49 protein-coding genes (2 of these 49 only partly in view) are annotated in these 57,149 nt (G+C 65.3%); 9 read left to right on the top strand and 40 right to left on the bottom strand.

The features are described from left to right. From HAV22_RS22290 to HAV22_RS22280, 3 genes are all read right to left on the bottom strand, one after another. Positions 1 to 1,042, bottom strand: the 5' portion of a protein-coding gene (locus tag HAV22_RS22290; protein ID WP_166861964.1) for a GNAT family N-acetyltransferase. It extends 53 nt beyond the left edge of the window; only the first 1,042 of its 1,095 coding nucleotides appear in the window; its start codon is at positions 1,040 to 1,042; the stop codon falls past the left edge of the window. A 644-nt stretch (positions 1,043 to 1,686) separates the two neighbouring features. After that, on the bottom strand, positions 1,687 to 1,890 hold the full coding sequence (locus tag HAV22_RS22285) for a SlyX family protein (protein ID WP_166861963.1): 204 nt from the start codon (positions 1,888 to 1,890) through the stop codon (positions 1,687 to 1,689). A 28-nt stretch (positions 1,891 to 1,918) separates the two neighbouring features. Continuing rightward, positions 1,919 to 3,979 (bottom strand): UvrD-helicase domain-containing protein, encoded by a 2,061-nt coding sequence (locus tag HAV22_RS22280; RefSeq protein WP_166861962.1) that lies wholly within the window; start codon positions 3,977 to 3,979, stop codon positions 1,919 to 1,921. 168 nt (positions 3,980 to 4,147) lie between these two features. Between HAV22_RS22280 and HAV22_RS22275 the strand changes: the two genes are divergently transcribed. Next, on the top strand, positions 4,148 to 4,633 hold the full coding sequence (locus HAV22_RS22275) for an SRPBCC family protein (protein ID WP_166861961.1): 486 nt from the start codon (positions 4,148 to 4,150) through the stop codon (positions 4,631 to 4,633). A 47-nt stretch (positions 4,634 to 4,680) separates the two neighbouring features. Here the strand turns inward: HAV22_RS22275 and HAV22_RS22270 are convergent, their stop codons facing one another. The 3 genes from HAV22_RS22270 to hemE all read right to left on the bottom strand — a co-directional run bounded on the left by HAV22_RS22270 (position 4,681) and on the right by hemE (position 10,044). Further along, the gene (locus HAV22_RS22270; protein ID WP_166861960.1) at positions 4,681 to 6,129 is read right to left on the bottom strand and encodes a dihydrolipoyl dehydrogenase; all 1,449 of its coding nucleotides are present in this window, start codon (positions 6,127 to 6,129) and stop codon (positions 4,681 to 4,683) included. A 271-nt stretch (positions 6,130 to 6,400) separates the two neighbouring features. Beyond that, complete coding sequence (locus tag HAV22_RS22265; RefSeq protein WP_166861959.1) at positions 6,401 to 8,407, bottom strand: primosomal protein N'; 2,007 nt, start codon at positions 8,405 to 8,407, stop codon at positions 6,401 to 6,403. A 554-nt stretch (positions 8,408 to 8,961) separates the two neighbouring features. Then, positions 8,962 to 10,044, bottom strand: a complete 1,083-nt coding sequence (gene hemE, locus HAV22_RS22260) for a uroporphyrinogen decarboxylase (protein ID WP_166861958.1) — start codon at positions 10,042 to 10,044, stop codon at positions 8,962 to 8,964. A gap of 148 nt (positions 10,045 to 10,192) precedes the next feature. Here hemE and HAV22_RS22255 point away from each other — a divergent pair, with 148 nt between their 5' ends. From HAV22_RS22255 to HAV22_RS22230, 6 genes are all read left to right on the top strand, one after another. After that, entirely contained in the window at positions 10,193 to 12,136 is a 1,944-nt protein-coding gene (locus HAV22_RS22255) for a dipeptidyl-peptidase 5 (protein WP_166861957.1), read from the top strand. After that, a complete protein-coding gene (locus HAV22_RS22250; RefSeq protein ID WP_166861956.1) occupies positions 12,133 to 16,302 on the top strand; it encodes a DEAD/DEAH box helicase in 4,170 nt (1,389 codons plus the stop codon). The genes HAV22_RS22255 and HAV22_RS22250 overlap by 4 nt, the downstream gene beginning before the upstream one ends. Before the next feature lie 157 nt (positions 16,303 to 16,459). Next, complete coding sequence (locus HAV22_RS22245; protein WP_166861955.1) at positions 16,460 to 18,319, top strand: DUF885 domain-containing protein; 1,860 nt, start codon at positions 16,460 to 16,462, stop codon at positions 18,317 to 18,319. A 3-nt stretch (positions 18,320 to 18,322) separates the two neighbouring features. Further along, positions 18,323 to 20,410: a gluconolaconase gene (locus HAV22_RS22240; protein WP_166861954.1), complete on the top strand. Its 2,088-nt coding sequence runs from the start codon at positions 18,323 to 18,325 to the stop codon at positions 20,408 to 20,410. Between the two features lie 236 nt (positions 20,411 to 20,646). Then, positions 20,647 to 20,928: a hypothetical protein gene (locus tag HAV22_RS22235; protein ID WP_166861953.1), complete on the top strand. Its 282-nt coding sequence runs from the start codon at positions 20,647 to 20,649 to the stop codon at positions 20,926 to 20,928. Between the two features lie 111 nt (positions 20,929 to 21,039). Further along, positions 21,040 to 21,357, top strand: coding sequence for a hypothetical protein (locus HAV22_RS22230; protein ID WP_166861952.1), 318 nt, complete (start codon positions 21,040 to 21,042; stop codon positions 21,355 to 21,357). A gap of 76 nt (positions 21,358 to 21,433) precedes the next feature. Here the strand turns inward: HAV22_RS22230 and HAV22_RS22225 are convergent, their stop codons facing one another. The 28 genes from HAV22_RS22225 to HAV22_RS22090 all read right to left on the bottom strand — a co-directional run bounded on the left by HAV22_RS22225 (position 21,434) and on the right by HAV22_RS22090 (position 43,657). After that, positions 21,434 to 23,590: a peptidase domain-containing ABC transporter gene (locus HAV22_RS22225; protein WP_208296317.1), complete on the bottom strand. Its 2,157-nt coding sequence runs from the start codon at positions 23,588 to 23,590 to the stop codon at positions 21,434 to 21,436. Next, positions 23,587 to 24,900 carry an HlyD family secretion protein gene (locus tag HAV22_RS22220; RefSeq protein WP_208296316.1) on the bottom strand — a complete coding sequence of 438 codons (1,314 nt, stop codon included), beginning with the start codon at positions 24,898 to 24,900 and terminating at the stop codon, positions 23,587 to 23,589. The genes HAV22_RS22225 and HAV22_RS22220 overlap by 4 nt, the downstream gene beginning before the upstream one ends. Next, positions 24,900 to 25,856 carry a hypothetical protein gene (locus HAV22_RS22215; RefSeq protein WP_166861950.1) on the bottom strand — a complete coding sequence of 319 codons (957 nt, stop codon included), beginning with the start codon at positions 25,854 to 25,856 and terminating at the stop codon, positions 24,900 to 24,902. The genes HAV22_RS22220 and HAV22_RS22215 overlap by 1 nt, the downstream gene beginning before the upstream one ends. A 121-nt stretch (positions 25,857 to 25,977) precedes the next feature. Then, positions 25,978 to 26,187 (bottom strand): hypothetical protein, encoded by a 210-nt coding sequence (locus tag HAV22_RS30890; protein ID WP_208296315.1) that lies wholly within the window; start codon positions 26,185 to 26,187, stop codon positions 25,978 to 25,980. A gap of 358 nt (positions 26,188 to 26,545) precedes the next feature. Further along, on the bottom strand, positions 26,546 to 27,301 hold the full coding sequence (tatC, locus tag HAV22_RS22205) for a twin-arginine translocase subunit TatC (RefSeq protein ID WP_166861949.1): 756 nt from the start codon (positions 27,299 to 27,301) through the stop codon (positions 26,546 to 26,548). 36 nt (positions 27,302 to 27,337) lie between these two features. Next, entirely contained in the window at positions 27,338 to 27,844 is a 507-nt protein-coding gene (gene tatB / locus HAV22_RS22200) for a Sec-independent protein translocase protein TatB (RefSeq protein WP_166861948.1), read from the bottom strand. An 18-nt stretch (positions 27,845 to 27,862) separates the two neighbouring features. Continuing rightward, the gene (gene tatA, locus HAV22_RS22195) at positions 27,863 to 28,102 is read right to left on the bottom strand and encodes a Sec-independent protein translocase subunit TatA (protein ID WP_166861947.1); all 240 of its coding nucleotides are present in this window, start codon (positions 28,100 to 28,102) and stop codon (positions 27,863 to 27,865) included. Positions 28,103 to 28,199: 97 nt separating this feature from the next. Beyond that, positions 28,200 to 28,574: a histidine triad nucleotide-binding protein gene (locus HAV22_RS22190; RefSeq protein WP_166861946.1), complete on the bottom strand. Its 375-nt coding sequence runs from the start codon at positions 28,572 to 28,574 to the stop codon at positions 28,200 to 28,202. Positions 28,575 to 28,590: 16 nt separating this feature from the next. After that, the gene (locus tag HAV22_RS22185; RefSeq protein WP_091664832.1) at positions 28,591 to 28,932 is read right to left on the bottom strand and encodes a phosphoribosyl-ATP diphosphatase; all 342 of its coding nucleotides are present in this window, start codon (positions 28,930 to 28,932) and stop codon (positions 28,591 to 28,593) included. After that, positions 28,932 to 29,339 (bottom strand): phosphoribosyl-AMP cyclohydrolase, encoded by a 408-nt coding sequence (hisI, locus tag HAV22_RS22180; RefSeq protein ID WP_166862018.1) that lies wholly within the window; start codon positions 29,337 to 29,339, stop codon positions 28,932 to 28,934. The genes HAV22_RS22185 and hisI overlap by 1 nt, the downstream gene beginning before the upstream one ends. A 42-nt stretch (positions 29,340 to 29,381) precedes the next feature. Further along, positions 29,382 to 30,143, bottom strand: coding sequence for an imidazole glycerol phosphate synthase subunit HisF (hisF, locus tag HAV22_RS22175; protein ID WP_166861945.1), 762 nt, complete (start codon positions 30,141 to 30,143; stop codon positions 29,382 to 29,384). Positions 30,144 to 30,213: 70 nt separating this feature from the next. Beyond that, complete coding sequence (hisA, locus tag HAV22_RS22170; protein WP_166861944.1) at positions 30,214 to 30,990, bottom strand: 1-(5-phosphoribosyl)-5-[(5-phosphoribosylamino)methylideneamino]imidazole-4-carboxamide isomerase; 777 nt, start codon at positions 30,988 to 30,990, stop codon at positions 30,214 to 30,216. A gap of 42 nt (positions 30,991 to 31,032) precedes the next feature. Next, on the bottom strand, positions 31,033 to 31,671 hold the full coding sequence (hisH, locus tag HAV22_RS22165; protein ID WP_166861943.1) for an imidazole glycerol phosphate synthase subunit HisH: 639 nt from the start codon (positions 31,669 to 31,671) through the stop codon (positions 31,033 to 31,035). Positions 31,672 to 31,687: 16 nt separating this feature from the next. Further along, positions 31,688 to 32,278 (bottom strand): imidazoleglycerol-phosphate dehydratase HisB, encoded by a 591-nt coding sequence (gene hisB / locus HAV22_RS22160; protein ID WP_036233394.1) that lies wholly within the window; start codon positions 32,276 to 32,278, stop codon positions 31,688 to 31,690. 19 nt (positions 32,279 to 32,297) lie between these two features. Next, positions 32,298 to 33,398, bottom strand: coding sequence for a histidinol-phosphate transaminase (gene hisC, locus HAV22_RS22155; RefSeq protein ID WP_166861942.1), 1,101 nt, complete (start codon positions 33,396 to 33,398; stop codon positions 32,298 to 32,300). After that, on the bottom strand, positions 33,395 to 34,219 hold the full coding sequence (locus tag HAV22_RS22150; protein WP_166861941.1) for a DNA-methyltransferase: 825 nt from the start codon (positions 34,217 to 34,219) through the stop codon (positions 33,395 to 33,397). Before HAV22_RS22150 ends, hisC begins: the two co-directional genes overlap by 4 nt. Further along, positions 34,216 to 35,541, bottom strand: a complete 1,326-nt coding sequence (gene hisD, locus HAV22_RS22145) for a histidinol dehydrogenase (protein WP_166861940.1) — start codon at positions 35,539 to 35,541, stop codon at positions 34,216 to 34,218. Before hisD ends, HAV22_RS22150 begins: the two co-directional genes overlap by 4 nt. A 4-nt stretch (positions 35,542 to 35,545) precedes the next feature. Next, entirely contained in the window at positions 35,546 to 36,220 is a 675-nt protein-coding gene (hisG, locus tag HAV22_RS22140) for an ATP phosphoribosyltransferase (RefSeq protein ID WP_166861939.1), read from the bottom strand. A 52-nt stretch (positions 36,221 to 36,272) separates the two neighbouring features. Beyond that, entirely contained in the window at positions 36,273 to 37,523 is a 1,251-nt protein-coding gene (gene murA, locus HAV22_RS22135; protein ID WP_166861938.1) for a UDP-N-acetylglucosamine 1-carboxyvinyltransferase, read from the bottom strand. A 3-nt stretch (positions 37,524 to 37,526) separates the two neighbouring features. Then, positions 37,527 to 37,763, bottom strand: a complete 237-nt coding sequence (locus HAV22_RS22130; protein WP_166861937.1) for a BolA family protein — start codon at positions 37,761 to 37,763, stop codon at positions 37,527 to 37,529. 6 nt (positions 37,764 to 37,769) lie between these two features. Continuing rightward, complete coding sequence (locus HAV22_RS22125; protein WP_166861936.1) at positions 37,770 to 38,537, bottom strand: ABC transporter permease; 768 nt, start codon at positions 38,535 to 38,537, stop codon at positions 37,770 to 37,772. Continuing rightward, positions 38,534 to 39,451, bottom strand: coding sequence for an ABC transporter ATP-binding protein (locus HAV22_RS22120; RefSeq protein ID WP_166861935.1), 918 nt, complete (start codon positions 39,449 to 39,451; stop codon positions 38,534 to 38,536). Before HAV22_RS22120 ends, HAV22_RS22125 begins: the two co-directional genes overlap by 4 nt. Positions 39,452 to 39,672: 221 nt before the next feature. Further along, positions 39,673 to 39,948 (bottom strand): STAS domain-containing protein, encoded by a 276-nt coding sequence (locus tag HAV22_RS22115; protein ID WP_166861934.1) that lies wholly within the window; start codon positions 39,946 to 39,948, stop codon positions 39,673 to 39,675. 2 nt (positions 39,949 to 39,950) lie between these two features. After that, complete coding sequence (locus HAV22_RS22110) at positions 39,951 to 40,604, bottom strand: MlaC/ttg2D family ABC transporter substrate-binding protein (protein WP_166861933.1); 654 nt, start codon at positions 40,602 to 40,604, stop codon at positions 39,951 to 39,953. 75 nt (positions 40,605 to 40,679) lie between these two features. Then, positions 40,680 to 41,585: an MlaA family lipoprotein gene (locus HAV22_RS22105; RefSeq protein WP_166861932.1), complete on the bottom strand. Its 906-nt coding sequence runs from the start codon at positions 41,583 to 41,585 to the stop codon at positions 40,680 to 40,682. Continuing rightward, a complete protein-coding gene (gene mlaD / locus HAV22_RS22100) occupies positions 41,582 to 42,055 on the bottom strand; it encodes an outer membrane lipid asymmetry maintenance protein MlaD (RefSeq protein ID WP_166861931.1) in 474 nt (157 codons plus the stop codon). Before mlaD ends, HAV22_RS22105 begins: the two co-directional genes overlap by 4 nt. Before the next feature lie 22 nt (positions 42,056 to 42,077). Then, positions 42,078 to 42,857, bottom strand: coding sequence for a lipid asymmetry maintenance ABC transporter permease subunit MlaE (mlaE, locus tag HAV22_RS22095; protein ID WP_166861930.1), 780 nt, complete (start codon positions 42,855 to 42,857; stop codon positions 42,078 to 42,080). Continuing rightward, positions 42,854 to 43,657, bottom strand: a complete 804-nt coding sequence (locus HAV22_RS22090) for an ABC transporter ATP-binding protein (RefSeq protein WP_166861929.1) — start codon at positions 43,655 to 43,657, stop codon at positions 42,854 to 42,856. The genes mlaE and HAV22_RS22090 overlap by 4 nt, the downstream gene beginning before the upstream one ends. A gap of 343 nt (positions 43,658 to 44,000) precedes the next feature. Here HAV22_RS22090 and HAV22_RS22085 point away from each other — a divergent pair, with 343 nt between their 5' ends. Next, the gene (locus HAV22_RS22085; RefSeq protein WP_166861928.1) at positions 44,001 to 44,645 is read left to right on the top strand and encodes a dienelactone hydrolase family protein; all 645 of its coding nucleotides are present in this window, start codon (positions 44,001 to 44,003) and stop codon (positions 44,643 to 44,645) included. Then, positions 44,629 to 45,654 carry a CapA family protein gene (locus HAV22_RS22080; protein ID WP_166861927.1) on the top strand — a complete coding sequence of 342 codons (1,026 nt, stop codon included), beginning with the start codon at positions 44,629 to 44,631 and terminating at the stop codon, positions 45,652 to 45,654. Before HAV22_RS22085 ends, HAV22_RS22080 begins: the two co-directional genes overlap by 17 nt. A gap of 404 nt (positions 45,655 to 46,058) precedes the next feature. Here the strand turns inward: HAV22_RS22080 and HAV22_RS22070 are convergent, their stop codons facing one another. The 6 genes from HAV22_RS22070 to HAV22_RS22045 all read right to left on the bottom strand — a co-directional run. Continuing rightward, complete coding sequence (locus HAV22_RS22070) at positions 46,059 to 47,522, bottom strand: glutamate synthase subunit beta (protein WP_166861925.1); 1,464 nt, start codon at positions 47,520 to 47,522, stop codon at positions 46,059 to 46,061. Positions 47,523 to 47,587: 65 nt separating this feature from the next. After that, complete coding sequence (locus HAV22_RS22065) at positions 47,588 to 52,303, bottom strand: glutamate synthase-related protein (RefSeq protein ID WP_166861924.1); 4,716 nt, start codon at positions 52,301 to 52,303, stop codon at positions 47,588 to 47,590. Positions 52,304 to 52,642: 339 nt separating this feature from the next. Then, positions 52,643 to 53,341 carry a transposase gene (locus HAV22_RS22060; RefSeq protein WP_166861923.1) on the bottom strand — a complete coding sequence of 233 codons (699 nt, stop codon included), beginning with the start codon at positions 53,339 to 53,341 and terminating at the stop codon, positions 52,643 to 52,645. Positions 53,342 to 53,459: 118 nt separating this feature from the next. Then, positions 53,460 to 54,140, bottom strand: a complete 681-nt coding sequence (locus tag HAV22_RS22055) for a response regulator transcription factor (protein WP_166861922.1) — start codon at positions 54,138 to 54,140, stop codon at positions 53,460 to 53,462. A 71-nt stretch (positions 54,141 to 54,211) separates the two neighbouring features. After that, positions 54,212 to 55,366, bottom strand: coding sequence for a PAS domain-containing sensor histidine kinase (locus HAV22_RS22050; protein WP_166861921.1), 1,155 nt, complete (start codon positions 55,364 to 55,366; stop codon positions 54,212 to 54,214). Between the two features lie 168 nt (positions 55,367 to 55,534). Next, positions 55,535 to 57,149, bottom strand: the 3' portion of a protein-coding gene (locus tag HAV22_RS22045) for a DEAD/DEAH box helicase (protein WP_166861920.1). It continues 1,496 nt past the right edge of the window; only the last 1,615 of its 3,111 coding nucleotides appear in the window; the start codon falls outside the window, past its right edge — the gene reads right to left on this strand; its stop codon occupies positions 55,535 to 55,537.

Genomic DNA, 57,149 nt, shown 5'->3' with positions numbered 1-57,149 from the left:
GCTTGCGCTGCGCCTGCCATCTCTGCAGACGTTTGAACTGGCGGATCAGGCCATCGTTCATGCGGTCGTACGTGCCGTGGATCTTCAGCAGCAGGGCCGTCAGGCTGCGCGCACGGTGCAGCAGGACATGGCCGCGCGCCTTCAACACGTGGGTCGAACGAAATTCCGCGTTTGGCGTGCCGTAGCCGTAGTCGATGTCGTTGAACGAGAAATTGGCCAGCACGTCCTGGACGGCCAGATGAATCGCGCTGGTGCCGACCGACAGGTTGAGATATTTCTGCTGGCAAGAGATCCTGTGCACATGCCAGACGGACGCCGAGCGCGAGCCGAACACGACGGCCACGTCCTCGTCACCGCAACGGATCACATACGACAGCAGCAGGCCGTGGCGCGCCAGCCCCTCCAGGCGGCGCTGCTCGGCGTCGCGGTCGGTGACCTCGGACGGGTCGAAGGCGACCGTCGCGTCTAGCATCGCCGTGACCTGTTCCGGCCGTTCGATGCGCACCATCTGCAACGCACCGGCGGCTTCCGTCAGCAGGCGGACCTGGCGCGACAGGTTGTAGCGCTTCTTGGAACTGAATTTTTGCAGATAGGCGTCGACGCCCTTCGGCAGCGGCTGCGTGTGGCACGGGCGCCAACCATACCGGACATATGCCGACACGCCCGCGATATCCTGCAGCTTGGCGCCCGCGTCTTCGGGATACGCCTGCATGTACAGCACCTGACACTCCGCATAACGTTCCAGCAATTGCTGGATGACGAAATCGGCGAGGCCGTCTTGCGTCTCGTCCAGCAGCGGCACGCTGCCGAGAATCTGGCAGGCGCGGACCTTTTGCTTGAACAGGGACACCGGGCCCAAGCGGAAGGCGAGATCGCATGTGATGGTGCGAACCGGGACAAATCCGACGATCTCGTAATCGACGCGGCGACGCACAATGAAAAGTTCGTGGGTCGCATTCTGCCCCTGATCCATGTCGGTCAGGTAATTAAAAAATTGCGGGGATTGGTACAGCGTCTCCGGCCCCGTCGCCGTGGCCAGCATGCGGTTCCACACGTCGAGGATGTCGGGACGGTCGTGATAGGCCGTCGCGACGTTCATTTCGAATCTGTCCGGGTAACGCCTCGTCCGTGCGTGCGTGCCCAGGGACGCCGGGGCCGACGGTGCGAATTCGCTGATCTCAAGGTTACGCGTGAACATTGTGTCGGCCCTCGGGTGAAGAAGGAAATGCCCGCGACAAAACGTTATGCGGGCCAAAGACACACTGCTGAGCAGCGTGTATTTACGCGATACTAGCGGGAGCTCAGCCGTAACGTACAGTTAAATTTGATTACAGATTAGATAGGTAAAAAGGACGTGACTTTTTGTGAAAATCGACATAGAGAGGTCAAGCAGGCCAAGTTCTCTGCGCTTCATCAAAAACATAGTATTTTTTCCCTGCAATCAATTGAAACTTAGAATAAGTAAACGAATGCAGGCGGGAACGGTCCATCGACGAACGGCCTCGGACGGCGTTCGGATAATCAATTTACTCAAATGTATGCGTTGCAAAAATCAAACAATAAATGCATTTGTGCAATATTGTTTCTTGCGACCGGCATAACCAGGACGGTTATTCACGCCAGATAATTTCCCCGAGAAACCAAATGTTTCTTTAATTGTGAAATCGGCAGCGCATAATGCCAGGATCAATAATGGGGCGGCCGCTCGTTGACCGGCCCTTGGCCGGCATCACGCAAGGTGCGCATGTGTTCGGCCAGTTTGGCCACCATGGCTTCGAGCTGGTCGATGCGGCGGCCTTGCTCGTAGATTGTGCGGTTGAGGGTGTCGACGAGGTTTTCCTGGTCGGCCAGCTTGATTTCGATGTCGATAAGACGGTTCTCGTCGCTCATACGGGCTTTCGGTAAAGTGAAGGTGACGTCAGACTTTCGGCGTGGCCAGCAGCGCTTTCAGGTTGGCGAGGCGCTCCTTGGGCGTGAGCACTTCGTTTTCCTTAGGCGGCGCATCGCCGACGTCGAGTGCCATTTCCTTGATGAAGCGCGACGGGTCGCAATGGACGAGCTCGCCCGCCCGCTTGCGCTTCTTGCACCACGTGACGTGCAGGCTGCGCTGGGCGCGCGTGATGCCCACATACATGAGGCGGCGCTCTTCCTGGATGCGCGCGGCGATCTTCTCGACGGGGTCGTCAGGGTCGCCCTTGTGCGGCAGGATGCCTTCCTCGCAGCCGACGAGGTACACGTGCGGATATTCCAGGCCCTTCGACGCGTGCAAGGTCGACATGCGCACGGCGTCCGGTTCCTCGTCCTGTCCATCGAGCATCGACATCAGCGCGACCATCTGCGTCAGCTCAAGCAGGTTTTTTTCTTCGCCGTCACGGTCGCGCCCGCCGCGGCCCCGTTCCTTCAGCCAGTTGAGGAACTCGAGCACGTTCTGCCACTTGCCCTGCGCCGCCTTGTCGTCGAAGTTCTCGTACAGGTAGTGCTCGTAATTCATCTCCTTCATCATGTCGTCGATAAGCTCGGCGGCATTGTCGCCGCTGCCGGACGGGCCGGGCCGCGTGGCGCGCGATTCCAGCTCATTGATCCAATGACAGAACTCGCGCAACGGGTACAGCTGGCGCTCCTGCAGCAGCGCTTCGATCCCGCCCTTCTGCGCGGCCTCGAACAGCGAGCAGTTCCACTGCCCGGAAAACTCGCCCAGCTTCTCGAGCGTGGTCATGCCGACGCCGCGTTTGGGCGTCGTGATGGCGCGGATGAAGGCCGGATCGTCGTCCTGGTTCGCGATCAGACGCAGATAGGCGATGATGTCCTTGATCTCGGCCTTGTCGAAAAAGCTCTGGCCGCCCGAGATCGTGTACGGGATGCGTTCCTTGCGCAGCGCCTGCTCGATGACGCGCGCCTGGTGGTTACCGCGGTAGAGGATCGCGAAATCCGACCATTTGTTCTTGCGCTGGAAATGGTCGGCCGAGATCATGATCGCGACCTGGTCGGCTTCCGTCTCGTCGTTCGGCATGCCCAGCACCTTGATGGGCTCGCCCAGGCCGTGCTCGGACCACAGCGATTTCTCGAACAGTTTCGGGTTGTTGCCGATGACGGCGTTGGCCGCCTGCAGGATACGCGTCGTGGAGCGGTAGTTCTGCTCCAGCTTGATCACCCGCAGGTCGGGGAAGTCGGTCTGCAGGGTGCGCAGATTTTCCACGGACGCGCCGCGCCATGCATAGATCGCCTGGTCGTCGTCGCCGACGGCCGTGAACATCGGCTTCTTGCCGAGGCCCGTCACCAGCAGCTTCACCAGTTCGTATTGACAGGTGTTGGTATCCTGGTATTCGTCCATCAGCAGGTAACGCAGGCGGCGCTGCCAGCGGTCGCGGATCGGCTCGTTGTTGCGGAACAGTTCCACCGGCAGGCGGATCAAGTCGTCGAAGTCGACGGCCTGGTAGGCCTGCAAGGTGGCGACATAGCTGCGATAGATGCGGCCGGCCTGGGCTTCGTCCTCGTCGCGCGCGTCGCGGATCGCGTCTTCCGGGTCGACGAGGCCGTTCTTCCACAGCGAAATCGCGTTCTGGATGCGGCGGATCTCCTGTTTATCCGTCGTGACGGCCAGGTCGGAGACGACCGTGTAGCAGTCGTCGCTGTCCATGATGGAGAACTTGTCCTTCAAACCGACGCCGGCCGCTTCCTGGCGCAGGATCTTGACGCCCAGCGAGTGGAACGTCGACACGGTCAACTGCTTCGCCTGCTTGGGCTGTTTCAGCAGCTTGGCGATGCGTTCCTGCATCTCGAGCGCGGCCTTGTTCGTAAACGTGAGCGCGGCGATCGTGCGCGGGTCGTAGCCGCGGTGCTCGATCATGTAGGCGATCTTCTGCGTAATGACGCGCGTCTTGCCCGAGCCGGCGCCGGCCAGCACCAGGCAGGGGCCGTCGAGATAGAGCACGGCTTCGCTTTGCGGACCGTTCAGGCCGAAGTTCGGGGTGTTGGACATTGGAAATATTGGAGAGGACAGCCCAGCATTGTAACGAAGCTGGCAGCACGTGCGTACCGGAGCGCTTGCGTAAAACGCATATCGTCACCACATGTGGCTTTTACATCAGTCCCAGTCCGCATGCGCTAACATGGTCGGCACGGCGACGACGCCAACGAGGGATACCACATGAAATTTGAACACCTGATTGAGATTAACGATCCGCTGAACCCGCTGATGGACACCATCACCCGCGAACAGCTGTGGCGCGGCCTCGTGCTGCGCGCCGAGGACCCGAAGCTGTTCGTGCCGCACCTGGACGAGTGCACGATCAGCGAGCGCGAGAGCGGCAGCTTCTCGCGCCGCCTGCGTTATGGCGACCTCGTCATCGACGACAAGGTCATCCTGCATCCGCTGCACGAGGTACGCTTCGAAGTGCCGGCGCAGGGCGACATCGCCCGGTCGCTGCTGACCATGACCATCGAGACGCCGACGGAAAACGCGCTCGTCGTACGTTTCTGCTACGACGACGGCAATGTGTCGGCCACCGACGACATCGGCAAGATGTACGAGGATTTCAAGAAGTCCGCGTACCAGGAGTCCGACATCGACACCGTCAAGGTGGTGCGGCAGCTGGCGGCGGAGGGGAAGTTGGATGCCTCGCGGCTGAATTAAGGTTTGTTTGGTGGGCACGGGATGCCCACCAATCACGTGCACACCAATCACGTCCCCGGCTCGACCTCATCCGGATCGATGTCGCTCTCTCCCTTCGCGAGATTGGCCGCCAGGTCGCGCAAGGCCGTGCGCACGCCCTCCTCGACCACGGGGTGGTAGAACGGCATCTCCAGCATCTGGTCGACCGTCAGCCGCGATTGCGCGGCCCAGCTCAGCAAGTGGCCGATGTGCTCGCCGCGCGGGGCGATCATCTCGGCCCCCAGGAACCGGCCCGTGCGGTACTCGCCGTAAACGCGCAACAGGCCCTTGTTCTGCAACATCACGCGGCTGCGGCCCTGGTTCTCGAACGACACCTGTCCCACCGCGAACTTCGACTTGCCCGGCGCGCACAGCGCCTTGTAGCTGGCGCCCAGTGTGACGATGTTCGGCTCCGTGAACGCGGCCGTCAGCGGCGCGCGGCGCAGGCCGGGGCGGATGTCGGGGAAGCGGCCGGCGTTGTCGCCCGCGATCTTGCCGTGATCGGCCGCTTCCGGCAGCACGGGGCGCTCGTGGTTGGCGTCGCCGGCGATGAAGATATGGCTGTTCCCGCACTGCATGGTGCGTGGATCGAACAGTGGCACACCGTTGCCGTCCAGCGCGATGCCCGCGTTCTCGAGGTCCAGGTCGTGCACGTTCGGCGTGCGGCCCGCGGCCTGCAGCACGTATTGAAAACGTTCCGTGATCGCCTCGTCGTGGCGGCCCGTCGTCAGCACGACCTCAATGCCGTCCTGCTCGGCGCGCAGGATGCGCGACTGGAAGTGGATGTCGAGTTCCTCGCACAGCACGCGCGTCGCCGTCTTCAGCACGACGGGGTCCGTCAGCTGGGCCACGCTGCCCCCGCGCGCGTACAGGCGCGTGCGCACGCCCAGGCGGGCCAGCGCCTGGCCGATCTCCAGGCCGATGACACCCGTGCCGATCACGGCCACGGAACGCGGCAGGTCGTCCCAATAAAACACGTCGTCGCTCGTGATCACGCCAGGGCCCACGTTCGCCAACGTGGGGAGCAAGGTCGGGCTGGAGCCCGTCGCGATGACGATGCGGCGCGCATCGATTTCCGTGTGGTCGTCCACCCGCAGCGTGTGCGGATCGACGAAGCGGGCGTGGCCGCGCACCTTGTCGTCGGCCGGCATCGCGTCGACGCCTTCGACGACGAAGCCCACGAAACGGTCGCGCTCGCGCCGCACGCGCGCCATCACGGCTGGGCCGTCGATGCGGACCGTGCCGGGCTCAGTGCTTGGATATACGCCGAACTCGGGAGCGAGAGTCATCATGTGGGCGGCCTCGGCGGCGGCGATCAGGAGCTTGCTGGGCATGCAGCCCACGCGCGCGCACGTGGTGCCGTAGACGCCGCGCTCGATCAGCACCGTGCGCGCGCCCTGCGCCCTGGCCGCGCGGTAGGCGACCAGCCCGGCCGTACCGGCGCCGATCACGGCGACATCGACCTTCAGTTTCTTCATCCTCACCTCCGCGACGTTCACGAGCGTGACGATACGCTTTTTTCAAGAACTCGGCTTGGACGGGGGAATTTGGCGATATGGGTGGGCTGGTGGGCACGGGGTGCCCACCCTACGATATGTTCGCGGCCGTGGGTGGGCCCCCATGCCCACGCGGACGTTTGCGATTCAGGGTCAGTGCATCCGGTTCTGATATGTTCGAGGCCGTAGGGTGGGCACCCCGTGCCCACGCGGACGTTTGCAATTCGGGCCCGTGTATCCGGCTCGGAACGGATCAAATATCGAGCGGATCCACCTCGAGCGACCACCGCACCCGCGACTTCATGGCACGCAGCGCATCCACCCACTCGTTGAGGAACGCCTGCAGCGCCGGCCGCGAATTCGATTCGACGAGCAGCTGCGCGCGGTCGACGTTGTGCACGCGGGTCATCGTCATCGGGATCGGCTCGTTGATGACGACCGTGTCCGACGGCAGCGCATCGCGCGCGGCCTCGAGGAATTCGATCGCCGTCGCCAGCTCGGGTGCCTCGGCGCGCAGCAGCGCCTGGTACATGTAGGGCGGCAGCGCGGCCTGGTGGCGCTCTTCCAGCAGGCTGCCGGCGAAGCGGTCGTAGTCGTGCCGCATCACGGCGCCGTACAGCGGATGCTGGCAATAGCGCGACTGGATCAGCACCTCCGACTCCAGCCCTGCGCGGCCGGCACGCCCCGCCACCTGCATCAGCTGCGCGAACAGGCGCTCGCTGGCGCGGTAGTCCTGCGAGAACAGCGCGGTATCCGGGTTCAGCACGCCGACGAGCGTCAACCTTTTGAAGTCGTGGCCCTTCGCGACCATCTGCGTGCCGATCAGGATGTCGACGTCGCCCCGATGCACGGTGTCGAACGCTTCCTGGGCACTGCCTTTCCTGCGCGTGGAATCGGCATCGATGCGCAGGATGCGCGCCTGCGGGAACAGCGCCTGCAACCCTTCTTCGACGCGCTGCGTGCCGCGCCCCAGCGGCTGCAGATCGACGTTGCCGCAGGTCGGACACGCATGCGGAATGCGCAGCTCGAGCGAGCAGTGATGGCAGCGCAGCCGCCGCTCCGGCCGGTGCAGGACCATGAACGCCGTGCAGCGCGTGCAGTTGCTGATCCAGCCGCACGCTTCGCAGCACAGCACGGGCGCGTAGCCGCGCCGGTTCAGGAACAGCAGCGATTGCTCGCCCCGTTCCATGCGCAGCCGCAGCGCCTGCATCAACGTGGACGTGAGGCCTTCCTTCGGCTTGTCGCGCTCCATGTCGATGAGTTTTACGCGCGGCAGCACGGCGTCGCGCACGGCGCGCTCGCGCAGTTCGAGCCTGCGGTAGCGGCCCGTCTGCGCGTGGTGCCAGCTTTCCAGCGACGGTGTCGCGGAGCCGAGCACGATGGGAATGCCGAGCTGGCGCGCGCGCCACACGGCCAGGTCGCGCGCCGAATAACGCAGGCCTTCCTGCTGCTTGTACGACGGGTCGTGCTCCTCGTCGATGACGATCATTTTCAGGTTCGGCAGCGACGACAAAATCGCCAGCCGCGTGCCCAGCACGATGCGCGCGCGGCCCGTGTGCGCGGCCAGCCAGTGCAGCATGCGCTCGCCTTCCGACAGGCTGCTGTGCAGGGTGGCCAGCATCACGCCGGGGAAGCGCGCGCGGATGTTCGCTTCCAGCTGCGGCGTCAGGTTGATCTCGGGGACGAGGATCAGGATCTGTGCGTCGGCATCGCGTTGCAGGACTTGCGCGCAGGCCTGCAGATACACCTCGGTCTTGCCGCTGCCCGTCACGCCGTACAGCAGCAGCGGGGTGAACCCTGTCGCGCCGCCGATGGCGTCCGTCGCCTGCTGCTGGGCCGCGTTCAGTACGGGCATGTCGGCCGGGGTCGCATCGTGCACGTCCGGCAGCTTGGCCAGTTTCTTCAGCGCGCGGTCCAGCGCGACGGTCGTCGACAGCCGCAGATTCTTCGGCAGGCCCGGCATCGCCACCTCGCCCAGCGGACGGTGGTAGTAGGCGGCGGCGAAGCGCGCCAGCGCGATCCAGCGCTCCGGCAGGGGCGTCAGTTGCGTGCGCACGGCGAGGGCATCCTTCAGCTTGTCGGCCGGGACGTCCGTCTCGTGCTTGACGGCGACGATCAGCCCGACCGCCTCGCGCCGCCCGAAGTTGACGAGCGCCAACTGCCCGACCTGCGGCTCACTGCCGGGCTCGCATTCCCAGCGGTAATCGAACAGGCTGTCGAGCGGCGTGTCGAGCGCGATTTGCAGGATGCAGTGGGACAATCCGTGACCTTGTCGAGAAACTGTGGAGAACTGTGGAAAACTTTGTGGAAAATGGAAAAGTTGACCGTGAAGAAGGTTTACGCTAGATCAAAACGCTAGGAAATTCTCTATGCTCATCAAGAAAATAACCTTATAAATTCAACGACTTATATTTTCCGACCTTAGACGCATGAAATATCCCATCGCTTGCGCACTTCTGTGCATAACTGCGCATTTCCAGTGCAAAACTTGAACGCAGTGCAGCATAATCTTGATACAACACTTGAAGAAAATACGTAAACCCCGGTAAACCAAGCACTTTTCCGGATTATTCACAGAACCTGTGCATAACTTTGTGAACAATAGGCTGAAAGCCTCGGTGGATAAGTGGTCACTCCCCTCGAGGCCCCTCTGCGCCCCCAGCGAACCCGACAATAAACCCCATCAAATCAAACACTTATCATATCCTGCGAGATACTGTACATTTCCACAGTCCACGCGGCCCGCGTACGATTTTTTGTGAATAAGTGTGATTGCCTGCGCGATGCGGTGCAAAAAACGCACCGCCCGTGGAGTCAGGCGCCGCGCTGGCGGCGGCTGAAGTCGTGCACCGCATCGACCATCGCCGTCACCGACTCCGGCGGCGTGAATTGCGAGATGCCGTGCCCCAGGTTGAACACGTGGCCATGGCCGGCCGACGGGGTGCCGTAGCTGGCGAGTGCCTTTTCCACCTCGGCGCGGATCTGGTCCGGGCCGGCGAACAGGATCGCGGGGTCGAGGTTGCCCTGCAGGGCGACGCGGTCGCCGACCTGCGCCCGGGCGCGGCCCAGGTTAACGGTCCAGTCGAGGCCCAGCGCGTCGGCGCCGACGTCGGCCATCTCGTCCAGCCACAACCCGCCGCCCTTCGTGAACATGATGGACGGGATGCGTACGCCGTCCTTCTCGCGCTGCAGCTTCGCCACCACCTTGCGCATATAGTCCAGCGAGAACGCCTGGTAGGCGCCATCCGCGAGCGCGCCGCCCCAGGAGTCGAAGATCATGACGGCCTGGGCACCCGCGTCGATCTGGGCGTTCAGGTATTGCGCGACGGCTTCCGCGTTGATGTCCAGGATGCGGTGCATCAGATCGGGGCGCGAATACAGCATCTTCTTGATCGTGTGGAATTCGCGCGAGCCGCCTCCTTCGACCATATAGCACGCCAGGGTCCAGGGGCTGCCGGAAAAGCCGATCAGCGGCACGCGGCCGTTCAGCGCCGTGCGGATCGACGTCACGGCATCGAACACGTACTGCAACGACGCCATGTCGGGCACGCGCAGCGCGGCCACCTCGGCTTCCGTGCGCACCGTACGCTCGAACTTCGGGCCCTCGCCGTCCTCGAAATACAGGCCGAGGCCCATCGCGTCCGGCACGGTCAGGATGTCCGAGAACAGGATCGAAGCGTCCAAAGGATAGCGGTCGATCGGCTGCAAGGTGACTTCCGTGGCGAAGTCCGGATTCTTGGCGAGCCCCATGAACGAACCCGCCTTTGCGCGCGTGGCGCGGTACTCCGGCAGATAGCGCCCCGCCTGGCGCATCAGCCACACCGGCGTGTAGTCCGTCGGCTGGCGCAGCAGCGCACGCAAGAAGGTATCGTTCTGCAGCGGGGCAAATTGTGGCATGGCTGGCAATCCGTTCAAGAATTGGAGGGCAAACTTCTATTATCGCATTCCCGGCACCCGCACACCCATCGACGCGGACATACGGCCTGGCGGCAGCCACTTATAATGCTTGTCTTCCCCCAGCCGTGCCCCATCTTCAGGACCGACCATGACCGACACCACCCGCAAACAGGCTGCGCCCTGCGGCGCCTGGACTTCCCCGATCACCGCCGCCACTGTCGCGGCCGGCGCCACGCCGCTGTCGCAAGTGCTCTCGGATGGCGGCGAAGTCTACTGGCTGGCGGGCCGCGCCAGCGAGGGCGGCCGCAACACGCTGATGCGCCTGCGCGACGGCCGGACCGAGGAACTGACGCCGGCGCCGTTCAACGTGCGCACCCGCGTGCACGAGTACGGCGGCGGCGCCACCCTCGTCGCGGACAGCCACATCTGGTTCTCGAACTTCGCCGACAACCGCATCTACCGCATCGACCGGCACGGTGCCGACGAGCCCGTCCCCGTCAGCGAAGGCGGCGACAAGCGCTGGGCCGACTTCGTGCTGGATCGCGCGCATCGGCGCCTCGTCGGCGTACGCGAAGACCATTCGGCGGGCGGCACCTACCCCGTCAATACGCTGTGCGCGCTGGGCGCGGACGGCACGGAGACGGTCCTCGTCGACGGCAACGACTTTTATTCGTCGCCGCGCATCTCGCCGGACGGCCGGCACATCGCCTGGCTCTGCTGGGACAACCCGCACATGCCGTGGCAGGGCACGGAACTGTGGCTGGCCGAGATCGGCGCCGACGGCACCTTGCTGGACGGGCGCCTCGTCGCGGGCGGCGCGGAAGAAGCCATCGTCCAGCCGGAATGGTCGCCGGACGGCACCTTGCATTTCGTGTCCGACCGCAGCGGCTGGTGGAACCTGTACCGCTACACGCATGGCGTCGTGCACCCCGTGTGCCGGCGCGCGGCGGAATTCGGCGGTCCGCACTGGACCTTCGGGAACAGCATGTACGGCTTCCGCTCCGCCACGGAAATCGTCTGCACGTACATCGAGGATGGCGTCAGCCGCCTCGCGCGCATCGACACGGGCTGCGGCAAGCTGGCCGCGATCGAGACGCCGTACCAGGAAATCCGCGAGCTGCGCGTGGCCGGCGACACCGTCGCGCTGCTGGGCGGCGCGCCCACGCTGGCCGCCGAAGTCGCGCAGATCGACCTGGACACGGGCCAGCGCGACGTGCTGGCGCGCTCGATCGAGCAGTTGCCCGACGTGGGCTACTTGTCCGTCCCGGAGAGCATCCGCTATCCGAGCGAGAACGGACGGGTGGCCTACGCGTTCTACTACCCGCCCACGAACAAGGACTACGCGCCGCAGCCAGGCGAGCTGCCGCCGCTGATGGTGATCGGCCACGGCGGCCCGACGGGCATGGCCGCCAGCACCTTGAAGCTGGCCACGCAGTTCTGGACGAGCCGCGGCATCGCCGTGCTGGACGTGAACTACGGCGGCAGCTCCGGCTTCGGCCGCGCCTACCGCGACCTGCTGAAAGGCCAGTGGGGCGTGATCGACGTCGAGGATTGCGTCGCCGGCGCGCAGCACCTCGTCGACCGGGACCTCGTCGACCGCGAGCGCCTCGTGATCCGCGGCGGCAGCGCGGGCGGCCTGACCACGTTGTGCGCCCTCGCCTTCCACGACGTGTTCAAGGCCGGCGCCAGTTATTACGGCGTGTCCGACCTGAAGGGCCTGGACGCCGACTCGCACAAGTTCGAATCGCATTACAACGAATACCTGATCGCGCCGAAGGCCAGCGCCGACCGCGTCTACGCCGAGCGCTCGCCGATCAACCACACGGACAAGCTGCACCGGCCGATGATCTTCTTCCAGGGCCTGGACGACAAGGTCGTGCCGCCGCCGCAGTCGGAAGTGATGGTGTGCGCCCTGCGCGCGCGCGGCGTGCCCGTCGCCTACGTCACGCTGGACGGCGAAGGCCACGGATTCCGCAAGGCCGACAGCATCGTGCGCACGCTGGAAGCGGAGCTGTATTTCTACCTGCGCGTGTTCGGCATTCCCGTCCCGACCAGCTTGCCCGCCGTCGAGATCGAGAACCTTCCTGCATGAGTGAGGTGTTGCACGCGGTCGTCGATGGGTGCAGCGAACAGCAGAAGCTGATCCTCGCGCTGCTGGCGCTGGCCGGCGAGCCGATGGGCCGGCGCCGCATCCACGACCACCTGGCGCCGCTGGAAGCAAGCACCAACGAGGAAGACCTGGCCGACCCGCTGGCGCGCCTGCACGCCGATGGCCTGGTCGGCGAACTGCCGTCGCGCGGCTACACGATCGCGGCCGACGTGGCCTGGCCCGCGATCCGGTGGGCGCTGCGTGCGCGCCGCTTCAACGAATTGCGCGAGGTGGTCCAGCAGGTGACGCCGCTGCGCGTCGACTGGCAAGGCACGCCCATGCTGCGCAGCTACCGCCAGGGCGTCGCGCTGCTGCGCTTTGCCCTGCTGGCCGGCGAAGGCCCGAAGACGATCGCGCCGCTGCTTGCCGCCTGCCTGCGCTGCCACGAGGCCGCGTACCTGCATCCACTCGTCGACATCTGCGCGCGGCCGTTCGAGCCGGACCTGATGGAACGCATCAACGGCCTCGTACGCGACGACGTGCTCGCGGTGCTCGTGAACCACGTGCAGCGCGAACCGGCCAGCGCGCCGGCGATCCGCGCGTATGCCGAGGAACACGCCGCGCAGGGCGGTGCATCGATGGCGCTGCGCACGGCGCTGGCCGAACATCTGATCTTGTGCGGCCGGCTCGACGCCGCGGCCGACCTGCTCGTGGACCTCGACGAATCCGCGACGCTGTATTACCGCAGCGTGCTGCAACTGCTGCGCGGCGATACGGAACCCGCGCTGGCCGGCTTCGACAAGGCGTTGAAGGCGCTGCGGCGCGAGACGGGCAAGCGCAAGGCCGTCTTCGAAGGCATCGGCGGCCATCTGTACGTGACCGCCCTACTGCGCAGCGACGATCCGAAGCACGCGAAAGCGGCGGAGGCCTACCTGGACAGCGCCACGCGCGCCGTGCAAAGCCACGACACGGCCGTGTACCAGCAGTTGTCGATGCTGCGCCAGATCCGCGGCGGCACGGTCGATGCCGACGTGCTCCCGTCGCGCAACTGGGAGACGTCGCTGCAGCCCGTGATGTTCCGCGCGCTGCTACACTGGTGGCTCGGCATGCCGCAGTTGACGGACAAGACCGCGATGCTGGAACAGCAGTTCGACGTGGCGAGGAGTGCCGGCTTCGACTTCATCGCGGCGCAGATCGCGTCCGTGCTGGGCCAACTGGGGATGGTGGGGCTCGACAAGCAGGCGATCGCGCTGCGCCAGCAGCACCGCTTCGTCGACCTCGCGCTGTGGTTCGAGCGCGAGCAGCCGTGGGAGCGCCAGCTGAACGCCCTCATCAACCTGCAGCCGGCGGTCAACGTGGAAGTGGTGAAGGAATCGCGCCTCGCGTGGCTCGTCGCGTGGGACGCGCACCTGGGCATCCGCGCGCTCGAGCCGCGCGAACAGAAGCGCGACGTGCAGGGCGGCTGGACGCGCGGCCGGCCCCTTGGCCTGAAGCGCCTCGCGGAAGACGCGGCGGAGCTGGACTTCCTCACCGCGCAGGACGTACAGGTGGCGAGCAGCATCGGCGCATTCCGCTACTACAGCGGCACCGGGACGCGCTACGAATTCGACCTGGACAAGGCCGTGGCCGCGCTGGTCGGCCATCCGCTGCTGTTCTGGATGGATTCGCCCGGCACGCGCGTCGAACTGCTGCCGGGCGAACCGCAGCTCGTCGTGCGCGCGGGCGGCGGCAAGGTCATGATCACGCTCGTGCCGAAGCTAGCGGAGCAGCAGGGCGACGTCGTCGTCACGAAGGAGACGCCGACGCGCCTGCGCATCGTGCGCGTGAAGGACGAGCATCGGCGCATCGGCGCGATCGTCGGCGACGGGCTGGAAGTGCCGCTGGAAGCGGAGATGCGCGTGCTGCAGGCGATCAGCGCCATCTCGTCGATCGTCACCGTGCAATCCGACATCGGCGGCAGCGCGGCCGACATCGAGCAGGTGACGGCCGACATGCGCCTGCACGTGAACCTGCTGCCGTACCAGCAGGGCTTGCGCATCCAGGTGATGGTGCGGCCGCTGCCCGATACGGGGCCGTATTTCCGCCCGGGCGACGGCGCGGAAAGCGTCATCGCCGACGTGGCCGGCGTGCGCACGGAAGCGCGGCGCAGCCTGAACGGCGAACGCGAGGCGGAGCGCCAGCTGCTGGCCGACCTGCCCGCGCTGGAGCACGCGGAAGACGAGCATGGCGAATGGCTGCTCGCGGCGCCCATCCACTGCCTGGAACTCGTCGTCCAGCTGCAGGAACTGGATGCCGCCAAGGTCGTCGTCGCCTGGCCCGAGGGCGAATCGTTCCGCGTGACGAAGAAGATCACGTCGAAGTCCGTGCGCCTGCAGATCCGGCGCGACAAGGACTGGTTCGCCGCCAACGGCGAAGTGCAGGTCGACGAGAACAAGGTGATGGACTTGCGCGAGCTGCTCGCGCGCGTGCGCGAGGACCGCTTCATCGCGCTGGGCGACAACCAGTTCCTCGCGCTCACGCACGAACTGCATCGCCGCCTGGTGGATTTGTCGGCCTACAGCGACGCCGACAAGGAGGCGCTGCGCTTCCATCCGCTCGCCAGCTTCGCGCTGGAAGAGATGGCGCTGGAAGCGGGCGGCGTCGATGCGGACAAGGCATGGCGCGCACATCTGAAACACATGCAGGAGAACGCGGAATTCCGGCCGCAGTTGCCCGGCACCTTGCAGGCGGAGCTGCGCGATTACCAGGTCGAAGGCTTCGAATGGCTGTCGCGCCTTGCGCACTGGGGCGTCGGCGCCTGCCTCGCGGACGACATGGGGCTCGGCAAGACGTTGCAGGCGCTCGCGCTGATCCTGTCGCGCGCACCGGGCGGGCCCACGCTGGTTGTCGCGCCGACGTCCGTCGCGACGAACTGGCTGGCGGAAGCGGAGCGCTTCGCGCCGACGTTGAACGTGCGATTGTTCGGCCCCGGCGACCGTGCCGCGATGCTGAAGGAAGCGGGGCCGTTCGACGTGATCGTCGCCAGCTACGGCTTGCTGCAGCTGGAGTCTTCCCTGTTCGACGGCATCCGCTGGCACACGATCGTGCTGGACGAGGCGCAGGCCATCAAGAACGCGTACACGCGCCGCTCGGCGGCCGTGATGGCGCTGCAAGGCGATTTCAGGATGGTCGCCACGGGCACGCCGCTGGAGAACCACCTGGGCGAGTTGTGGAACCTGTTCCGCTTCATCAATCCGGGCCTGCTCGGAACCGCCGACCAGTTCCAGCTGCGCTTCGCCGGTCCGATCGAAAAGGCCTCCGATAAACGCGCGGAACTGGCGGCACGCGCGCGGCTGCGCCGGCTCACGCAGCCGTTCATCCTGCGCAGGACGAAGGCGCAGGTCCTGTCCGAGCTCCCGCCGCGCACGGAGATCGTGCTGCCCGTGCAGTTGTCGGAAGAAGAGACGGCGCTGTACGAATCGCTGCGGCGCGAAGCTTTGGAACGCATCGCGTCGTTGGAAGCGCCGCAGTCGCAGAAGCAGATCCAGATCCTCGCGGAGATGATGAAGCTGCGCCGCGCCTGCTGCAATCCGGTGCTCGTGGCGCCCGACAGCGGCATCCGCAGCAGCAAACTGGAGACGTTCGCCCGCCTCGCCGACGAGCTGCTGGAGAACCGCCACAAGGCGCTCGTGTTCAGCCAGTTCGTCGACCACCTCACGCTGATCCGCAAGCATCTCGATGAACGCGGCATCCGCTACCAATACCTCGACGGATCGACGCCGATGCAGGAACGGAAGCGCCGCGTGGACGCATTCCAGGCCGGCGACGGCGACCTGTTCCTCATTTCGCTGAAGGCGGGCGGCGTCGGCATCAACCTCACGGCGGCCGACTACGTGATCCACATGGACCCGTGGTGGAACCCCGCGGTGGAAGACCAGGCCAGCGACCGGGCGCACCGCATGGGACAGCAGCGGCCCGTCACGATCTACCGGCTGGTGGCGCGCCACACGATCGAGGAAGGCATCGTCGACCTGCACCGCCACAAGCGCGACCTGGCCGACAGCCTGCTGGAAGGGACGGACATGGCGGCACGCATGTCGCCGGCGGACATGCTGGCGATGCTGCAGGCCGGCCTGTCCGGCGGCGCGGAACCGCGGGCGCCATCGGTCGCGGAGTGGCGATCCGAGTGACGATCCGACTGACGATGAGCGCCGTTGCGGGGACGTTGACGGCGGTTCGCGGCGCCGGAACGTTCGTGACGTATTGTTTCAAATGCCCGCAAGCAGGCCGAATGATGCTAATCTGGCGCCCCCCATCTGGCCCCTCATTCACCCAGGCAGATAGAACATGATGAAATCGAAAATCGCGCTGGCCGTCCTGCTGGCCAGCGTCGCGCTGGCGCCGGCGAGTGCGCGTACCAAGCCGCACCACAAGGCCGCCCACACGTCGTCGTCGAAAAGCAAAGGCAAGACCAAGGCCACCGAAAAGCCCGTGCAAAAGGCCGCCGCGCCCGTCACCGCCAGCACCCCGCAGAACCGCAACGACCGCTTCATGGACTCGCTGTCCATGCAATTCCTCACCGCGCTGTGGCGCATCGCTCCGGAAGACGGCATCAGCGTCGGCAAGTTCGACGCGGCCGCCAAGCTGACGATTCCCGACGCCGCCTCGCGCGCGAAGAAGCTCGCCTTCATCGACGAATGGCTCGACAAGTTCGGCAAGCTGAACGCCGACAAGCTGTCGCCGAACCAGCGCACGGACCTGGCCGTCCTGCTGAACAAGCTGAAATACGAACGGTGGCAGTTGACGACGTTCCGCGAGTTCGAGTGGAACCCGGCCGAGTACAACGTGGCGCAGCCGCTCGACCTGATCCTGAATACGGAATACGCCGCGAAGGCGCAGCGCCTGCGCACGATCCTGAAGCGCCTGGCCGACGTGCCGGCCTACTACCAGGCCGCGCAAGCGTCCCTCGTCAACCCGACGCACGAGCACACGCAGCTCGCGATCCAGCAGGCGCCGGGCACGCTCGTCGTGCTGGCGGATCTCGGCAAGGCAGCGCAGGAATCGATCCTGTCGACGCAGGAAAAGGCGATCTTCGCCGTGCGCATCGCAAACGCCGGCACGGCGGTGCTGGGCTGGGTCGACTTCCTGACGGACCTCGACAAATCGCAGACGCAGATGCAGCGCGCCCGCTCGTTCCGCATCGGGAAGGACTTGTACGAACAAAAATTCGCCTTCGAGATCCAGTCGTCCAACACGGGCGAGCAAACGTACCGGAAGGCCCTGGCCGCGCGCGACGAACTCCTGACCCGCATGGACGGCCTCGCCGACCAGCTGTGGGACAAGACGGTGGGCGCCGGTACGGCGAAGCCTACCGACCGGTATAAAAAGATCGGCATGGTGATCGACAAGCTCTCGCTGCAGCACACGACGCCGGCGAACTTCCTGCCCGAGATCCGCCGCCAGATCCCGCAATTGCAGGACTGGGTCGTGTCGCACAACCTCGTGACGATCGACCCGAGCAAACCGCTCGTCGTGCGCGAGACGCCGCTGTACCAGCGCGGCGTCGCGGGCGCCAGCATCGACGCGCCGGGTCCGTACCGGCCGAAGGACAAGACCTATTACAACGTGACGCCGCTGGACGGCCTCACACAAGAACAGGCCGAGAGCAGCCTGCGCGAGTACAACAACTGGATGCTGCAAATCCTGAATATCCACGAGGCGATCCCTGGCCACTACACGCAGCTGATGAACGCGAACCGCTCGCCATCGCTGGTGAAAGCGTTGTTCGGCAACGGCGCGATGGTCGAAGGCTGGGCCGTGTACGGCGAGCGCATGATGCTGGAATCGGGCTATGGCGACAACGCGCCGGAGTTGTGGCTCATGTGGTGCAAGTGGAACCTGCGCAGCGTGTCGAACACGATCCTCGACTACAGCGTGCACGTGCTGGGCATGACGCGCGAGCAGGCGCTGGACCTATTGGTGCGCCAGGCCTTCCAGACCCCGCAGGAAGCGGCCGACAAGTGGCGGCGCGCGCAGCTGTCGTCCGTGCAGCTCTCCAGCTATTTCAGCGGCTACAGCGACATCATGGAATTGCGCGAACGCCGCAAGCAGCAGCTGGGCGACCGCTTCGACCTGAAGCAGTTCCACGACCAGTTCCTGAGCTACGGGAACGCGCCGGTGAAGATCATCGGCCAGCTGATGCAGTAACACGTGAAACGCACGACGATCGTCGCGGCGTTCGCGGGCCTCGCCGTTCTCGCCGGCGGGGCCGCGCTGTACGTCTTCAACGCCCGCCAGAACGCCACGCCGGGCCGCGCCTTCTGGTTGCCCGCCGAGCCACCGACGCAGGCCGCGTGGCGCGCGCGCGTGACGCCGCTCGCGGGCCGCTTCGGCGATCCGTTCGGGACCGTCGTCGACGCCCACGGCAACGTGTTCGTGGCGGACGGCGGCGATTGCAGCTGCATCCGCCGCATCGGGCCCGATGGCGGCATGACCACCTTCGCCGGCGGCCATGCGGGATTCGCGGATGGCCTCGGCGCGGCCGCGGCGTTCGACACGCCATCGGCCCTGGCCATCGACCGCCTCGGTAATCTCTACGTCGCCGACACCCGCAACAACGCGATCCGCAAAGTGGCGCCTGACGGTGCCGTGACGACGCTGGCGGGCGGCGGCGACGCCGGCTACGTCGATGCGGTCGGCCGCGCCGCGCGCTTCGACGGGCCGGTCGGCGTGGCCGTCGACCACGCGGGCATCGTCTACGTCGCCGACACCTACAACGACCGCATCCGCCGCCTCGGCAAGGACGGCGCGGTGACGACGGTGGCCGGCAGCGGCGCGCCCGACGACATCGACGGCACGGGCAGCACGGCCGCATTCGACACGCCGAGCGGCATCGCCGTCGACAAGCACGGCGTGCTGTTCGTCGCCGACACGGGCAACGACGCGATCCGGCGCATCGACAAGACCGGCGCCGTGACGACGTTCGCGCGCGCGCCCGAGGACGAACGGCACCCGCTGCTGCACCGCCCCGTCGCGCTGGCGCTGACGCACGACGGCTATGTGTATGCGAGCGGCGCGGGTGGACGCATCCTGCAGTTCGATCCGGGCGGGCAGTATCATGCGCTGCCGGACGCCGACCGTCCCGCGGGCAGCAGCTTTGCGAGCGACGGCAGCGTGCGGCTGTACGCGCCGCGCGGCATCGCGGTGCGGCGCGACGGTACGCTCGTGGCGACGGATGGCCGCGCGCTGCGGGTGTTCGCACTGGCGCCACCTCGCCCCGGCACGCCGGCGCCATCCGACATGCCGCCGGCGCTGCCGACGACGACACCCCTGCCCTGGCCGGTGGCGCCGCAACAGGAAGTGCACGAAGTCGTGGGCGTGATGGGCGAAGTGCGCGGCAGCTACGACGGGGAAAACCGCGACCACTTCCACGGGGGCCTGGACATCCGGGCCGATGTGGGCGCGCGCGTGCTCGCGATCCTGCCTGCGACCGTCAGCGACCCTTATCCGAACTGGGCATTCGGCGAGCTGGGCGAAGGCATGAGCATCGGCCCGCTCGCGTACATCCACATGCGCGTGGGCCGCGACGCATCGGGCAAGGCGCTCGACCCGCGCTTCCAGCTGCTGCGCGGCGCGAACGGCAAGCCGGAACGCGTGCGCGTACGGCGCGGCGCCCGCTTCGCCGTCGGCGACGCGCTCGGCACCATCAACCCGATGGCGCACGTGCACATGGAGTACTACCCCGGCGGCGTGGCCGTCAATCCGCTGACGCTGCCGTTCGTCGGCCTGCGCGACACGGTGCCGCCCCGCATCGAGAGCATCGCCTTGTACGACGCCAGCGGCCAGCGTCTGCCGGGCAAGAAGGGCCGGCGCGTGCACGTGGCGCGCACGCTCGGGACCGTCGCCATCGTCGCTGCCGGCTACGACCAGGTCGACGGCAACCTGGCGCGGCGCCGCCTCGGCCTGTACAAAGTGGGGTACCAGCTGCTGCATGCGGACGGCAGCCCGGTCGCGGGATTCGAGGCGCCGCGCATCACGCAAGTCTACGACCGCCTGCCGCGCGAGCGCGAAGCGGTGAAGCTGCTGTACGCGGAGCGCAGCGGCATCACGGTCTACGGCAGCAAGTCCACCGTGTTTGCCTATGCCGTCAACAACACGCTGAAGGATGGCGTGGCGTTGCCCGGGTCGTGGCGCGTGGATGGGCTGGTGCCGGGGGATTATCTGCTGCGCATCTACGCTGCGGATTTTGCGGGACAGGTGGCGCTGGACGGGCGGGATCTGGCGGTTACGGTCGAATAAAGGTCTCGCTGGCTAAGGCCGATTCAAGGACCTGTTCTCGCCGACGGGCACTTATAGGATCAAAACGGCCGCGTTATTGCAGCATGCGTTATCTCTGCTGGGTCTCCCGCCACCGTTCGCGACATTGTGTGACTATTGTGGCTCAGCAGGATGCTATGCTCGGTTGAACGGCTGGATGCGGCCAGAAGCAAAAGCGGTCGATTTGTCGCTATAACCAATCCATTGAGGAGCAGTGAATGCTGAACTGGTCAGCGCTGCCATTAAAACAACGATTACTTGGCGTGATGCTGGCGTTGATTTTTTTGCTGGGCGCCCTCGCAGAGCTTGACCGCGCGAGTTCCCTTCGGGACTTAGTCGGTGTGGCGGGGTTGTCGATGATCGGAGCCGGTGCCATTTTAAATCCTTCCTATTACAAAGCTGGTCGAAGCAGACTATCCGACTTCCCACGCCTCTGCATTTGGTTGACTTTCGGCGGCGGTATGCTCTGCATAATTTCGACAACGTTCCTGCACAATTAGCTCGTCTTATCAGGCTGCTCATCCATAAAAAATAAACGGTGACTTCCCTATATGCCGCGTGCACGTCTCTGGTTGATCGGACTACTCCTCTGCCTGCATGGATGCGGCGCCGTGCTCATCGTGCCCGCAATCGCGACCACACAGGAATTGATGCGAGATCGAAAAGGGCAGTTCGAACGCGGGCATTCTGCGCGCGTTGGAAGTTACCTGCATGTGGCCTGCGATTTTTCTATCTCCCCGGGCAGATACGAAGCGTGCGGCCATCTCGTGGCAGTGCGCGACCTGCAAGGTTTGAAGGAATATGTGTTCGAGGTCGTCCCGCCAGGGTGCTCTTATTCCTTTGTGGTCGACTCACGTGAGCAGATCGTCGAGTGGCGTTACGTCAGCAAGCCGTCGGAATGTTGGAAGTTCTATCTTCCACCGACTTGACGCTGAATTGACTCCTCCCGAGCAGGCAGCCCATCGGCGCAGCGTTCCATGCCAGCCGGGATAGTCCGGCGGCGGACTACTCCAGCGCCGCGGCGCTCATCGCGAGAAAATGCGCGCGGCCGTTCGGCCCGCGCAGGTCGGCTGCGATTTTCCCCTTCTCCAGCACGATGATGCGGTCGGCCGCAAGAATCGTCTCGCGCCGGTGCGCCACGACGATGCGCGTCATCGGCAGTTGCGCGACCGCGATGTTGACGGAACGTTCGCGCGCCAGGTCCAGGTGGCTGGTGGCCTCATCCAGCAGCAGCAGGCCGGGCTCGCGGTACAGCGCCCGCGCGATCAGGACACGCTGCTTCTGGCCGCCAGACAGCACGGTCCCCATGTCGCCGATCAGCGTGTGAAAACCCATCGGCATCGCGCGCACGTCATCCAGCACGGCCGCCTTGCGCGCGCAGGCTTCGATGCGCTCCTGGTCGGGCGCGTCGGCAAAAAAGCTGATGTTGTCGGCGATGGAACCGGCGAACAACTGGTCGTCCTGCAGCACGACGCCGATCAGCGCCCGGTAACGGCCGGCCGCGCCGGGCGCCAGCGGGCGCCCGTCGACGACGATCTCGCCCGCGGTCGGTTCGAGCAGGCTGGCCAGCAGGCGCAGCAACGTTGTCTTGCCGCAGCCGGACGGGCCGACGATCGCCACCGATTCGCCCGGCCCGATGTCCAGGTCGATCCCGTCCAGGATCCACGGATCGCTGGCACCGTAGCGGAAACGCAGGCCGCGCAGTGCGATGGCCAGCGGCCCGCCGCATTGCGGCCCGGTGTGCGGCGCGTCGTCCGGTTCCGCCGGTGTCAGCGCGATGTCGGCGAGGCGCTCGGCGTGCAGGCGCAACATGCACAGGTCGAGCGCCTTGTCGATCAGGGCGCTGATCCGGGACAGGAACTGGTCCTTGTAGCTGATGAAGGCCAGCAGCATCCCGACGGAGAACTCGTTGGCCAGCGCGCGTTCGGCACCCAGCCAGATCACCAGCACGCCGACCACGCCGATCAGCCCCCCGTTTACGGCGCGGAACATCACGCCCAGCCGCTGCGTCGTCACCTGCCGGTTCACCGTCTGCACGAGCAGGTTGACCCAGTGCGTCTGGCGCGATGCCTGCGCGTTGAACAGCTTGATGGTCTTCATGCCGCGCAAGGTTTCCAGGAAGTGGCTGTCGCGCCGCGCGCCCCAGACGATGGACTCGGCCTGGGCATTGCGCAGGGACGAGTACGACAGCGCGCGCACGAGCGCGTACAGCAGGCCGCCCGCCAGCACGATGCCGGCCAGGCCCGGGGCGTAGCACAGCATCGCGGCCAGCGTCACCGCCGACATCAGGCCGTCCAGCATGATCTCCACGAGGTCCGTGGTGAGCGCCTGCAGGATGGTTTCCTGGGCGCCGAAGCGTGACATGACGTCGCCCAGGTGGCGACTCTCGAAGTAGCGGGCCGGCAGCCGAACGAGGTGCCCGAACAGGCCGCCCCGTCCCGCCACCTTGATCGTGCTGGAGATCGCGATCAGGGTAATGCCGCGCATCGCGTTGATCGCCACGCGCAGCATCAGCATGAACAGCAGCGCGCAGGCGAGCGTGAGCAGCAGGTCGTGGTCGGCGCTCACCAGCGCTTCGTCGACGATCCACTGCATGAAGAACGGTGTCGTGACGCCCAGCGTCTCGATGGCCAGCGCCATCGCCGCCAGCAGCAGCAGCGAGCGCTTGACACCGACGATGCGGCCGAACAGCGCGCGCACGCGCAGGCGCGGCTCCGGGTCGGGCGGCACGAACGGCCGGGCCGGGCTCAGTTCCAGCGCGACGCCCGTGAAATGGCGCTGCGCCTCGGCGCGCGACAGGCGGCGCACGCCGAAGGCGGGGTCGTGGATCACGACGGCGCCCGCGCCCGCGCGCTTGAGCACGACGAAGTGGCTCAGGTCCCAGTGCAGGATGCAGGGCGTGGACAACAGCGGCAGCTCGTCCGGCTCCAGGCGCAGCGGGCGTGCGGCGAAGCCGATATGGCCGGCGATCTCGACGAGGTCCTTGAGCGACGCGCCGCGCAGCGACAGGCCGAAACGGCGTCGCAACGCCGACAGGCCGGTGTCGCCGCCGTGCCAGCACGCGACCATCGCGAGGCACGCCAGGCCGCATTCGGCCGCCTCGGTCTGCAGGATCAGGGGCAGGCGCGTGCCCAGCATGGCGCCGTAGTCGGTCTGTGTCATCGGTGCCAGCTCCCGGTCAGCGTGAACAAGGGGTCGAGTACCCATTCGTACAAGCGGCGGCGGTCGAGCAGGATGTCGGCGTCGAGCTGCATGCCGGGCTGCAGCGGCACCGCCTTGCCGTAGGCCGTCACGTCCTGGCGCTCGAGGTCGACGACGATCCGGTACAGTGGCTCGGCGCCCCCTCCCGATGCGGTGCCGGACGCGAACCCGGGCGGCAGTTCGGACGGCTCGATCACGCTGCGCGACACGCTCGCGATGGTGCCGCGATAGTGGCCGAACTTCTGGTACGGGTAGGCCCGATAGCGCAGCAGGACGCCCTGCCCCGCACGCACGAAGCCGACCGCGCGGCTGGGCGCATACAGGTGCGCCTGGAGGCGCGCGCCCTGCGGCACGATCGACAGCAGCGGTATCTCGGGATGCGCGGCGGCCCCTGGCGTGGCGTGGATCGCGGTCACGGTGCCGGCCTGCGGTGCCGGAATCGTCAGGGCGCGCCTCGCCTCGGTTTCGGCCAGGTCGCGCGCTGTCGCGGCCAGGCCGCGCTTGACCGTCTCCTCCTGCGCCGCCATGCGCACCGGGATGTCCTTCAATTCGCCCTCGAGGGCGGCACGCTCGCGCCCCAGGGTGATCAGGTTGCGCTCCAGCGTCTGGCCGCGCGCGGTCTGTTCGACCGTATCTTCGGCCGCGCCGCGCACCTGCTGTTCGAGCACGAAGCCGATCTTCTGCAAGTCGCGCAGCCGCGTCTCCCATTGGCGCGCCATTTCGGTCCGCGTCTTCTGCAGTGCGATTTCCTGCTCCATGCCGTGCTCCTCCTGGCGCACGGCCGCCACGCGCCCGGCCAGGTTGGCGCGCTGCTGGCGCAGCAACTGGTCGCTGCGCTGCCCTTCCGCGCTCAGGCTGTCGCGCTGGGCCTCGAGTTCGCGCGCCACGCGCGCCTGCGTGTCGCCCAGGGCCGCGCTGCGTTCCTCGGCCGACAGCCCCACCAGCGGCTGACCCTGCGCGACCGTGTCGCCCTCGCGCACGAAGACGCGGGTCGCCACTGCCGCACGCGGCGCGAACACGCGCACCATGCCCTGTGCCGGCATGAGCCAGCCGGATACGCGCGCCTTGCTCGTGTAGCTGGCCAGGCACAGCGCACTGACGATGGCGGCCACCGTCAGCGCCGCGAGGGCGGCGAACCCGACGTGCATCGGGCGCGGCTTGAGCAGGACGGTGCCCAGCCACTGCGTCTGCCGTTCCTGCAACAACTGGGGCCGGAACAGCGGCAGCGCCGCGTCGTCGTCCCGGCCGTACCCGCCCCCCGAGCCGTCCATCATGCTTCCATGAAGTAGTCGCGCACTTCGTAACTGAGTTCGATGACGCGCACCATGCGCTTGATCGGCACCTGTTTGCAGACGCGCGGCTCAAGGAAATCCTTGAGCAAGGGCGGGCGCGGCGCGTTGAAGAAGTAGCCGGGATCGTTGGCGACGACCGGCTTGGCGACGATGTCGAGCTCGTCGCGCGAGCCGACGGTCTGCACGACGCACGGCGCATAGCGCACGCCCAGCGCGAGCAGCGCGCAAGCGCGGTGGTAGCCGTTGTGCAGCAGCAGGCGCCCGCTGTCGGCGTCGCATACGGCATTCATGAAATTGCAGCTGAATCCGACGACCAGGCCGAGCGCGCCGGCGATCGCGCCGAACGCCTCGTGACCGCTCAGCTGGTCCTCGCGCAGCATCACCGATTCGTGGAAGCGGAAATCGGTGGACGGCGAGCGGAATTGATAGCGCTTCGATCCCATCGTGCGGATCTCGACCGGGCTCGTGCCCGCGTCCAGCGGCAGGCAGCAGTGGAATAACGTGACGGGGTCGGGGTCCGGCCCGAGGCGCGCGCGGATGCCGTCGACGAACGTCTGCGTGACGTGGTTCTGGCAGACGACCAGGCGGGCCAGGTCGACCATCCGGACACTGGTCGGCAGGCTGTCGAACGTGCGCGTGTAGCGCGGGCTCGCCAGCACTTGTTCGACCAGCGGCTCGAGCGCGGGGTCGAGCGGCGGGCACGCAGGGTGGTCGGCGCTGCCGGCCTCGCTGCGCTCCAGTTCCTCGTAGACCAGCTCGGCAGCCGTCCATTCGCGCACGAGATCGGGACGCGCGCCGTTCAGGCCGGGCACACCGACGTCACCGACGAAATCGAGGTATTTGCGCATGGGCGCTTGGCCGAGCAGCCAGGCTTCGTGGTGCGGCGCTTGCTCCAGCGAGGCGATGGCGGCAGCGGGGGCGGATTCTCGTTTCATGGTGGGACTCCTGCTCGAGTGAACACACAACGTGCGGACCGGCGCCGGGAGCGTCGCTGACGACCGTCCCGGCGCACGCCGCGTTCGTACCGGCCTGTTCAGGCCGGACGGGCGAACCGGATCAGCAGCCGCAGCCGCCACCGCCACCGCCGCTGTGGCTGTGATTGTGGCTGTGGCTGTGATTGTGGCTGTGGCTATGGTTATGGCTGTGGCTGTGATTGTGGCTGTGGCTGTGTTTGTGGCCGCTGCCGCCGCTGCCACCGCTGCCACCGCCGCCCGAGTTACAGCCGCCGTAGACGTGTTGCAGTTCGTTGCTCTTCAGTTTGCGCATGATGTTCTCCATGATGAAAACCGGGCAAGACGCCCCCGGGTATCGGCCGCAGCCGGTACCCGGGAATCCATGCTAGGCGGCTCGCGGACCCGCAGTTTGAAACGGGGCAAATCCAACCCTGGCGTTAGCTCAATGGAGTCGCAAATTTACGTTGAGAAATATCATTGCAAATAGGAATTAAACCGCGGGCAACCCGTGTGCCGACATGTCGCTGCCCCTGGTCGGGCTGGGCCTGACCGGCCTGGCACTGTCGCGCCGCAAGCGCAAGGGCTGATCGCAGCACGTAAAAAAAGAAAAAGGGGCCGCTGGCCCCTTTTCTTATTGGACAGCCGGTAATCTGAACCGGCCGCCGAAGCGCTCAGGCGTGCTCTTCCGGCGCCTGCGACACGCGCACGAAGATCGGCGCCATGATGAGGCCCAGCTCGAACAGCAGGCACATCGGAATCGCCAGCGCCAGCTGGCTGACGGCGTCCGGCGGCGTGACGACGGCGGCGATCACGAACGCGCCGACGATGGCGTACGGGCGGATCGAGCGCAGCTTCTCGACGCTGACGATGCCCATCCGCACGAGGATCACGACGACCACGGGCACCTCGAACGTGGCGCCGAACGCGAGGCACATCGACATCACGAAATCGAGGTAATTCTCGATGTCGGGCATCACGGCGATGGAATTCGGCGAGAAGTTGCCGATGAAATGGAACACGCGGCCGAACACGAAGAAATAGCAGAACGCCACGCCCGCGATGAACAGGACCGACGACGAGATCACGAGCGGCAGCACGAGCCGTTTTTCGTGCGCGTACAGCCCGGGCGCGACGAACGCCCAGACCTGATAGAACACCCACGGCAGCGCGACGATGAAGGCGATCAGCAGGGTGATCTTCATCGGCACGAGGAAAGGCGACACAACGCCCGTGGCGATCATCTTGGAGCCTGCCGGCAGCGCCGCGAGCATCGGGGCGGCGAGGAAATCGTAGATGCGCGCCGGGCCCGGCCACACCATGAGCACGATGCATGCGAGGACGATGCCGTACGTCGCCTTGATCAGGCGGTCGCGCAGCTCGACCAGGTGGGAGATGAAGGTTTCTTCGCCCGCGGATTCTTCAGTCATGTGGCGCAAGGGTGTGGCGCCCGGGGGCGACCATCATCAGAAAAATTTGGTAGTGGAAGTGGCGCCGGGACGGAACTTGCGCACGCGCGCGGCGCCCGACAGCACGTGCTGGCGCGTGCCCTGGCGGTTCTTGAACCACGCCGGCACGTTCGACGTCTTCGCCAGTTTCTTGCGGCGGAAGTCGCGCGCCTTGCGCTCGATGTCGTCCGTGGATGCCGTCGTGGGCATGACGGCCGTGTCGCCGCGCCAGGCGGATTCGACCTCGTTCATGTGCCCCGACACCGTGTTCTCGACATCGGACTTGAACGTCTCGACCTCGGACTTGAAGCTTTGCGCGCTGTCCTGGATGTCCTTGTGCAGATTGCGCAATTCTTCCATCTCGATCTCGCGCGAGACCTCGGATTTCACCTCGTGCAGGTAGCGCTGGGCGCGGCCGTACAGCGTGCCGGCCATGCGCGCCACCTTAGGCAATTTCTCGGGGCCAATCACGACCAGCGCCACCGCGCCGATGATGGCGAGTTTGGTAAGACCGAGGTCGATCATGCGGGGTCAGCGGCGGGCTTAGTGACGGGTCTTTTCGCGCGCGTCGACGTCGATGGTCGACTTGTCGGCCACCTGTTGGGGCGGCTGCACGGTGGACTGGCTGCCCGGGGCCTTGTCTTCCTCGCCCTTCACGCCATCCTTGAAACCCTTGACGGCCTTGCCCAGGTCCGAGCCTGCATTGCGCAGCTTGCCCGTACCGAACACGACCACCACCACGACCAGCACGATCAGCCAGTGCCAGATACTCATCGAACCCATTGTATTCTCCTTGCCGGGCGCTAACCCGATCAGCGTAAGCCAAAGCCACGCCAGTATAAGCCATGCAGGACGAGAATGCCCTCTTTCCTTTGGGGAATTACGTACCGAGCCCGCGCCACGGGCGCGGGCCGCCGTACACGTGCAGGTGCAGGTGGTACACCTCCTGCCCGCCGTCCGGCCCGACGTTGAACAGCGTCTTGTAGCCGCCGCTGCGCTGGCCGTCCGGACCGGTCTTCACGGCAATGCCGTGCTCCGACGCCAGCTTCGGCGCCAGCGCCAGCATCTTGCCGAGGATTTCCGTGTGGTCGTCCGTGCAATCGGACAGCGTGGCCACGTGCTGCTTCGGGATCACGAGCAAGTGCACGGGCGCAGCCGGATTGATGTCCTTGAACGCGAGCAGCTCGTCGTCCTCGTAGACCACGCTGGCCGGGATCTGCTTGGCGGCAATCTTGCAGAAGATGCAGTTATCCATGTCTACTCTCCAGGTCTCAGTCTTTGGGGCGCGACGCTTTTTCTTCGATGCCGGAAATGCCTTCGCGCCGCGCCAGTTCGTCGAGCACCTGCTGCGGCGTGAGGCCGAACTGTGCCAGCAGGACGATCGAATGGAACCACAGGTCGGCCGTTTCGTACAGCAGCTTGGAGGCGTCCGCGCCGGCGCGCACGTCCTTGGCGGCCATCACGGTCTCGACGGCTTCCTCGCCGATCTTTTTCAGGATGGCGTCGTCGCCCTTGGCGAACAGCTTGGCCACGTACGAGGCGGCAGGATCGCCGCCGTTGGCCGGCTTGCGGGATTCGATGACGGCCGCGAGGCGTTCCAGTTGCGTGCTCATTATTTTTTCTTCGGGTTCGTATAAATCGTGTCCGGGTCCTGCAGGACGGGTTCGACGCTGTGCCAGTCGCCGTCGCCGAACTTCTGGAAGAAGCAGGAATGGCGGCCCGTGTGGCAGGCGATGCCGCCGGCCTGCTCGACCTTCAGCAGCACGACGTCTTCATCGCAGTCGAGGCGGATTTCCAGCACTTTCTGCACGTGGCCGGACTCTTCGCCCTTGTGCCACAGCTTCTTGCGCGAGCGGCTCCAGTACACGGCCTCGCCCAGTTCCACGGTCTTCGCCAGGGCTTCGCGGTTCATCCACGCGAACATCAGGATGTCGCCGGAGCCCGCTTCCTGGGCGATCACCGGCACGAGGCCGTGCTCGTCCCACTGGATTTTCTTGAGCCAGGGCTGGGCAGGGATCATCGGAGGGGTGGTCGGGGTCACCATGGTCGTCGGTTCCATCAATCAGTCGAGGCGCATCGGGATGCCGCGTTCGGCCATGAAGCGCTTCGCTTCGCCGACCGTGTGCTGCCCGTAGTGGAAGATGCTCGCGGCGAGCACGGCGTCGGCATGGCCTTTCAGCACGCCGTCGGCCAGGTCCTGCAAGCCGCCCACGCCGCCGGATGCGATCACCGAGATGCCCACGGCGTCCGAGACGGCGCGCGTCAGGCCCAGGTCGAAGCCGGACTTGGTGCCGTCGCGGTCCATGCTGGTCAGCAGCAGTTCGCCGGCGCCCAGGCTTTCCATCTTGCGCGCCCATTCGACGGCGTCGAGGCCCGTCGCGTTGCGGCCGCCGTGCGTGAAGACTTCCCATTTGCCGGGCGCGACCTGCTTGGCGTCGATGGCGACGACGATGCATTGCGAGCCGTGCTTCTGCGACGCGTCGTACACGAGCTGCGGGTTGGTCACGGCCGACGTGTTCATCGACACCTTGTCGGCGCCGGCGTTCAGCAGACGGCGCACGTCCTCGACCTTGCGCACGCCGCCGCCCACGGTCAGCGGGATGAACACGGTCGATGCCACCGCTTCGATGATCGGCAGGATCAGGTCGCGGCCGTCGCTGGACGCCGTGATGTCGAGGAAGGTGATTTCGTCGGCGCCCTGCTCGTTGTAGCGGCGCGCGATCTCGACCGGGTCGCCGGCGTCGCGCAGCTCGGTAAAGTTGACGCCCTTGACGACGCGGCCGCCGGTGACGTCCAGGCAGGGGATGATGCGTTTTGTGAGCATATGAGTCTTTGCGATATTCGGCCGCCGCCACGGCGCGAGCGGTGACGGCGGCGTGGGCGCGGGCGAAAAATTACGCCTGCGCGCCCTCGGTCAGTTCGTCCGCGCGTTCCTGCGCGCTGGCCAGGTCGAGCGTGCCTTCGTAGATCGAGCGGCCGCAGATCACGCCTTCGATGCCCTCGTCCTGCACGGCGCACAGTGCTTCCACGTCGGCCAGGTTGTGCAGGCCGCCGGAGGCGATGATCGGGATGCGCACGGCCTGCGCCAGGCGCACGGTCGCTTCGATGTTCACGCCGCCCATCATGCCGTCGCGGCCGATGTCGGTGTAGACGATCGATTCGACGCCGTAGCCTTCGAATTTCTGCGCGAGGTCGATGACTTCGTGGCCGGACATCTTGCTCCAGCCGTCCGTCGCGACCTTGCCGTCCTTGGCGTCCAGGCCGACGATGATGCTGCCGGGGAAGGCGCCGCAGGCGTCGTGCAGGAAGCCCGGGTTCTTCACCGCGGCCGTGCCGACGATGATGTAGGTGATGCCGTCGTCCAGGTAGCGCTCGATGGTGTCGAGGTCGCGGATGCCGCCGCCCAGCTGGACGGGGATCTCGTCCAGCTCATTCTCGGTGGCGTAGTCCTGCACGACGCGCAGGATCGACTTGATCGCCTCTTCGTTCTTCGGTTTGCCCGCGAACGCACCGTTCAGATCGACCAGGTGCAGGCGACGCGCACCCTTCTTCAGCCAGTGCAGCGCCATCTCGGCGGGATCTTCGGAAAACACGGTGGCGAGGTCCATATCGCCTTGTTTCAGGCGAACGCAGTGACCGTCTTTCAGGTCGATGGCGGGGATCAGCAGCATGGTCGGTATCGATTAGGTTAATGGCCGGATTGACGGCGGAAATTACGGGTTCCAGTGAACGAAGTTCTTGTACAGTTGCAAGCCAGCGGTGGCGCTCTTCTCAGGGTGGAACTGGGTCGCGACGATGTTGTCCTTCGCGACGGCACAGCAGTACGGCGCGCCATAGTCGGTTTCCCCGATCGTGTGCCCCGCGTCCTCCGGCACGGCAAAATAGCTGTGCACGAAATAGAAGTAGCTGTTGTCGGCCACGCCGTTCCACAACGGGTGCGCGCGCGACTGGCGCACGCGGTTCCAGCCCATCTGCGGCACCTTGAAGCGCGAACCGTCGGCCTGCAGCTTGCCGTCGAGCTGGAAGCGCACCACCTTGCCGGGCAACAGGCCGAGGCCCGGCGCGTTGCCCTCCTCGCTCATCTCGAACAGCATCTGCTCGCCCACGCACACGCCCATCACGGGCTTGGTCTTCGTGGCGCGCAGCAGCGCTTCCTCGGCGCCGGAGTCGCGCAGGCTCTGCATGCAGTCGCGCATCGCACCCTGGCCCGGCAGCACGACGCGGTCGGCCGCGTCGATCACGGCCGGGTCGTTCGAGATCCGCACGTCGGCTTCCGGCGCCACGGCGCGCAGCGCCTGCGCCACCGAGCGCAGGTTGCCCACGCCATCGATCACAACAATCTTGTTCGTCATTCTTTCTTCCGTCGCGTTACAGGCTGCCCTTGGTCGACGGGATCGTGCCCGCGGCGCGCGCATCCAGCTCGGACGCCATGCGCAGCGCGCGGCCGAATGCCTTGAACACGGTCTCGCACTGGTGGTGGGCGTTCACGCCGCGCAGGTTATCCACGTGCAGCGTCACGCCGGCGTGGTTGACGAAGCCGCGGAAGAACTCGATCGTCAGGTCGACGTCGAAGCGGCCGATCGTCGCGCGCGTGAACGGCACATGCCATTCCAGGCCCGGACGGCCGGAAAAATCGATGACGACGCGCGACAGCGCCTCGTCCAGCGGCACGTAGGCATGGCCGTAGCGGCGGATACCCTTCTTGTCGCCGATGGCCTTGGCCACGGCCATGCCCAGCGTGATGCCGGTGTCCTCGACGGTGTGGTGGTCGTCGATGTGCAGGTCGCCGACGGCCTCGACTTCGAGGTCGATCAGGCCGTGGCGGGCAATCTGGTCCAGCATGTGGTCGAGGAAAGGCACCCCGGTATTGAGTTTCTGGCGGCCGGTGCCGTCCAGGTTGAGCGCGACGCGGATCTGCGTCTCGCTCGTGTTGCGCGTGATTTCTGCGGTGCGGGTCATTGCTAGGTGCTCGGCGGTATCAGGCTTGCAGCGAAGCCTTCAGGGCATTCAGGAATACGGAGTTTTCTTCCGGGGTGCTGACCGTCACACGGATGCAATTGGCCAGCAATTCATGCATTCTACTCAAATTTTTAATCAACACCCGTTCCGCGAACAGTTTTGCGCACGTCTTGTCGGCATCCGGCACGCGCACGGTGATGAAATTGGCACTGGACGGGAACACCGTCACGCCCGGCAGCGCGGCCATGGCAGCAGCCAGTTCCGTACGCGCCTCGTTCAGGCGGGCGGCCTGCTCGTCCAGCACATCGACATGGTCGAGTGCGAATTCCGCCGCCACCTGGGTCAGCACGTTGACGTTGTACGGCGGCCTCACCTTGTCGAACTGGTCCAGCAGCGCGGGCGCGGCGGACATATACCCGAGGCGGATGCCGGCCAGGCCCAGCTTGGACAGCGTACGCATCACGACGAGGTTCGGGTACTGCGGCAGCTTGTCCATGAAGCTCGTGCGGGCGAATGGGTGATACGCCTCGTCCGCGACGACGATGCCGTCCTCGCCCAGCGCATCGATGATGGCGACCATGTCGGCCTCGTCGTACAGGTTGCCGGTCGGGTTGTTGGGGTACGCGAGGAAGACAAGAGACGGCTTGTGCTTGGCGATCGCGGCCAGCATGGCGGGGAGGTCCAGCGAGAAATCGCTCTTCAGCGGCACGCCGACGTAGTCCATGCCGGCAAACTGGGCGGAGCGCTGGAACATCACGAACGCGGGCGTCGGCGCCATCACGACGGCTCTTTTGTCCTGACGGGAGCACGCCATGCACAGGATGGAGATGATCTCGTCGGAACCGTTGCCGAGGATGACGTCGTAGCCGGCCGGCACGCCCAGCGTGGTGCGGATCTTTGCCTTCAGCGTCGAGTACGATGCGAGCGGGTAGCGGTTCAGGACGGCGTCCGCCAGGCGCTGGGCCAGTTCCGCGCGCAGCGGCTCGGGCAGCTGGTACGGGTTTTCCATCGCGTCCAGCTTGATGTAGCCGCTCGAATCCGGGACGGTGTAGCCATGGCCGGACCGGACGTCTTCGCGGATCGTGTTGGCGATGAGATTGTCGATGTTGGTCCTGCTCATTCCTGGTTCACTCCTTCGGTGGCGGCGTCGATACGGACGCTCTTGCGTTGTTTCCTGGTGGCCGGCTGCGCGGGGGCGGACAAGCGTTCCGCGATGGTCGCGCAGTAGGCGGGGTTCAGTTCGAAGCCGGTGAAATGCCGGCCAAGGCGTTGCGCGGCCAGTGCCGTCGTGCCGCTGCCCATGAACGGGTCGAGCACGACGCCGCCCGGCGGACATGACGCCTTGAGCATGCGCTCGATGATCTCGAGCGGCTTCTGGGTCGGATGGTCGACCCGTTCCGCATGTTCGCGATGCAGCCGCGACACGCTCCACAGGTCCTTCGGGTTGTAACCCACTTCCAGCCACTTGGCGCCCACGAAGATCGAGCGCGATCGCGCCTTCTTCGTCTCGGCGTCGTACGGGATACGTACGGAGTCCAAGTCGAAATAATAATCCTTGCGCTTCACGAAGAAGCCGATGGTGTCGTGCACCGAGGTAAAGCTTCGAGTGCTGCCCCCCATCGAGGGGACGCGGCGGTCCCAGATGATCTCGTTCATCATCGTCATGCGCCGCTTGAGCATGACGAAGATCTCCGGCGCGAAGCGCCAGGTGAGAAAGATGTACAGGCTGCCGTTGTCCTTCAGTTTCGGCAGCGCGACATCGATCCAGCGCTCGGTCCATGCGAGGTAGTCCTCGCTGCTCTGCTGGTCCGAGCCGTTGCCGTAATCCTTGCCGAGATTATACGGCGGGTCCGTCAGGATCAGGTCGATGCTGCCATCGGGGATGCGCGCCATGCCGGCCAGCGCATCCTCGCAGAAGACCTGATCGAGCCAGGCCGTCATGATGTCGAGTCGATCCTGAGCTCTGCGCTGCGCGCGTGCGCTTGCAAGCCCTCGCCGTACGCGAGTTCGGCCGCGACACGGCCCAATGTTTGCGCGCCGGCCTGCGACACGAACAAAATCGACGAGCGCTTCTGGAAGTCGTACACGCCCAGCGGCGACGAGAAGCGCGCCGTGCGCGACGTCGGCAGCACGTGGTTCGGGCCGCAGCAATAGTCGCCCAGCGACTCGGACGAGAAGCGACCCAGGAACATCGCGCCCGCGTGGCGAATCTTGTCCGCCCACTTGAGCGGATCCTCGGCCGAGATCTCCAGGTGCTCTGCCGCGATGGCATTCGCGATGGCGCACGCCTCATCCATGTCGCGCACCTTGATCAATGCGCCGCGGTCCGTCATCGACGTGGCGATCGTGTCCTTGCGCGGCATCGTCGGCAGCAGTTTATGAATGCTTGCTTCCACCTGCGCGATGTAGTCGGCATCGGGGCACAGCAGGATCGCCTGCGCCAGTTCGTCGTGCTCGGCCTGCGAGAACAGGTCCATCGCGACCCAGTCCGGGTCCGTCGTGCCGTCGCACAGCACGAGGATTTCCGACGGGCCCGCAATCATGTCGATGCCGACGACGCCGAACACGCGGCGCTTGGCGGCGGCGACGTACGCATTGCCCGGGCCGACGATCTTATCGACCGGCGGAATCGTCGCCGTGCCGTACGCGAGCGCGCCGACGGCTTGCGCGCCGCCGATCGTGATCACGCGGGTCACTCCAGCGATCGCGGCGGCCGCCAGCACCATGCGGTTCTTGACGCCATCCGGCGTCGGCACGACCATCACGATTTCCTGCACGCCCGCGACGCGGGCAGGGATCGCGTTCATCAGCACCGACGACGGATACGCGGCCTTGCCGCCCGGGACGTAGATGCCCACGCGGTCCAGCGGCGTGACGCGCTGGCCCAGCACGGTGCCGTCCGGCTCCGTGTAAGTAAAACCGTTCAGTTCCTGCTTCTGGCGTTCGTGGAAGACGCGGATGCGGTCAGCCGCCGTCTGCAGCGCGGCGCGCTGGGCTTCCGGCAGCGATGCCAGCGCTTCATCCAGCTCGGCCTTGCCGATGTCGAGGGCGGCCATGCTCGTGGCGCCGCCGTTCGGCAGCCGATCGAACTTGTTCGTGTATTCCAGCACGGCGGCGTCGCCGCGCGCCTTCACGTCGCCGAGGATCCTCGCGACGGCAGATTCGATGGCGTCGTCGGTCTCGGCTTCGAACGCGAGCAGCGTGGACAGGGTCTGCTGGAAGTCGGCGGCGGTGGAATCGAGTTTGCGGATCGTGATGGTCATATCGTTAGCATTGCTGCTGCTTGGACGCGCGTTCGAACGCGTCGAGGATCGGTTGCAGGCGCTCGCGCTTGAGTTTCAGCGCGGCCTGGTTGACGACGAGGCGCGACGAGATCTCCATGATCTTTTCCACTTCGACCAGGTTGTTGGCGCGCAGCGTGCCCCCGGTCGACACGACGTCGACGATGGCATCCGACAGGCCGACCAGCGGCGCCAGCTCCATCGAGCCGTACAGCTTGATCAGGTCGACGTGCACGCCCTTCTTCGCGAAGTGCTCGCGTGCCGTGTGCACGAACTTCGTCGCGACGCGCAGGCGCGCGCCCTGGCGCACGGCGTTGTCGTAGTCGAAGCCGGCGTTGACGGCCACGGACATGCGGCAGCACGCGATCTTCAAATCGATCGGCTGGTACAGGCCTTCGCCGCCATGCTCCAGCAGCACGTCCTTGCCCGCGACGCCGAAGTCGGCGGCGCCATGCTGGACGTACGTCGGCACGTCGGTGGCGCGGACGATCAGCACGCGGATGCCGGGGTCGTTGGTGGCGAGGATCAGCTTGCGCGAGGTTTCCGGATTTTCCAGGACCTCGATGCCGGCCGCGGCCAGCAGCGGCAGGGTGTCGTCGAAGATGCGGCCCTTCGAGAGGGCGAGGATCAGCTGCGAGCTGTCCCGAGTAGTGTCGTTCATGAGAATGTCGTTCCGGCGCGCCGGCCCCGTTCACGGGCCGGCCCGCGCTGCTTTATTTGATGCGAATGATGTCCGCGCCCACCGCCGACAGCTTCGCCTCCATCCGGTCGTAGCCGCGATCGAGGTGATAGATGCGGTCGACGAGGGTCGTGCCCTCGGCGGCCAGGCCGGCGATCACGAGCGAGGCCGATGCGCGCAGGTCGGTCGCCATCACGGGCGCGCCCACGAGGCGGTCGACGCCCTTGATGAACGCGGTGTTGCCCTCGGTGGAGATCTGCGCGCCCAGGCGGTTCATTTCCTGCACGTGCATGAAGCGGTTTTCGAAGATGGTCTCGGTGACTTTGCTTGCCCCGTTCGCGATCGTGTTCACGGCCATGAACTGGGCCTGCATGTCGGTCGGGAAGCCGGGGTATTCCGTCGTGCGGAACGACACGGGCTGCGGGCGGCCGTCCATGCGCGCGCGGATGCTGTCGCCTTCCACGGTCAGTTGGACGCCCATCTCGCGCAGCTTGTCGATGGCGACGTCGAAGATGTCGGTGCGGGTGCGCGTGATGCGGATGTCGCCGCCCGTCGCCGCGACGGCGCACAGGAACGTGACCGCTTCGATGCGGTCGGAAATCACCGAGTGCTCGGTGCCGTGCAGGCCATCGACGCCCTGCACCACGAGGCGGTCGGTGCCGATGCCGTCGATCTTCGCGCCCATCGCGACGAGCATGTTCGCCAGGTCCGTCACTTCCGGCTCGCGCGCGGCGTTTTCCAGGATCGTCTCGCCCTCGGCCAGCGTGGCGGCCATCAGCAGGTTCTCGGTCCCGGTCACGGTGATCATGTCCGTGTGGATGCGGGCGCCCTTCAGGCGGGCCGCTTTCGCGTGGATGTAGCCGCCTTCGATCGTGATGTCGGCGCCCATCTGGCGCAGGCCCTTGATGTGCTGGTCGACGGGACGCGAACCGATCGCGCAGCCGCCCGGCAGCGACACCTTGGCTTCGCCGAAGCGCGCCAGCATCGGGCCCAGCACGAGGATCGACGCGCGCATCGTCTTTACCAGTTCATAAGGTGCGACGAGGGTGTTGATGGCGGAGCCGTTCAGCACGACGTTCTCGTCGTCCTGCGTGACTTTCAAACCGGTCTGCTCGAGCAGGCGCAGCATCGTGCGCACGTCGTGCAGGCGGGGCACGTTCGACAGGGCGAGGTCGCCGCCCGTCAGCAGGCCCGCGCACAGGATCGGAAGGGCCGCGTTCTTCGCGCCCGAGATGGGAATGTCACCGTTCAGGCGCTTGCCGCCGACGATCTGGAGCTTGTCCATCGATTATCCTTGGTACTCGTCAGGGGTCAGCGTCTTCATGGACAGCGCGTGGATTTCCTCACGCATGCGGTCGCCCAGGGCGCCATAGACGATCTGGTGGCGCTGGATGCGGCTCTTGCCCGCGAACGCGGGCGAGACGATGACGGCGCTGAAATGCTGCCCGTCGCCCTCCACTTCGAGGTGGGTGCACTCCAGGCCTTTCTGGATGTAGCCGTGGATCAGTTCGGGTGTAGTAACCATGTTTTGTCAGTGACGCAGCTTGTAGCCGCGGCGAAGCAGATTGATTGCGATAGCGGCCAAGGCCACGAAGAAGACGGCGACGATGGCCAGGCTGGTCCAGGGCGACACGTCGGACTGGCCAAAGAAACCATAGCGGAACCCGTCAATCATATAAAAGAACGGGTTGAAATGCGAGACTGCCAACCAGAATGGCGGAAGTTTCTTAATGGAATAGAACACACCGGCCAAAAATGTTGCAGGCGTGATCAAAAAGTTCTGGAATGCGGCCAGCTGGTCGAATTTTTCCGCCCAGATGCCGGCGATGACGCCGAGCGTACCCAGGATGCCGGCGCCCAGCAGCGCGAACACGACGATCCACAGCGGCGCCACGAACGACAGGTGGGCAAACCACGCCGTGATGACGAACACGCCGAAGCCGACCGCAAGGCCGCGCACGACGGACGCCACCACGTACGCGGACAAAATCTCCACGTGCGACAGCGGCGGCAGCAGGATGAACACGAGATTGCCCGTGATTTTCGACTGGATCAGGGACGACGACGAGTTGGCGAACGCGTTCTGCAGCACGCTCATCATCACGAGGCCGGGGACGAGGAACGACGTGTAGCTGACGCCATCCAGCATCTCCACGCGGCCATCGAGCACGTGGCCGAAAATCAGCAGATACAGCATCGCGCTGACGACGGGCGCCGCGATGGTCTGCGTGGCGACCTTCCAGAAGCGCAGGATCTCCTTGAAAAACAGGGTGCGAAACCCGACGGAAAACAAGTTCATCGTACGGGGCTCCCTTCCATGATCTGGATAAAAATGTCTTCCAGGTCGGCCTGCTGCAACTGCATCTCGTCGATCTCCGCGCCCGATTCGCGCAGGCGCGCGAGGATGCCTTCCACTTCGCCGTACTCGTTCACGCGCAAGGTGTATTTGTTGCCGTCGTTGTGTTCATCGTGCGCGACGAGGTGGCGCAGGCCTTCCGGCAAGCCGCCATGCTTCAGGTGCACGACGAGCGACGAGCCGGACACGCGGCGCAGCAGCTGCGACATGGTGTCCAGCGCGACGACGTTGCCCGTCTTGAGCATCGCGACGCGCTGGCACATGGCCTGCGCTTCTTCCAGGTAGTGCGTCGTCAGGACGACCGTGTGGCCTTCGCGGTTCAGGCGCGAGATGAACTTCCACAAGGTCTGGCGCAGTTCGACGTCGACACCGGCCGTCGGTTCGTCCAGCACGATCACGGGCGGCTTGTGCACGAGGGCCTGCGCGACGAGCACGCGGCGCTTCATCCCGCCGGACAGCGCGCGCATGTTGACGTCGGCCTTCGGGGTGAGGTCGAGGTTTTCCATGACCTCGTCGATCCACTTGTCGTTGTTCTTCAGGCCGAAGTAGCCCGATTGCAGGCGCAAGGTTTCGCGCACGGTGAAGAACGGGTCGAACACGAGTTCCTGCGGCACGACGCCCAGCTTCATGCGCGCGTCGCGGAAATCCTTGACGACGTCATGGCCGTGGATGCGCACGCTGCCGACGTCCGGGCGAATGAGGCCGGCGATCGTCGAAATCAGGGTGGTCTTGCCGGCGCCGTTCGGGCCGAGGAGGCCGAAGAATTCGCCTTGCTCGATATTCAGTGAAACGCCCTTGAGGGCCTTGAAGCCCTTGTAGCTTTTCTCGACACTGTCGATCTGGATGGCTGCTGTCATGCGTTGGGGATCCGGCGGGCCGGGACCATGCGGGGGAAACGGGCCATTATAGAAGAAAACGCCATGTCAAGCCGGGCAGGCCATCGAATGGCGTCGGATGGACCGCGTGCGTTACGCGTGGCCCCGGTAGGGTGGGCACCCCGTGCCCACGCGGACGCCGGGAATTCAGCGCGTAGGGTGGGCACCCCGTGCCCACGCGTGACGTATCGGATGACGGGAAATTATGCGCGGCCGAGCAGGCCGTCGACGCCGTACAACTTGGCCAGCGCATCCACGTTGGCCGGCACATTGACGAACTTGACGCTGCGCCCCTGCTCCTGCGCGCGGCGCTGCCAGGCCAGCATGAGGGCCAGGGCCGAGGAATCGGCGGCCTTGACGCCGCCGAGGTCGAACACGGTTTCGCCGGCCGTCACGGCCGCGCAGCCCTGCGCCAACGCCGCTTGCGCGTTGTCGAACGTCAGGGCTTCGAGCGAGAGCATGGGGTTCGCTTCCGCCATGCTTACTTCTGCGGGGCCTTGTTGAGCGGCTTGTTGGCCAGCTGCTCGTTGCGGTCGTGCAGCTTCTTGATCAGGCCGTCGATGCCGCCCTTGCTGATTTCCGAAGCGAAGGTGCTCTTGTAGGTCTCGACCAGCCAGGCGCCCATGACGTTCAGGTCGAAGATCTTCCAGCCCTGCGCGCCCTTGGACAGGCGGTAGTTCAGGGTGATCGGCTCGCCGCGGGTCAGGTTGACCTGCGATTTCACTTCGACTTCCGAATCGCCCGGTTGGCCGCGGAACGGCTTGAACTCGATCGTTTCGTTCTTGATCTGCGACAGCGCACCGGCGTACGTGTACACGAGCAGCGTGCGGAATTCTTCCGCCAGCTGCTTCTGCTGGTCCGGCGTCGCCTGGCGCCAGAAGCGGCCGGCGGCCTGCGAGGTCATCTTTTCCGAATCGACGTACGGCAGGATCTTGCTGTTGACCAGATCCATGATTTTCTTGGTGTTGCCGGCCTGGATGTCCTTGTCGGCCTTGACGCTGTCGATGACGTCGGTGCTGACGCGCTTGACGAGGACGTCCGGTGCTTCATTGGTTGCTGCGGCCGGGGCAGCGATCACGCTCGTGGAAAAGGCCACGGCGGCGGCGGTCACGATCAATTGTGCGATGGGCTTCATACGCTTCCTTTATCTGATTGGGCTGACCAAGCGGTCCCGCGGGGTGCGCGGACAGCCTGGCTGTACCGTAGTTAACTATTTCCGGGCCGGTTCGGATGACACGGGTGCCGGCGTCGGCGGATTATTCGGTGCCGAACCTTCGGCGGGCGCCGGTGCGGCCGTGTCACCGTTGTCTTCCGGAACTTCCTTCGGTCCCAGCTTCACGCCCAGCTTGGCTTCGACTTTCTCCTGGACCTTCTCCAGCTTTTCATGGACTTTGTCGGCACGTTCCTGTGCCTTGTCGGTATCGAGCACCTTGCTGCTGCGGCGCTGCATATAGCCGTCACGGATGAATTCGTAACGGTCGAGGGCGGCGTCTTCGAGCAGATTCGATGCATCCAGCACGCTGGCGCGCTGGTCGACTGCACGCAGGGCGACGCCACCATTGCGCCACGGAATGTCGTTCACGTGGGTCCACGAGTCGCCCCACCAGTCACCCGGCAAGGCGACCGTGTCGCGCACCGTAGATGGGCCCAGCAGCGGCAACATCAAGTAGGGACCGCTCGGCACGCCCCAATAACCGAGGGTCTGGCCGAGGTCTTCGTTATGCTTGCGCAGGCCGGCCGGGGTGGCGATGTCCAGCACGCCGACGATGCCCAGCGTCGAGTTCACGGCAAAACGCATGAAATCGTTGAAGCCGTCTTCCGCCTTCAACTGGGCGAAATTGTTCAGCGAGCTCCACAGGTCCGTCAAGTTACCGAAGAAATTGTTCACACCGGTTTGCACGAAACCGGGCGTGACGTTCTTGTAGGCGGTGGCGGCCGGCTTCAGAGCGACACGGTCGACCGTGTCGTTAAAGCTGAACATGGCACGGTTGAACTTCTCGAACGGGTCCTTGGGATTGGCGGTCGTCGCGCAGCCGCTCAGCAATACGGCTGCACCGAGTGCCAGCGCCAGGCCAGTGCGGGTGCGCGGCGCGGCGGTGTCATTACGGTTCGTCATTTGCTACTGTCCTTTCCGTCGGCTGCTTTGCTGTAAATAAATTGATTGATCAAGTCTTCGAGCACTGCCGCCGATTGCGTCCGCGTGATGCGGTCGCCGTCGACGAGGTTGTTCGTATCGCCACCGGCCTCGAGGCCGATGTATTGCTCGCCCAGCAGACCCGAGGTCAGGATCTTCAGGGAGCTGTCCTTCGGAAACTTGTAAGCAGGATTCAGATCGAGGCGGACGAGGGCCTGGAAGGTCTTGTCGTCGAACGAGATCTCGCCCACGCGGCCCACGACCACGCCCGCGCTCTTGACGGGGGACTGGGGCTTCAGGCCGCCGATGTTGTCGAACCGGCCCGTGATCGAATACGTCTTGCTGAACGAGATCGAGCTCATGTTACCGGCTTTGAGCGCCAGGAAAAGGAGCGATAACGCACCCAACAAGACAAAAAGGCCGACCCAGACGTCAATGGATTTACGATGCATAAGTTTTTCCCAACTTTTCAGATTACTTGTTGAACATCAAGGCGGTCATGATGAAGTCCAGCCCGAGCACCATCAGCGACGCGATGACGACGGTCCGCGTGGTGGCGCGCGACACGCCTTCCGGCGTCGGCTGGGCTTCATAGCCCTGGAACAGCGCCGTGAACGTCACGGCCATGCCGAACACGAAGCTCTTGATCACCCCATTCAAAATATCGCGGCGCACGTCGATGTTCGCCTGCATCTGCGACCAGAACGCGCCTTCGTCGAGGCCGAGCAATTGCACGCCAACCAAGTAGCCACCGGCCACGCCAATCGCAGAAAACACAATAGCCAGCACCGGCATGGCAACCATACCTGCCATCAAACGTGGCGCGAGCACGCGCTGGAGCGGGTTGACAGCCATCATCTCCATGGCTGTCAATTGTTCGCCCGCCTTCATCAAGCCGATTTCCGCCGTAAGGGACGTGCCGGCGCGGCCGGCAAACAGCAGGGCCGTCACAACAGGGCCAAGCTCGCGCAACAGCGACAGCCCTACCAGTTGGCCGAGCTTTCCTTCGGCTCCGAATTCAGTCAGGTTGTAATAAAACTGCAATCCAAGAACCATGCCGACGAACATGCCGGATACGGCGATGATCAGCAGCGAATAATTGCCGATGAAATGGATCTGTTCCGAAATCAGGGCCGGGCGCTTCAACGCGCCAGGCATGCGTCCAAGCAGCTTGAAAAACGAGCGCGTGACGACGCCCACGCGCGCGACGGTGTCGAGCACGAAGCCGCCGATGAAGCCGAGGACATTGGTCATCGCTGGCCTCCCAGGCCCAGGTCTTCGGCGAGCGATTTGCCGGGATAGTGGAACGGCACGGGCCCGTCCGGCTCCGCGTTCACGAACTGCTTGACGTACGGATCGCTCGAGCGGCGCATCTCGTCCGGCGTGCCCGCGGCGACGATCTTGCCGGCGGACAGGAAGTACACATAGTCGGCAATCATGAAGGTTTCGTGTACGTCGTGGGACACCACGATCGACGTCGAGCCGAGCGCGTCGTTCAGGTTGCGGATCAGGTTGGCCGTGACGCCCATCGAGATCGGGTCGAGGCCGGCGAACGGCTCGTCGTACATGATCAGCGCGGGGTCGAGCGCGACGGCGCGCGCGAGTGCCACGCGGCGCGCCATGCCGCCCGAGATCTCGTTCGGCTTCAGCCCGGCCGCGTTGCGCAGGCCGACGGCATTGAGGCGCATCAGCACGAGGTCGCGGATCAGTTCTTCCGGCAGCGACGTGTGTTCGCGCAGCGGGAACGCCACGTTCTCGAACACGGTGAGGTCGGTGAACAGGGCGCCGAACTGGAACAGCATGCCCATCTTGCGGCGCAGGCGGTACAAGCCGTCCGTGTCGAGCTGGTTCACGATCTCGCCGTTCACCGCGACGGTGCCGCGCTGCGGCTTGATCTGCCCGCCGATCAGGCGCAACACCGTCGTCTTGCCCGAACCCGAACCGCCCATCACGGCAATCAGTTTGCCGCGCGGGAAGTCCATGCTCAGGTTCTGCAGGATCGGGCGATCGCCATACGAAAAATGCAGGTCGCGGATTTCGACGAGGTTGGACACAGTGAATATTGGTATTTGGAGAATCCCGTATTGTAGTGCAGAAACGGCAAGGCCTGCAGGACACGGTCCAATTCCGGACAAGTTATCGACGTGATATTACAACATTACTAAATTTCGGGTCAGATATTTTCTGACATAAGTGCTTGTTTTTACTAACTTATGCATACGCACATTGTTGCGCATCATTAAATTACCGTAACAAATGCCGTGCGGAAACCCATCTTTCGGACTGCGCCAGGCGCGCGTCGATCCGGGCCTTCCAGAGACCGTCGCATGCGCGTATCGTAAGCATTCCGGCGAACCCGCGCCGGCGGCGTCGGTCCAATCCGCACGGGAGGCAACGATGACGACGACAGCCCTGGTCCACGTGGCCGCCGGCACGGCGACGATGGAAGGCATGCTGGAACTGCCCCATGATGCCGCAGGCGTCGTGCTGTTCGCGCACGGCAGCGGCAGCAGCCGGCTCAGTCCGCGCAACAACCACGTGGCGCGCGTGCTGCGCGACGCAGGCTTCGGCACCGTCCTGCTGGACCTGCTCACGCCGGACGAGGACAGCAATGTCCACAACCGCTTCGACATTTCCCTGCTGACGCGCCGCCTGCGCGCGGCCGCCGCCTGGCTGGCCGCGCAGGACGCGACGTTGGCGCTCCCGCTGGGCCTGTTCGGCGCCAGCACGGGCGCGGCCGCCGCACTGCAATTGGCGGCCGATCCGGCTGTACGCGTCGCGGCCGTCGTGTCGCGCGGCGGGCGGCCCGACCTGGCCGGCGTCGATGCCTTGCGCGCCGTCGAGGCGCCCACATTGCTGATCGTGGGCGGCGCCGACGAGCCCGTCATCGCGCTGAACGAGCAGGCGTACGCGGAGCTCGGTTGCGTGAAGCGGCTGGCGATCGTCCCCGGCGCCACGCACCTGTTCGAGGAGCCGGGCACGCTGGACGAGGTGGCGCGCCTCGCGGCCGACTGGTTCGCCGGCTATGTCGCGGGCGGCTGACGTGGCGCCGCCGCTGCGCCTCATGTTCGGTGGGGACGTCATGCTGGGACGGCACGTGCGCGACGTCATGCAGGGCTCAGGCACGCACGCGCCGCTGGAGGGCGTGGCGCCACTGCTGCGGTCCGCCGACCTCGCCGTCGCCAACTTGGAGTGTGCACTCACTGACGCCACGAACCGCTGGCATGGCGCACCCAAGGCCTATTATTTCGCGGGACCGCCGGACGGAGGACAGGCGCTATCCGACGCCGGCATCCGCCTCGTCAGCCTGGCAAACAATCACAGCCTCGACTACGACGTGCAAGGCCTGGCGGACACGGTGCGCATCCTGGACTTGCACGGCATCGCCCACACGGGCGCGGGCGCGGACCTGGGGCAGGCGCTGGCGCCGGCCATCGTGCCCTGCGGCGAGGTATTGGTCGGCATGGCGGCGTTTTGCGACCACCAGGACGATTTCGCCGCCACCGACGACCGTCCCGGCATCGCCTGGCTCGACCTGCACGACGAGCCGGCCGCCATGGACGCGTTCGCGCGCGCGCTCGCGGCCCTGCGTGCGGCGGGCGTGCGCTGGACGATCCTGTCGCTGCACTGGGGACCGAACATGGTGACGGCACCGAGCCCGCACCTGCGCCGCCTCGCGTATGCCGCCATCGACATGGGCTGGAAGATCGTCTACGGCCACAGCGCGCACATCTTCCACGGCGTCGAGCTGTACCGCGACTGCCCGATCCTGTACGCGTGCGGCGACCTCGTCGACGACTACGCCATCGATCCGGAGCTGCGCAACGATCATCAGTTGCTGTTCGAGGTGGAGCTGGGCGACGACGGCCTGCGACGCATCGTGCTGCACCCCGTGTTCATCCGGCGCGGCCGTGCGGTGCCGGCCGATCACACGCAGCGCACGTGGATCTATGCGCGCATGCGGGCGCTGTGTCGCGATCTCGGTACGGAGGCGCAGATGGAGGGCGACGTGCTCGTCGTCGAGCGGGACGCCGCCACGCCACATGAGTGAGTTAGCTACGCCTGATGTCTTATATAAGGCGTTGATAATTAATTGTTTTCAGGACTTTAGATATAGGCAGATGCCGGGTAAAACTCTGCAGGCTGCAGCGCTTCGATATCACCGCTGCGATAAGTACGACAAGTCCGATCACGACAAAGACATACCGCGGAAAATAGACGCCGGCTTCGACAGGAACGATACGGGGACGATCGCCACGCAATTGTCCGACCGGATCCGTTACCAAGCCCACCGCTCCACGGGAAAGATAATCGGCCAATGTCGGAACGAGCCCGATACCGACAATGCCGCAACCGAACCACACCAGCCACCTGGAAATCTGACCGCTCCAACTCGCAAAAAAAAGCCCGGGCATTGTACCCGGGCCTTTTCGTTCGTTACCTGAAACCTGGCGATCAGCGCGGCAGCACCGACGCCCCCATCAGGAATTCATCCACGGCGCGCGCGCACTGGCGGCCTTCGCGGATCGCCCACACGACGAGCGACTGGCCGCGGCGCATGTCGCCGGCCGTGAAGACTTTCGGCACCGACGTCTGGTAGCACACGTCGCCATCCGTCGTGGCGCGCGCGTTGCCGCGGGCATCCTTTTGCACGCCGAACGCGTCCAGCACCTGCTGCACCGGCGAGACGAAGCCCATGGCCAGCAGCACGAGGTCGGCCTTCAGTTCGAATTCCGAGCCGGCCACTTCCGTCATCTTGCCGTCTTTCCACTCGACGCGGCAGGCGATGATTTTTTCCACTTTGCCGCCCTTGCCTTCGAAGCGCTTGGTGGCGACGGCGAAGTCGCGCTCGCAGCCTTCTTCATGCGACGACGACGTGCGCAGCTTGGTCGGCCAGTACGGCCACACGAGCGGCTTGTTTTCCTGCTCCGGCGGCATCGGCATCAGTTCGAACTGCGTCACCGACGCGGCGCCGTGGCGGTTCGACGTGCCGACGCAGTCGGAACCCGTGTCGCCGCCACCGATCACGATCACGTGCTTGCCCGTGGCCTTGATCTGGTCTTTCACTTTATCGCCGGCGTTGACGCGGTTCTGCTGCGGCAGGAAGTCCATCGCGAAGTGCACGCCCTTCAGGTCGCGGCCCGGCACCGGCAGGTCGCGCGGTGCCTCGGCGCCGCCGGCCATCACGACGGCGTCGTAATCCTTGACCAGGTCTTCCGGGAAGATCGTGTCGCGCGCCATGTTGCTGACGGTCGTCGGGAAGTCCTTGCCGATCAGCGTGGACGTGCGGAAGGTGACGCCTTCGGCCTTCATCTGCTCGACGCGGCGGTCGATCAGGTCCTTCTCCATCTTGAAGTCGGGGATGCCGTAGCGCAGCAGGCCGCCGACGCGGTCGTTCTTCTCGAACACCGTCACGTCGTGGCCGGCGCGCGCCAGCTGCTGGGCGGCGGACAGGCCCGCAGGGCCCGAGCCGATGATCGCGACCTTCTTGCCGGTCTTGACGGCAGCCGGTTGCGGGACGATCCAGCCGTGTTCCCAGCCGGCGTCGGCGATCTTGCGCTCGATCGACTTGATGCCGACCGGGTCATTGTTGATGCCCAGCGTGCAGGCGGCTTCGCACGGTGCCGGGCAGATGCGGCCCGTGAATTCCGGGAAGTTGTTCGTCGAGTGCAGGTTGTCGACGGCGTGGCGGTAGTTGCCGTGGTAGACCAGGTCGTTCCAGTCGGGGATCTGGTTGTTGACGGGGCAGCCCGTGTTGCAGAACGGGATGCCGCAATCCATGCAGCGCGCACCTTGGACCTTCGCTTGCGCGTCGGTCAGGGTGATCGAAAATTCCTTGTAGTTCTTGAGACGGGCAGCGGGTTCCAGGTGGTCTTCTTCCTGGCGCTGAAATTCCATGAAGCCGGTGATCTTACCCATTTGTATTCCTATCGTGTTCTGTTCGGTCTAGAGAGATGCGGCGGGCGCGGCGCCCGCCGGGAGCATCAGGCAGCCAGTTCGATCTTGTCGTTGGCTTCTTCCATGCTGCTGTTGTGCATCTCTTCCAGCGCGCGCTTGTACTCGGTCGGGAAGACCTTGACGAACTTGCTGCGGCTGTTGGCCCAGTCGTCCAGCAGGTTGCGGGCGCGCGTCGAGCCGGTGTGCTTGAAGTGACGCTCGATCAGGCGCTTCAGGATCGCTTCGTCCGACTCGCGCTCGCCGTTGCGGGTCTGGCTGTGCCAGCTCGACTTGTCGCTCTGCTCCTTGGTCGACTGCACGCGCTCCAGTGCCACCATCGCGGTGTTGCACTTCTGCTCGAAGTCGCCCTTCGGATCATAGACGTACGCGACGCCGCCCGACATGCCCGCCGCGAAGTTGCGGCCGGTCTCACCCAGCACGACGACCGTACCGCCCGTCATGTATTCGCAGCCGTGGTCGCCCACGCCTTCGACGATCGCGGTCGCACCCGAGTTACGCACTGCGAAACGCTCGCCGGCCACGCCGTTCAGGAACGCTTCGCCCGAGATCGCGCCGTACAGCACCGTGTTGCCCACGATGATGTTGTCGACGGCCCAGCCGCGGAACTCCGTGTTCGGACGCACGATGATGCGGCCGCCCGACAGGCCTTTACCCACGTAGTCGTTGCCCTCGCCCACCAGGTCGAGCGTGATGCCGGCCGCCAGGAACGCGCCGGCCGACTGGCCCGCCGTGCCCTGCAGCTGGATGTGGATGGTGTCGTCCGGCAGGCCGGCATGGCCGTAGCGCTTGGCGACTTCGCCCGACAGCATCGTGCCGACGGTGCGGTTGACGTTCTTCACCGGCGAGATGAACGAGACGCGCTCGCCCTTCTCCAGCGCGGCCTTGGCCTGCGCGATCAGCTTGTGGTCCAGCGCCTTGTCCAGGCCGTGATCCTGTTCGTCCGAGTGCAGCAGCTGGCGCTTGTCGTCGACCTTCGGCTGATAGAAGATGTTCGAGAAGTCCAGGCCTTGCGCCTTCCAGTGGCCGACGGCCTTCGACTTGTCCAGCAGGTCGGAACGGCCGATCAGTTCGTCGAACGAGCGGATGCCCAGCTGGGCCATGATCTGGCGCGCTTCTTCGGCGACGAAGAAGAAGTAGTTCACGACGTGTTCCGGCTTGCCCGAGAACTTGGCGCGCAGTTCCGGATCCTGCGTCGCGACGCCCACCGGGCAGGTGTTCAGGTGGCACTTACGCATCATGATGCAGCCTTCGACGACGAGCGGTGCCGTCGCGAAGCCGATTTCGTCGGCGCCCAGCAGGGCGGCGATCACGACGTCGCGGCCGGTACGCATCTGGCCGTCGGCCTGGACGCGGATGCGGCTGCGCAGGCCGTTCAGCACGAGGGTCTGCTGCGTTTCGGCCAGGCCCAGTTCCCACGGCGTGCCCGCATGCTTCACGGACGACAGCGGCGACGCACCCGTGCCGCCGTCATGGCCGGCGACGACGACGTGGTCGGCCTTCGCCTTCGACACGCCGGCAGCCACCGTACCGATACCGACTTCCGACACGAGCTTCACGGAGATCGACGCACGCGGGTTGGCGTTCTTCAGATCGTGGATCAGCTGCGCCAGGTCTTCGATCGAGTAGATGTCGTGGTGCGGCGGCGGCGAGATGAGGCCCACGCCCGGCACCGAGAAGCGCAGCGACGCGATGTACTCGGACACTTTATGGCCCGGCAGCTGGCCGCCTTCGCCCGGCTTCGCGCCTTGCGCCATCTTGATCTGGATCTGGTCGGCCGACGCCAGGTATTCGGCGGTCACACCGAAACGGCCCGATGCCACCTGCTTGATCTTCGAGCGCAGCGAATCGCCTTCGACCAGCGGGATGTCCGCGACGACGCGGTCCTTGCCGAGGATCGAGGCCAGGGTTTCGCCCTTGGCGATCTTGATGCCCTTGAACTCGCCCATGTAGCGGGCCGGGTCTTCACCGCCTTCGCCCGTGTTCGACTTGCCGCCGATGCGGTTCATCGCGATGGCCAGCGTGGCGTGGGCTTCGGTCGAGATCGAGCCCAGCGACATCGCGCCGGTGGCGAAGCGCTTGACGATCTCTTTTGCCGGTTCCACTTCGTCCAGCGGGATGGCCTTGGTCGGATCGATCTTGAATTCGAACAGGCCGCGCAGCGTGAGGTGACGGCGGCTCTGGTCGTTGATGATCTGTGCGTACTCTTTATACGTGCTGAAGTTGTTGGCACGGGTCGAGTGCTGCAGCTTGGCGATGGCGTCCGGCGTCCACAGGTGGTCTTCGCCGCGCACGCGATACGCGTATTCGCCGCCGACGTCCAGCGCGTTCGCGAGGATCGGGTCCTTGCCGAAGGCCAGCGAATGCAGGCGCAGCGCTTCCTCGGCCACTTCGAACAGGCCGATGCCTTCCACGGTCGACGACGTGCCGCGGAAGTACTTGTCGACCAGCGACTTGTTCAAGCCGATGGCTTCGAAGATCTGGGCGCCGCAGTACGACATGTACGTGGAGATGCCCATCTTCGACATCACCTTCATGAGGCCCTTGCCGACCGCCTTCGTGTAGTTGTACATCGCCTTGTCGGCAGCCATCTCGTGCGGCAGCGTGTGCGCCAGATCGACCAGCGTTTCCAGCGCCAGGTACGGGTGCACGGCTTCCGCGCCGTAGCCGGCCAGCAGCGCGAAGTGGTGCGTCTCGCGGCACGAACCCGTTTCCACGACGAGGCCCGTCGACGCGCGCAGGCCGCGCTGGACGAGGTGCTGGTGGATCGCGGACGTCGCCAGCAGCGCGGGGATCGCGACCTGGTCGGCGTTGAGGTTACGGTCCGAGACGATCAGGATGTTGTGGCCCGACTTGACCGCATCGACGGCTTCCGCGCACAGCGAGGCCAGCGACGCTTCGATGCCTTCCTTGCCCCACGAGACCGGATAGCAGATGTTCAGTTCATACGACTTGAACTTGCCGCCCGTGTGCAGGCTGATGTTGCGCAGGCGTGCCATGTCGTCGAAACCGATCACCGGCTGCGACACTTCGAGGCGCATCGGCGGGTTGACGTTGTTCGTGTCCAGCAGGTTCGGCTTCGGACCGATGAACGACACGAGCGACATCACCATCGCCTCGCGGATCGGGTCGATCGGCGGGTTCGTGACCTGGGCGAACAGCTGCTTGAAGTACGAGTACAGCGGCTTCAGCTTGTTCGACATCACGGCCAGCGGCGAGTCGTTACCCATCGAGCCGGTGGCTTCTTCGCCCAGCACGGCCATCGGGGCCATCAGGAATTTCAGGTCTTCCTGGGTGTAGCCGAACGCCTGCTGGCGGTCCAGCAGGGAAATGGCAGCCTTCTCGCCCTGCGCGTCTTTTGCACGGTTCTGCGACAGCTGGCTTTCCGACAGCTTGATTTCGTTGAGCTTGATGCGCACCGACTTGATCCACGCCTTGTACGGCTTGGCGTTCGAGTAGGTGTCTTTCAGTTCCTTGTCGTCGATGATGCGGCCGGCTTCCAGGTCGATGAGGAACATCTTGCCCGGCTGCAGACGCCATTTCTTGACAATGCGCGATTCGGGGATCGGCAAGGTGCCCGATTCCGACGCCATGACGACCAGGTCGTCGTCCGTGACGATGTAGCGGGCCGGACGCAGGCCGTTGCGGTCCAGCGTACCGCCGATGTGGCGGCCGTCCGTGAAGGCCATGGCGGCGGGGCCGTCCCACGGTTCCATCATCGCGGCGTGGTATTCGTAGAACGCGCGGCGGTTCTCGTCCATCGTCGCGTGGTTTTCCCAGGCTTCCGGGATCATCATCATCATCGCCTGGGCGATCGGGTAGCCGGCCATGACCAGCAGTTCCAGCGCGTTGTCGAAGCAGGCGGTGTCCGACTGGCCTTCATAGATCAGCGGGAACAGTTTCTGCAGGTCGTCGCCCAGCACGGCCGACTTCATGACGCCTTCGCGCGCGCGGGTCCAGTTGAAGTTGCCCTTGACGGTGTTGATCTCGCCGTTGTGCGCCAGCAGGCGGTACGGGTGGGCCAGCGGCCACTCCGGGAACGTGTTCGTCGAGAAGCGCTGGTGCACCATCGCCAGGGCCGACACGCAGCGCGGGTCCTGCAGGTCCTTGTAGTACACGCCGACCTGGTCCGCCAGCAGCAGGCCCTTGTAGACGACGGTACGGGCGGACATCGACGGCACGAAGAATTCCTTGCCGTGGATGAGTTTCAGGGCCTGGATGGCGTGGCCCGACGATTTGCGGATGACGTACAGCTTGCGCTCGAGCGCGTCGGTGACCATGACGTCCGGGCCGCGGCCGATGAAGATCTGGCGGATGACCGGTTCCTTGGCGCGGACGGTCGGCGACATCGGCATCGATTCGTCGACCGGCACGTTGCGCCAGCCCAGCACGACCTGGCCTTCGGCGCGGACGGCGCGCTCGATTTCCTGTTCGCAGGCGATGCGCGATGCGTGCTCCTTCGGCAGGAAGATCATGCCGACGCCATATTCGCCCGGCGGCGGCAGTTCGATGCCCTGCTTGGCCATCTCGTCGCGATAGAACTGGTCTGGGATCTGGAGCAGGATGCCCGCGCCGTCGCCCATCAGGGCATCGGCACCGACGGCGCCCCGGTGGTCCAGGTTCTTCAGGATCAACAGACCCTGTTCGATGATGGAGTGGCTCTTGTTGCCCTTGATGTGGGCGACGAAACCGACGCCGCAGGCGTCGTGTTCATTGGCGGGATCGTACAAACCTTGGGCAATCATGGGGGCTCCGCAGCATTTTGAAGATATTGAAGGCCGAGAATAAAGCAGGCTTCAGTAAACATCAACAACAACAATTAGGGTCGGAGTCATATTAAATTGCACCTTTTTGAGACACATATTAAATGGGGACATAGTAATGCCGCTACCGATCGCGCCGATGAATTCCAATAAAATCAATGTGTTATCTGTTCCTGGTCATGGGGCGCAAGAGGCCGAAGCCGAGTCGTTCCAACCCGATATGCATAGATGGGCTCCGGCGCCGGTCGGCATGACGAGGGCAAAAAAAATGGAGGCGATCGCCTCCATTTTCCGGTTGTTGCAATGGTGCTGCGCACAAAACTACTCGGCAGGCTTCACCTTGAACGGCCGCCCCCGCTTGGCCGGCAGGATCTGCCGCTTCGTCTTGCGCTCCAGTTCCAGCATGAACGCGCGCGACCCGAGCGGCGCCCCCTTCAGCACGGCCGCGTTGATCGCGTCCAGCTCCTGCCCGGACACGCCCTGCTGCGCCAGTTCGATGTACGCGGCCTCACGCTGGAACGGCGTGTTGCCGAGTTCCCAGTATTTGGCGTGGTCGGTGATCAACGGGTCGGGGCGCACGCCGGCGTGGTGTGCATAGCTCGACCACGGATACGCCAGCGGGTCGAACGCGAGCTGGCTGCGCTGCGGGTTCAGCTCGATGTAGCGGACGCAGGCCACGAAGTAAGCGTTCGCATCGATCACGGACGTGCGGAAGCGGCCCTGGAACAAGGTGCCCGAGCGGCCATACTTGTTGTTGAACCAGGGGACGTACAGCCGCCCCACCTTCTGCATCATCGCGGCCAGCCCGTCCTCGTCGCTCGGGGTCGCCAGCAGGTGGACGTGGTTCGGCATCAGGACGTAGGCGTGGATCGCGACGCGGTAGAACTTCGCGCTCTCGCGCAGAAATTCCAGGAAGCGGCGATGATCGTCGTCGTCGCGGAAGATCGGTTGGTTGTCGTTGCCGCGCTGAAGAACGTGGTGCGGCTGGTCGGGCAGGACGAGGCGGGGCTGGCGGGCCATGATGGATGACAACAAGAAAATCGGTGACGGACAGGCCGCATTCTAGCGCAGCGCAGGCAACCTGTCCCCGATTGATTTTTAAGGCCCCGTTTTTCGACGGGACCCTGTCCCCGATTATTTACGCCAGGTTGAAACCGGCCGACAGGCTGTAGCCTTCCCCATAGGCGCTGCGCAGCGGCAGATCCTGGCCGAGGCCCGTACGGGCTTTCTTGCGCAGGCGGTAGACGAGCATGTCGACGCGGCGGCTCGCATCCGGATCGTCGCCGCCCATGCCGGCCACGATCACCTGGCGCGGCACGGGACGGGTGTTGATGGTCAACAGGTGCAGGAAATTGCACTCTTTTTCCGTCAGGTCGATCACCTTGCCCATCAGTTCGAGCTGGCGGGCGGACACGCGCAAGGTCCACTTGCTGGGCACGGGCGCCGGCTCGGCCGGACGCACGCGCCGGTCCAGCGCCTCGATGTGGGCGGCCAGTTCCGGGAACTTGATCGGCTTGGTGAGATAGTGATCGGCGCCCAGGCGCAAGCCGAGAATGCGGTTGTCGAAAGCCACCCGGCCCGTCAGCACGAGCAGGCCGATCTCGGGGTACAGCTGGCGCATCCGCGGGATGACGTTGAAGCCATCCTCGTCGGGCAGGCCCAGGTCGAGGACGACCACGGCCGCCGGCGTGCGTGTCAGCGCGGCCCACATGTCGCTGGCGGTGGTCGCGATCGTGACCTCGTGACCGAGTTCCTTGAGGAAATCGGCCATGTCGCCTGCGTATTCGCCATTGTCTTCAACAATCAGTATTTGCGTCATGGGTTTGCCATGTTCCTTGTTTCGTATTTCCCGGCCTCGGGCAGATCTTCTTGCCTTCCGTTGTCGGGTGGCTAACCCCGGTTGCCATTCCGATTATCACTGTTGCTCATTCCGGAAGCAAGGCCTTTTGCCCCGCCCGCCGGCACTGGCAGCCAGAGCCTGAATTCGGCGCCGCCCTCGGCAGGAGGTGCATATGTCAGGCTGCCGCCGTGCACTTCGACGACGGAGCGCGCCATGTACAAACCGAGTCCGCTGCCCGCCACCCCGGTCGCGTTCGTGCCGCGGTAGCCCTTGTCGAAGATGCGCGCGACGTCTTCCGGCGACACCCCCGGCCCTTCGTCGCGCAGCGCCATTTCGACGCCCCCGTCGACCCGCCGTCCCGTCACGTGCAGCGCCGTCCCGGCCGGCGTGTAGCGCAAGGCATTGTCCAGCAACACCTTCAGTGCGAGACGCAGACCTGACGGTTCGCCGCGCAGCGCGGCCGGCAACTCGCCCGCGGTCATGGTCACGGGACGGCCGGCGACGCGCGTCTGCGCCACCAGCTCTTCGAGCAACAGGCGCGGTTCCACCACGTTCTCGCGGCGCCGACTGCCCAGCGCGGCCATGCGGTCGGGCGACAGGTAGTCGTCCAGCATCGCGATCAGGCGGTCCGTTGCCATGGCGATGTTGCGGTAGCGCTGGCGGGTCGCCTCGTCGGCCTTCGTGCCCAGGGCTTCCAGCCGCTGGATCGCGCCGTCGATCGTCGACAGCGGCGTGCGGAATTCGTGGTTCAGCATGCTGGCGAAACGCTTGCGCTCGCGCTCGCGTTCGCGCCGCGCGGACACGTCGCGCACGAGGCCCAGCAGCGCGCGCGGCTGCCCGGCATCGTCCAGCGACAGCGCGGAGATCACTTCGACGGCGACCTCGCTGCCGTCCGGCCGCAGCAGGTCGAACTCGCGCATCACGCGCAGGCGCGAGCCGTCGCCGGCGGCGAAGCGGCGCAAGCGCTCCGGCAGGCCGGCGACCAGCGGCGCCAGCGGGCCATCGCCGCCCTGTTCCAGCTGCGCGCGGATGTCGTCCATCGAATAGCCGAGCATGTCGTCGATGCCGGGGCTGACATAGGCCGGCAGGCCCGTGGCGCAATCGAACACGAAGGCCAGGTCGCCACCGAGTTCGGCGATCGTACGGAACGCTTCGGTCGTGGCGAGGTCCGCCTGGTCCACCCGGGGCGCGGGAACGGTGGTCATGAAACTTTCCGGAAGTTATGCAGAAGATAAGTATAGTGTCCGAACCAACGGTTTGCCTAGACGATCAGGGCCACCGTTGCGCCGAACACGCATAAGGCATATATGTATATGCATATAAAAAGGGCAAGCCGCCCGGCTTGCCCTCGTGTGTGCACCGTGCCCGTGCGTTCAGTCATCCAGCGGGGCGAAGATCGCCTGCAGGTCTTCCTGCGTGAGGGCCATCTTCTGCGATTCGCCTTCGGCCAGGATCGAAGCCGCCAACTCGGATTTCTTTTGCTGCAGCAGCTGGATCTTTTCTTCCAGCGTGCCTTTCGCGATGAGCTTGTACACGAACACGGGCTTGTCCTGCCCGATGCGCCAGGCGCGGTCCGTGGCCTGGTTCTCGGCCGCCGGGTTCCACCACGGGTCGTAGTGGATCACGGTGTCGGCCGCCGTCAGGTTCAGGCCGACGCCGCCGGCTTTCAGGCTGATCAGGAAGATCGGCACGGCGCCCTGCTGGAACGCGGCGACCTGCGCGGAACGGTCGCGCGTCTCGCCCGTCAGGAGCGCGTACGGGATGTTGCGCGCGTCGAGTTCTTCCTCGATCAGGGCAAGCATGCTCGTGAACTGCGAGAACACGAGGATCTTGCGGCCCTCGCCCAGCAGGTCGTCGACCATCTGCATCAGGTCGACGAGCTTCGCGGACACGGCCGCCGTGTTCTTCTTGCCCGGCATCGCTTTCACGAGGCGCGGGTCGCAGCAGACCTGGCGCAGCTTCAACAGCGCTTCCAGGATGACGATCTGGCTGCGCGCGACGCCCTTGCGGTCGATCTCCTCGCGCACCTTCTTGTCCATCGCCAGGCGCACCGTCTCGTACAGGTCGCGCTGCGGCCCGCTGATCTCGATGCGGCGGATCATCTCCGTCTTTTCCGGCAATTCCTTCGCCACGTGGTCCTTCGTCCGGCGCAGCAGGAACGGCTTGATGCGGCGGTTCAGCAGCATGCGGCGCACGGGGTCGTCCTGGCGCTCGATCGGGTGGCGGAACTGCGTGTTGAACGTCTTCTCGTCACCGAGCAGGCCCGGCAGCAGGAAGTGGAATTGCGACCACAGCTCGCCCAGGTGGTTTTCCAGCGGCGTGCCGGACAGGCACAGGCGATGGCGCGCGTTCAGCGAGCCGGCCGTCTGCGCCGCCTTCGAGCGCGTGTTCTTGATGTAGTGCGATTCGTCCAGGATCACGAGGTGGTACTGGTGCTCGCGCAGCTTTTCCTCGTCGCGCGGCAGCAGTGCATACGTCGTCAGCACGATGTCGGCGCCATCGATCTGGTCGAACAGGTCCATGCGCTCCTTGCCCTGCAACAGGAGCACCTTCAGGTCCGGCGCGAAGCGCGCGGCTTCCTCCATCCAGTTCGTCATGAGGCTCGTCGGCGCGATGACCAGCGCCGGATTCGTGAGGCGGCCCGCTTCCTTTTCCGTCAGGATGTGCGCGATCGTCTGCACGGTTTTACCAAGACCCATATCGTCGGCGAGGATGCCGCCGAAGTCGTATTCGCGCAGGAACTGCATCCACGCGAGACCGTCGAGCTGGTAGTCGCGCAACGTGGCTTGCAGGCCCTTCGGCGGATCGACCTTCCTGACTTTGCCGAACTGCGACAGCTTGCGCCCCGTTTCACGCAGGCGCTCGCCGCCCGTCCAATTGAGCTCGGTACCTTTCGCCAGTTCTTCCAGGCGCGCCGCATCCAGCGTGGACAGCCGGACCTTGTTCTTGATCTTGTCGTTGAAATACAGCTCGCCCAACGTGGACAGG

Source organism: Telluria antibiotica (assembly GCF_011682055.1).
GTDB classification, from domain to species: domain Bacteria; phylum Pseudomonadota; class Gammaproteobacteria; order Burkholderiales; family Burkholderiaceae_D; genus Telluria; species Telluria antibiotica.
Note: the sequence above shows the minus strand (reverse complement) of the source record. Positions and strands in the feature narration are given on the sequence as shown.

What these genes read in the sequence shown, in the direction of transcription:
- HAV22_RS22130 (WP_166861937.1), bottom strand. Translation starts at nt 37,763, where the DNA reads ATGGTTACTACACCCGAACTGATCCACGGCTACATCCAGAAAGGCCTG.
- HAV22_RS22285 (WP_166861963.1), bottom strand. Translation starts at nt 1,890, where the DNA reads ATGAGCGACGAGAACCGTCTTATCGACATCGAAATCAAGCTGGCCGAC.
- tatA (WP_166861947.1), bottom strand. Translation starts at nt 28,102, where the DNA reads ATGGGTTCGATGAGTATCTGGCACTGGCTGATCGTGCTGGTCGTGGTG.
- HAV22_RS22250 (WP_166861956.1), top strand. Translation starts at nt 12,133, where the DNA reads ATGAGTGAGGTGTTGCACGCGGTCGTCGATGGGTGCAGCGAACAGCAG.
- hisI (WP_166862018.1), bottom strand. Translation starts at nt 29,339, where the DNA reads ATGATCCCTGCCCAGCCCTGGCTCAAGAAAATCCAGTGGGACGAGCAC.
- hisC (WP_166861942.1), bottom strand. Translation starts at nt 33,398, where the DNA reads ATGAGCAGGACCAACATCGACAATCTCATCGCCAACACGATCCGCGAA.
- HAV22_RS22125 (WP_166861936.1), bottom strand. Translation starts at nt 38,537, where the DNA reads ATGAACTTGTTTTCCGTCGGGTTTCGCACCCTGTTTTTCAAGGAGATC.
- HAV22_RS22150 (WP_166861941.1), bottom strand. Translation starts at nt 34,219, where the DNA reads ATGACGGCCTGGCTCGATCAGGTCTTCTGCGAGGATGCGCTGGCCGGC.
- tatC (WP_166861949.1), bottom strand. Translation starts at nt 27,301, where the DNA reads ATGACTGAAGAATCCGCGGGCGAAGAAACCTTCATCTCCCACCTGGTC.
- HAV22_RS22070 (WP_166861925.1), bottom strand. Translation starts at nt 47,522, where the DNA reads ATGGGTAAGATCACCGGCTTCATGGAATTTCAGCGCCAGGAAGAAGAC.
- HAV22_RS22085 (WP_166861928.1), top strand. Translation starts at nt 44,001, where the DNA reads ATGACGACGACAGCCCTGGTCCACGTGGCCGCCGGCACGGCGACGATG.
- HAV22_RS22215 (WP_166861950.1), bottom strand. Translation starts at nt 25,856, where the DNA reads ATGAAACGAGAATCCGCCCCCGCTGCCGCCATCGCCTCGCTGGAGCAA.
- HAV22_RS22185 (WP_091664832.1), bottom strand. Translation starts at nt 28,932, where the DNA reads ATGAGCACGCAACTGGAACGCCTCGCGGCCGTCATCGAATCCCGCAAG.
- HAV22_RS22255 (WP_166861957.1), top strand. Translation starts at nt 10,193, where the DNA reads ATGACCGACACCACCCGCAAACAGGCTGCGCCCTGCGGCGCCTGGACT.
- HAV22_RS22280 (WP_166861962.1), bottom strand. Translation starts at nt 3,979, where the DNA reads ATGTCCAACACCCCGAACTTCGGCCTGAACGGTCCGCAAAGCGAAGCC.
- HAV22_RS22055 (WP_166861922.1), bottom strand. Translation starts at nt 54,140, where the DNA reads ATGACGCAAATACTGATTGTTGAAGACAATGGCGAATACGCAGGCGAC.
- HAV22_RS22235 (WP_166861953.1), top strand. Translation starts at nt 20,647, where the DNA reads ATGCTGAACTGGTCAGCGCTGCCATTAAAACAACGATTACTTGGCGTG.
- mlaD (WP_166861931.1), bottom strand. Translation starts at nt 42,055, where the DNA reads ATGCATCGTAAATCCATTGACGTCTGGGTCGGCCTTTTTGTCTTGTTG.
- HAV22_RS22245 (WP_166861955.1), top strand. Translation starts at nt 16,460, where the DNA reads ATGATGAAATCGAAAATCGCGCTGGCCGTCCTGCTGGCCAGCGTCGCG.
- HAV22_RS22065 (WP_166861924.1), bottom strand. Translation starts at nt 52,303, where the DNA reads ATGATTGCCCAAGGTTTGTACGATCCCGCCAATGAACACGACGCCTGC.
- HAV22_RS30890 (WP_208296315.1), bottom strand. Translation starts at nt 26,187, where the DNA reads ATGCGCAAACTGAAGAGCAACGAACTGCAACACGTCTACGGCGGCTGT.
- HAV22_RS22105 (WP_166861932.1), bottom strand. Translation starts at nt 41,585, where the DNA reads ATGACGAACCGTAATGACACCGCCGCGCCGCGCACCCGCACTGGCCTG.
- HAV22_RS22225 (WP_208296317.1), bottom strand. Translation starts at nt 23,590, where the DNA reads ATGACACAGACCGACTACGGCGCCATGCTGGGCACGCGCCTGCCCCTG.
- murA (WP_166861938.1), bottom strand. Translation starts at nt 37,523, where the DNA reads ATGGACAAGCTCCAGATCGTCGGCGGCAAGCGCCTGAACGGTGACATT.
- hemE (WP_166861958.1), bottom strand. Translation starts at nt 10,044, where the DNA reads ATGCCACAATTTGCCCCGCTGCAGAACGATACCTTCTTGCGTGCGCTG.
- hisA (WP_166861944.1), bottom strand. Translation starts at nt 30,990, where the DNA reads ATGCTGCTGATCCCCGCCATCGACCTGAAAGACGGTCACTGCGTTCGC.
- hisB (WP_036233394.1), bottom strand. Translation starts at nt 32,278, where the DNA reads ATGACCCGCACCGCAGAAATCACGCGCAACACGAGCGAGACGCAGATC.
- hisH (WP_166861943.1), bottom strand. Translation starts at nt 31,671, where the DNA reads ATGACGAACAAGATTGTTGTGATCGATGGCGTGGGCAACCTGCGCTCG.
- hisG (WP_166861939.1), bottom strand. Translation starts at nt 36,220, where the DNA reads ATGAACGACACTACTCGGGACAGCTCGCAGCTGATCCTCGCCCTCTCG.
- HAV22_RS22275 (WP_166861961.1), top strand. Translation starts at nt 4,148, where the DNA reads ATGAAATTTGAACACCTGATTGAGATTAACGATCCGCTGAACCCGCTG.
- hisD (WP_166861940.1), bottom strand. Translation starts at nt 35,541, where the DNA reads ATGACCATCACGATCCGCAAACTCGATTCCACCGCCGCCGACTTCCAG.
- tatB (WP_166861948.1), bottom strand. Translation starts at nt 27,844, where the DNA reads ATGATCGACCTCGGTCTTACCAAACTCGCCATCATCGGCGCGGTGGCG.
- HAV22_RS22190 (WP_166861946.1), bottom strand. Translation starts at nt 28,574, where the DNA reads ATGGATAACTGCATCTTCTGCAAGATTGCCGCCAAGCAGATCCCGGCC.
- HAV22_RS22270 (WP_166861960.1), bottom strand. Translation starts at nt 6,129, where the DNA reads ATGAAGAAACTGAAGGTCGATGTCGCCGTGATCGGCGCCGGTACGGCC.
- HAV22_RS22220 (WP_208296316.1), bottom strand. Translation starts at nt 24,900, where the DNA reads ATGGACGGCTCGGGGGGCGGGTACGGCCGGGACGACGACGCGGCGCTG.
- HAV22_RS22120 (WP_166861935.1), bottom strand. Translation starts at nt 39,451, where the DNA reads ATGACAGCAGCCATCCAGATCGACAGTGTCGAGAAAAGCTACAAGGGC.
- HAV22_RS22050 (WP_166861921.1), bottom strand. Translation starts at nt 55,366, where the DNA reads ATGACCACCGTTCCCGCGCCCCGGGTGGACCAGGCGGACCTCGCCACG.
- HAV22_RS22060 (WP_166861923.1), bottom strand. Translation starts at nt 53,341, where the DNA reads ATGGCCCGCCAGCCCCGCCTCGTCCTGCCCGACCAGCCGCACCACGTT.
- mlaE (WP_166861930.1), bottom strand. Translation starts at nt 42,857, where the DNA reads ATGACCAATGTCCTCGGCTTCATCGGCGGCTTCGTGCTCGACACCGTC.
- HAV22_RS22080 (WP_166861927.1), top strand. Translation starts at nt 44,629, where the DNA reads ATGTCGCGGGCGGCTGACGTGGCGCCGCCGCTGCGCCTCATGTTCGGT.
- HAV22_RS22115 (WP_166861934.1), bottom strand. Translation starts at nt 39,948, where the DNA reads ATGGCGGAAGCGAACCCCATGCTCTCGCTCGAAGCCCTGACGTTCGAC.
- HAV22_RS22110 (WP_166861933.1), bottom strand. Translation starts at nt 40,604, where the DNA reads ATGAAGCCCATCGCACAATTGATCGTGACCGCCGCCGCCGTGGCCTTT.
- hisF (WP_166861945.1), bottom strand. Translation starts at nt 30,143, where the DNA reads ATGCTCACAAAACGCATCATCCCCTGCCTGGACGTCACCGGCGGCCGC.